The sequence below is a fragment of the Acidobacteriota bacterium genome, from assembly GCA_016184105.1.
In the GTDB taxonomy this organism is placed as follows: Bacteria; Acidobacteriota; Vicinamibacteria; order Vicinamibacterales; family 2-12-FULL-66-21; genus JACPDI01.
Window position 1 is genome coordinate 1 of the sequence record JACPDI010000034.1, and the last position, 57671, is coordinate 57671.

The following is a 57671-nucleotide window of genomic DNA, read 5'->3' on the forward strand; positions in this document are numbered from 1 at the left end:
CTTGTCGCGTGTTTCCTCGTATTCCGCGGCCGGGTTCGAGTCGGCGACGATCCCGGCGCCCGCCTGAATGAACGCCGTGCGTCCCTGGATCGTGATCGCGCGGATGGCGATGCAGAAATCGAGGTTGCCCGCAAAGTACAGGTACCCCAACGCTCCGGCGTAAATGCCGCGCCGCGTGGGCTCCATCGAGGCGAGCAGCTCCATCGCGCGGATCTTCGGCGCGCCGGAGACCGTGCCTGCCGGGAACGTGGCCATCAACGCGTCGAGCCGGTCGTGCTCGTCGGAGAGCCGTCCCTCCACCCGCGAGACCAGGTGCATCACGTGCGAGAACCGATCGAGCGCCATGAACTCCGGCACCCGCACCGACCCGTATGCGCAGACGCGGCCGAGGTCGTTGCGCCCCAGATCCACCAGCATCACGTGCTCGGCGCGCTCCTTCTCGTTGCGCCGCAGCTCGTCGGCGAGCCGCAGGTCCTCCTCATCGGTGCGGCCGCGCGGCCGGGTGCCGGCAATCGGGTGCGTCTCGACGCGGCGCCCCTCGACGCGCAGCAGCATCTCCGGCGAGGATCCGACGATGGCGAGCGGCCCCATCCGGATGAAGTACATGTACGGCGACGGGTTCACGTGCCGCAGCGCCCGGTAAATCGTGAACGGCTCCGCCTCCACCTCGGCTTCGAACCGCTGGGAGAGCACCGCCTGGTAGATGTCGCCGGCCGCGATGTGCTCCTGCAGCCGCCGGACGGAGTCCTCGAACCTGTCCCGCGTGATGTTGGCGCGGATCTCGGGCACGGGGCGCCCGCCGCTCTCGCTCTGCGAGAGCGCGCGGTCCAGCTCCCGCTCCAGGAACGCGATCTTCGCGCACGCAAACTGGTACAGCGCCTCGAGGTTCTCCTCCGGCGTGACGCGTGCGTTCGCGATCATCAGGATGCGGTGCTTCACGTGGTCGAAGGCGAGCACCGTGTCGAACAGCATGAACGCCCCGTCGTCTCCCTCGGCCGGGGGAACCGTCGACCAGGCGCCCTGAAGCGCCGGCTCGAAGGAGGGGGCGGCGTCGTACGAGATGAAGCCCACCGCTCCGCCGGTGAACCGCGGCAGGTCGGGGACGAACGGCGCCTGCAAGGACGCCATCAGGCCGCGCACCTTTTCGACAAACGGCTCCTCACTTTCGACCGTCGTCCCCGACTGCTCGACGATCGTGCGCCCCCCGCGCGATCGCACCACCAGGAAGGGGTCCTTGCCGAGGAAGGAGTACCGGGCCACGCGCTCCCCGCCTTCGACGCTTTCGAGCAGGAACGAGTAGTCCGAATCCTCGGCGACCTTGAGAAAGGCGGAAACCGGCGTCAGCAGGTCCGCCATGATCTCCTTCCAGACGGGCACGAACGTGCCGCGCCGTGCGAGCTCGACGAATTCCTCAAACGACGTTTGACGCATGGGCCACTTTCCTGAACAATCCCGGCGCAGGCGGTTGTCCCGTCCACCACTCGAACTGCCGCTCCGCCTGCGCGATCAGCATCTCGAGGCCGCCGATGGTCCGGCATCCGGCGGCCGCCGCTTCGCGCAGCAGCCTGGTTACCGGGGGGTTGTAAACGAGGTCGTACACGATCCGGCCGCCGGAGAGCAGCGGCGCGGGCACGGGCGTGTCCTCCACGCGCGGCCACGTGCCCACCGGCGTGGTGTTGACGAGAAGGTCCCACGTTCCCGCGCCGGGCGGAAACGCCGCCACGGCGCCGCCGGGTCCCGCGAGCATTGCCGCCATGCGGCGGCGCCGCGCCGCGACGGTCACATCCGCCCCGCGGCTGCGCAAGGCGGCGACCGCCGCGCGCGCGGCGCCTCCCGCGCCCATGACCGTCGCGCGCACGCCGTGCAGCGACTCGTCGCGCAGCGCCTCGAGGAAGCCCGGCACGTCGGTGTTGGTCGCGTGCCAGCCATCGCTTTCGCGCTTCAGTGTGTTCAGCGCGTTGACGCTCTCCACCCATTCATCGCGACGCCGGACGCGATCGAGCAGCGCGATCTTGAGCGGCGCGGTCACGCTCACGCCGCTGACGCCAAACGCGTCGCCCGCGGCCAGGAGATCGTCGGCGCTGTCGGTCTCGAGCGGAACGTACACCGCGTCGAGGTCCGCGGCGTCGAAGCCGGCGTTGTGCATCGCCGGCGAGAGCGAATGCCCCAGCGGCTCGCCCGCGATCGCGTAGACGCGCGTGGCGGCCGAGACACGGCGGAACCGGTAGCAATCGAGCAGCGTGTCGAGCGGGATCTGCTCGCTGGGCGCGTCCCGCCCTGCGTACATCCAGACGCTGCCGAACCGCGACGCGAGGATGCGCGTCGTCGCTCCCTTCGGCCCCATTCCGATCACGACGAGCTTCTGGCCGGGCACGCGGCGCTGCAGCTCCAGCAGCCGCAGGGTGTCGGACAGCCGTTCGACGCGGACCGCAATCTTGACGACCTCGGCACCCATGGCCGCCATGGCGGTGAGGCGCGCGCCAAGGTCGAACGGGATCACGTCGAACTGGTGCATGGAGAGCACGATCCCGTGGCCGCCACGCGCGAGCACGAGGTCCTCGAAATCCGCGCGGCACTCGATGTCGACGTAATCCGCGTCTGACGCGATCGCGTCAGCCAGGATCCGCTTGCGCTCCTCCTCGCTGCCCGCAAACCGGCCCCCCTCCCAGCGCGGGCGGCAGGTCAGGATCACCGGCTTCTTGCGGCCCTCGAGCGCGCCCCGCACGTCGATCGCCTCGAGCGCGTCCAGACGCAGCTCGACCAGATCGGCCGACGCCTCGACGCGCGTGCGCTCCGCACGCAGATCCTCTAGCGTCGGCGCCATCACCGTGGCGCACACCAAAACACGAGCGTTCATCGTCAAAAACAAAAAGCCCCTTCAGCTGGTGGGCTGAAGGGGCTCGGAAGTCCGGTGGCTTGTTACGACTAAGCCTCAGTTCAACCCCTGCAGCCGCAGCGGTACCACCACCAGCGATAAAACGAGTGCGCGGCGTGGCGGGATGAGCAGGGCATCGGGGTAGATCCCGGAAGATAACAAACCGCCACGAAGAGTGTCAAACGCCCGTAGCCGGCGGGGCACGGCGCTTTATAATGGACTGACGCATGAAGACCTTGCTCAAAGGGATGCATTCGACGCTCCTGGCGGCCGCCATCGTCGCGGCGTGCTGGACGGCGGTGCCCGCCACCTCCGCCCTCATGGGGGTCGAGGAGGTCCGGCCCGGTATGACAGGGTTCGGCCGGACGGTGTTCGAAGGGACTGAGCCTCAGGAGTTCAAGGTCCGGATCCTCGGGGTCTTGCGAAACGTGGTGGGCCCCCAGCGGAACCTCATTTTGGCGCGCCTGGAGGGAGGGCCGCTCGCGAGCACAGGCGTGATGCAGGGCATGAGCGGCAGCCCGGTGTATATCGACGGGAGACTCGTCGGGGCCGTGTCCTACTCGATCGGCTCCTTTTCGAAAGAGCCCATCGCCGGGATCACGCCGATCGCCGAGATGACCGAAACGACGGCGCTTGCGCCCCGGCGCCCCGCCGTGCAGCGGGCCGCGCTCTCGTGGCCCCTGACGCGAGAGAGCGTCTCGGCGGCACTGCGCGCCGCCTACGATCGCGCCAGGCCCTTTGCCGACGCGCCGGGTGATGTCCAGGCGCTGGGGATCCCCGCCGGGGACGGCGCCAGGATGGGGGCGCAGTTGCGGCCGATCGCCACGCCGATGATCATGTCCGGCTTCGCACCGCAGGCGGCGTAGCTGCTGGCCGGGCCGTTCGCGGATGCGGGGTTCGCGCCGGTCATGGGGACGGGCGAGGGCGGCGACGAGGGAGCGAAGGTTGCGCGACGGCTGCAGGCGGGCGACGCGGTCGGCGTCAGCCTCATGAGCGGCGACCTCGAGCTCGGCGCGACCGGCACTGTCAGCTACGTGGAGGGCGATCGCGTGTATGCGTTCGGCCACCCGTTCCTTGCGCTGGGGCCGACCTCGTTCCCGATGACCCGCGCGCGCGTGTATACCCTGCTGCCCAGCCTCATGAGCTCATTCAAGATCTCGGCGATGGGCGAGGTCGTCGGCACCTTCGAGCAGGATCGTTCGACGGCGATCGCGGGAACCCTCGGCAAGGGCCCCGACCTCGTGCCGGTCCGCGTGACGCTGGAGTCGGGCCGCGGGCTGAAGAAGACGTTCTCGTTCGACATTGCGGACGACCAGCTCTTCACGCCGCTGCTGACCTACGTGGCCGTGTTCAACACGATCGGCTCGTACGAGCGGCAACTGGGCGCGGCGACCTACGGCATCAAGGGGCGCGCGCGCGTCACGGGCCAGCCGGATGTCGCCATCGAGGATCTCTTCGCCGGCGAGAACGCCGTGGCCGGCGCCGCGGCGGCCGTGGCGGGTCCGGTCACGTATCTGCTGACAAACGATCTCGAGAAGGTGGCCATCGGCGGCGTCGACGTGACGATCACGTCGTACGAGGAGCCGCGCATCGCGACGATCGAGCGCGTCTGGCTGGACGAAGTACGGCCGCGGCGCGGGCGGACCGTGCCGCTCAAGGTCCTGCTCCGCAGCTATCGAGGCGACGAGGAGATCCGCACGGTGCCGGTCGAGCTGCCGGCGAACGCGCCCGCGTCCGTCTCGCTGCTCGTCTCCGATGGCGCCACGCTGACCCGCTGGGAACAGCGCGAGCTGAAGCGGCCGGGGCAGCCGGAAAGCATCGCGCAGATGATTCGCGCGCTCAACACGACGCGCCGGAACAACCGGATTTACGTGCGGCTGGTTGCCGATGAGCCGGGCGCGGTCGTGCAGGGTGAGACGTTGCCGGCGCTGCCTCCGAGCGTGCTCGCCGTGCTCGAAGCCGAGCGCAACGGCGGCAGCTTCGCGCCGCTGCGCAACGCCGTGCTCGGCGAATGGGAGCTGGCGAGCCAGAAGGCGGTTTCCGGTTCGCGCGTGCTCACGGTTCGCCTCGATCCGTGAACCCGCGATCGGTGATTGATCCGATTTCCCTCCTCTACTATGAACCGCACCCTGCTTTCGGCGCTCTGTGTCTTCACGACGGCTGCGCTCGCGCATGCCGCCTCCGCAACGTTCTGGATCGTCGCCACGCAGGCCGAGTTCCTCAAGGGCGACGCCACGTCGCTGTCGGTTGACAGCGACGGGCGCCTGTCGCTGGGCCCCGCCCTCGAGCAGCTGGCTGAGACCTCCGCGCCCGTGCTGTGGGCCGTGATTCCCGCGCCCGATGGCGGGTACTACGTCGGCAGCGGCAATGAAGGCAAGGTGTTCCGCGTGACGAAGGACGGCCGGTCGTCCGTGCTGTTCGACGCCGCCGAGCTGGAGGTGCACGCGCTCGCAACCGCGCCCGACGGGGCCATCTACGCCGGCACCTCGCCTGATGGAAAGGTCTATCGCCTTGCGCCGGACGGCCGCGCGACGGTCATCTTCGATCCCGACGACAAGTACATCTGGGCGCTTGCGGTCGACCCCAAAGGCGCGCTGTTTGTCGCGACGGGCGAGAGGGGCGTCATTTACCGCGTCACGTCCGACGGCACCGGGGCGCCCTTCTACCGCACGCGCGCGACGCACGCGCTCTCGCTCACCTTCGATCGCGAGGGCCACCTGCTGGCGGGCACGGGAACACCCGGCCGCGTCTTCCGGATCGACGCCGACGGCCGGGGGTTCGTCCTGCTGGACTCGCCGCACCGCGAAGTGCGGGCGCTGCGCGTCGCCGACAGCGGCTCGGTGTACGTCGCCGCGCTCAGCGACCGGCCCGCCGCGAGCGGCGGCGACACGTCGAGCGATCGGGTCACGCCAGACTCACAGCGCACCACCACGCCGAGCGTATCCACCGAGATCACCGCCATCGCCATCGTCGACACGTCGCAGGCGGGCGCCGGGTCGCCTCCGTCGCGCGAAGGACGCCCGCAGCCGGCCAAGGGCGCGATTTACCGGATCCTGACCGACGGCGTGTCCGACATCGTGTGGACGTCGGAGGCCGATCTTCCGTACGACCTCGCCATCGACGCGCAGAACCGGCTGCTCGTGGCCACCGGCAGCGAGGGACGGCTCTACCGGGCGCAGCCAACCCTCCTGAGCGCGACGCTGCTCGGCCGCGTGGGCGCGCAGCAGGTCACGGCGGTCCTGCCCGTTGCCGATGGACAGTACGTGCTCGCGACGGCCAATCCCGGGAAACTCTTTCGCCTCTCGGCGGCGCGCGCCGCAAAAGGCACGTACGAGTCCGACGTGCGCGACGCATCCACCGTCGCCTCCTGGGGCACGATCAGCTGGCGCGCGGTGCTGAACGGAGGCCAGGTCGAGATCGCCACGCGGACCGGCAACACCGCGACGCCCGACGACACGTGGAGCGACTGGTCCCCCACCTACCGCAACGCCGAAGGCGACCGCATCGTCAGCCCGAAGGCACGCTACCTGCAGTGGCGCGCCGTCCTCACCGGGAACGGCGATGCGTCCCCGCTGCTCACCTCGGTGACGACCGCGTACCTGCCGCGGAATCTCCGGCCCGAGGTGACCGGCATCACGGTGCATCCGTCAGGGACGGTGTTTCAGAAACCGTTTTCAACCGGCGAATTCGAGATCGCGGGGTTTGACGGCGAGGGAGTAGACGCGCGCCAGGCGCAGACGAATCAACCCGGCATGCCGCAGGCGGCGCCGCTGCTCGGCCGCCGCATGTACCAGAAGGGACTGCAGACGTTCGTCTGGAAAGCGGAGGATGCCAACGAAGACCGCCTGCAGTACGACGTGTTCTACCGCCGCGAAGGGGACGCCACCTGGAAGCCGTTGAAGCGCGGCCTCCCGGACCCGATCGTGGTCTGGGACACCTCCATGGTGCCTGACGGCACGTACGTCGCCAAGATCGCGGCGAGCGACGCGCCGTCGAACTCGCCCGGAACGGCGCTCACGGGCGAGCGCGAGAGCAGCAGCTTCGAGGTGGACAACACGCCGCCGCGCGTGGTCTTCGGCGAGCGCACGCCCGCACCCGCCGGCCGCCTGCGTGTCTCCGTGCGCGACGACCACTCCCCTATCCAGCGCGTCGAATACTCGATCGAGGGGGATCGCTGGCGCGTGATTTACCCGGTTGACGGCATTCCCGATTCCCGCGTGGAGGAGTTCGAAATCGAGCTGGGTGAGGGCGCCGGACGGACGGTGACAATCCGCGCGACCGACGCGATGAACAACACGGCGACGATGACGGCGCGGTAGAACACGCGCCGGGGCCGAAGGCCAGTGGCCCCGACACGTTACCCGACACGTTATAAGTGCTGCTTCCCCCGTACCGTGGTGTGCGCCAGCAGCCACACCATGTTGACGGACACCGGAGAGCCCGCCTGTTCGGCAGGCTGGAAGCGCGCGCGCGACACGGCGTCGAGCAGTTGCGCCATGTGTCGCTTGTCCTTCTCGGTCGACAGCAACTCCAGGCCGTTCACGCGCCCCTCGCGCGTCACCATGGCGGAGAGCGCGAGCACGGCCTCGCCTTCGGTCATCGAATCCATCAACGCGGCCGGGACGACGTCGCCGGGGCTGGGGAGCCGCATGTAGGGATCCCGCGAGGCCAGCGCCTGGATCATCGCGGCCAGCGAGTCGTTGCGCTCGGGCGACGCGTACTGCAGCATCCCCGCCATCAGGACGCCGCACACGAGCGAGGCGGCTGCCGCCGCCATTCCGATCCACACGAGATGCACGTCGTCGCGGAACCGGTCGAGGCGGGCGGGCCAGCTCGCGTCGTACTCCTGCTTCGCGAGGCTCAGGATGTCGGCGCGCAGGCCGCGCAGGTCGACTTGATCGGCGCGGCTGGCCTGCGTGCCACGCAGCAGCGCGCGCAGATCATCGAGCGCGTCGGCCTCCTTCGCGCAGGGCGGGCAGCTCTCCAGGTGCGCTTCGACCGCGAAGAATTCTTCGATCGGCAGCTCGCGGTCGTGGAACGCGGTCAGCCGCCGCCGAACGGACGCACAGGTCAGCAGCTTCATACGCCCCTCAATTGCGCGCGCAGGCTTTCGCGGGCGCGCGCGAGCCGAGACTTGATCGTGCCGACCGCGACGCCGAGCGAGAAGGCGATCTCCTCGTAACTCAACCCGTCTATCTCGCGCAGCACGATCGCGGTCTTCTGGTCGAACGGGAGCCGGTCGAGCGCGTTGCGGAGCCGATCGCCGATCTCTTTCTGGCGCAGCACGCGGTCAGGCGACGAGCCCACGGCATCGCTCGGCAGCTCGCCGTGGTCGCGGACGTGGTCATCCAGGGAGACCTGCTGCGCCCGATGGCGGCGGCGCCACCAGCGCAGGCGGTTCTTCGCCTGGTTCACGGTGATGCGATAAATCCAGGTGCGGAGCGCCGAGTGCCCGCGGAAGGTGGGCAGCGTGCGAAACACACGCAGGAACACCTCCTGGGACAGATCAAGCGCTTCCTGAGTGTCACCGAGCAGGTTCAGCGCGAGCTGAAAGACGAGCCGTTGATGCTCGTCGACCAGCTCGGCACAGGCTTCTTCGTCACCCGCGGCGCAGCGCGCGATGAGCGAAGCTTCCCGGCTGCCTACCTCCGACCAGGTAAGGGCTGGGGCGGGTTTCACCGACAGTTCCTCAGCCATGGTAGCACCCTTCGGCGTCTGGTATCTTGTTTAGACACTAACTCCTTGAAACGGTTCCTGATCGGCCTGTTCGTCGTTGCCGCCGGCTTTGCCGCCGTCGCGGGCTATTCCGCCGCCTCCCAGGAGCGTGAATACCGGAAGCTCATTGCCGTGGGAGACGCGGCGCTCGGCCGGGACGACACCTACGTGGCGGTTGAAGCCTTCAGCGGCGCCATTGCCCTCAACCGCGACGCCATGCTGGCCTACCTGAAACGGGGCCAGGCGTACCACCGGCGGGGGGAGCTGCAGAACGCGCGGCGGGACCTCAGGATGGCCGCCTCGCTGGACCCCGCCTCCGTGCGGGTGTTCGAGGCGCTTGGCGACGTCACCTACGCCCTGCGCGAGTACGAGCGTGCAGCGGACGGCTATGCGCATAGCGTGCGGCTCGATGACACTTCGGCGCGCGTACTCTACAAGCTTGGCCTCGCCCACTACCATGCGGGGCGGCCCGCGGCGGCCTTGCAACCGCTCACGCGGGCGGTATCGCTCGACCCGCGCTACGCCGAGGCGCACTACGTGCTGGGCCTCGCGCTTCGGGACCTGGGACGCGCCAGCGAGGCGCTGGGCGCCCTGCGACAGGCCGTCTCGATCGCCCCGGCGCTGACCGAGGCGCGCGCCGAACTGGCCGCCCTATACGGCGTTCTCGGGCGCAGCCGCGATCAGGTCGAGCAGCTCGAGGCGCTGGCGGCGCTCGGGCCGCGCCCGGAACGCGCCGTCGCGCTTGGTCTTGCCTACGCTCGCGCCGGGCGGACGAACCAGGCGGTTCTCACGCTCGGCAGCGCGGCCGAGCGCTTCCCCGAGACCCAGCAGGTCTACGTCGCCCTGGGCCGGGTGTGGCTCGAATCCGCGGAAGCGCGCGGGGATCGGATCGCGCTCAGCAAGGCCATGGAGGCGCTGGAAGGCGCGCTGACGGCCGCAGACCCGAGCAGCGAGGCCCTGGCGCTCTTCGGCCGCGCGCTGGCGCTGTCGGGCGACGCCGAGACCGCCGAACAGACGTTGCTCGACGCATGCGCGCGTTCCCCCGTCGAGCCCCTCGCGTTCCTGTATCTGGCTGATGTCTCCGAGCGCCTGGGGCACGTCGATCGCGCGGGCGACGCGCTCGGCAGTTATCGCGCGCTCCTCGCTCCCGACGATCCGGTCGCGGAGCGGCTTGCGCCGTCGGCGAAGATCGGCGACCTCGCGTTGCGAAGCGGCGACGCGCCGACCGCCGTGCGATGGTACCGCCGCGCATCCGACGCCGCGCCGAACGACGTGCACTTGCTGACGCGCCTGGCCGAGGCGGCCTGGGGCGCGGGAGATCAGGATCTCGCCCGCCGCTCGGTCGCGCGCGGCCTCGAGGTGGCCCCCGGCGATCGCACCCTGCGGCTGTTGCAGCAGAAGGTGCGCTGACGCCTGCCGGCGACACGTCAGGCCGATTCCTGGATCGACAATCGGCGCATCAACTTGGCCAGCCCCTGTCGCGAGACGCCAAGCTCTCGCGCGGCGGCGGCGTGCCGTCCCCCGCAGCGGGCCAGCGCGGCGGCAACGAAACGCCGATCGAATGCCTGGCGTGCCTCTTCCAACGACGTGCCGGACGTCGGCGGGTCTGCGCCGGCCGGCGCGCGGTCGACCAGGGCCGTCACCTGTTCCGCGCCGACGCGGCCGCGCGGCACCTGCACGGCGAGCGCCGCCATCACGTTCTGCAGCTCACGCACGTTGCCGGGCCAGTCGTACCGGGCCAGCGCCGCGAGCGCCGCAGCGCCAAGCGCCGCGCGGCTCCCGGCCCGCTCCGTCGCAGCCTGCCAGCAGTGCGCGGCAATGAGCGGAATGTCCTCCGGGCGCTCGCGCAGCGCGGGCACCGCGATCCTGATCACGGCGAGCCGGAACAACAGGTCCCTGCGGAAGCGCCCCGCCCGCACGTCATCTTCCAGGTTGCGGTTGCTGGCGGCGACCACGCGCACGTCGGCACGCCGGGTGAGATTCTCTCCAACCCGCCGGACCTCTCCATCCTGGAGCACGCGAAGCAGCTTGGTCTGCGCACGCGGCGACAGCTCGCTCACCTCGTCGAGGAACAACGTGCCACCGTCCGCCTGCTCGAACAGCCCGGCGCGGTCGGCGTGGGCACCGGTGAAGGCGCCGCGCGTGTGCCCGAACAGTTCGGCCTCGAGCAGGTCATCGCTGAGCGCCGCACAATTGATGGCCACGCAGGCGCGGCTGCGTCGCGGGCTGGCCGCGTGGATCGCGCGGGCGACCAGCTCCTTGCCCGATCCGCTCTCTCCCTCGATGAGCACCGGGAACGGCGAGCCGCCCGCGCGCGCCACGGTCTCGCGGAGCCGGACGATCCCCGGCGAGCGCCCGACGATGCCGTCAGCATCGGCGCGCGCGGGCGGCTGAACGCGGCGCTCGAGCAGCGCCCCGAGCGCCGGCACAGCGAACGCGGCAGCGGCCGTGACCAGGAGAAACCCGTCGCGTTCCGGCGTCCGGGCCAGCGTCCACCTCGCGGCCAGGCTGCCGATCACCTGTTTCGCCGCTCTGAGCGGAACCGCCGCTTCGATGCCGTCCCCGGCGTCCCACGGCGGCTGCGGCGCGCGGGTGACCAGGACACGTCGCGCCGCAGTGATGGGATCGCTTGGCCCGGCACACGCCACGCGCACGCCATCACGATCGACGATGTGCACCGCGCGCGCTCCAGTCCGGTCCTGGAGCCATCCCCCCAACGCCTGGAGGAGCGTCCCGGGATCCGCGCTCGTGTCCTGGAGATGCACGAGCCGCGCGAGTTCGGCGCCGAGCGTGACGGCCGGGGTCTCGGTGCCCGGCACAATCAGCGATCTGGCGCCCGTCGCGGTCACAAACGATCGCACCCGCTCGGCGTACTGCTGTCGGTCCCTGGCTGACGGGTGCACCCGTGCGCCCATGAGCCAGAGGCGGGCGCGGGTCAGGGGGACGACGCGCGGCGCGACGGCAAGCAGCCGGTCGACCGCGCGGCGGCCCGGGTCGACACCGCAGGCGTGGATCGCTTCGAGCGCCGCGGCCCGAATCCGCGGAATGCGGACCAGCGTCCCGGCGCGCCGCGCCGCCGCGATAGCCGCCGACGCGTGATGTCGTACCGCGTCGCGATGGGCAACCTTGCCGTGCGACGCCATGAGCACCTCCAGCGCGCGGGCGCCCAGATCGGAACTGCCGTGTCCTTCCGCAACCCGGAGCGCGGCGCCGGCGAGCCGCGCGGCGCGCGGCAAGTCCTCCTCCGCGAGCGCGACCCGTGCCCGGAGGCAGTCTGCCGCCGCCCGCGCGAGCGGATCGACGACGGTCCCGACCGGCGTGAGGCAGCGTTCCACCTCGGCGTACCGCCCCTGCCAGTACAGGCATCGCGCGAGCGCGAGCGAGGCGCGAACCGGATCCAGCGCGCGCGCCGCTCGCAGGAGCGACTCGGCGGCCTCGAGCGCGCCGCGCTCCACGTGAATGCCGGCAAGGCCCAGCGCGGACTCGATCGCGAACGGATCGTCCACGGCATGCCCCCTGGCGGCAAACAGCGCCTGCGCGGCGTCCAGGCGCCCGCGCCCGGCCAGCATCCATCCGAGCCTGAGTTCCGCGGCGGCCGCGACGTGACTCCGGTCGCGCCGTGCTGCGCCCGCGGCGATCTGCCGCAGGTCTCGTTCCGCCGCGGCCCGCCGTCCGGCCGCGCTCAGCCGGTCGGCGGCGGCCAGCATGTCGGCCCACGGATGCTCGATCCGCGAACCGCTGTCGGCGGGCTCCGCACCCGGCGCGTACGCCGCCCGGGCCTCCGCCACCCGGAGGGCCACCGCGGCCGTCCTGCCGAATCGCAGCGCGTCTACGAACGGGCCCGGAAGACCACCGCTGCGCGCGGCGGCCTCGCTCACCGCTCGGGACGCAAGCGAGCCCGGCGGGTAGATGCTGGCCGCCTTCATCAGTTCGTCTGCGCCGAACGGCGAGAGCCGCAGCCGCGCGTCGGACCACGCGCGCGCCGGCCCCAGTCGCAGCAGCACGTGGCCGGCGGCACACGCGCGGGTCAGGCGAAGCAGCCACTGCTCGCCCGCGCGCGCGGGCAGACGTCCATCCGAAAGCAGGAGCGCGTGCCGCCCATCGAGCAGGCGGACGAGCAGCGGATACCGCTCGAGCACGACGAGGGACACCGGTGCAAAACCGCGGCGGCGGCCATCGGCGGCCACCGCCCGGAGAAACGTCGTCGCGCCAGCCCCCGGTTCCGCTGCGCAGTCGACCGCTCGCGGCTGGCCCGCCGACGCTTCTTCGAGCAGCTCGCCGAAGAGCAGGAGCGCGCGCCGCGGCAGCAGGCGCATGCCGATACGCGGCCGGCCCATGAGGCGAGGAGCCGCCGTGTGCTCGCAAGCGCCGGAGACACCCGCCTCTGCGAGAAACGCGCACACGGCCTCCGGCGCCGCCGCGCACGGGCCGCAGTCGCGGCGACGCTCGTACGCCTCGAACCGCGCGGCGCCCGCGCTCCCGTAATCCAGGAGAGACGGCATGTCCTCGTGCCACAGCGTCACGAGCCGTGCGCAGGCGGCCGCCCATAGGCGCTCGTCGTGCGCCTCGCAGGCGGGCAGGCACCGCAGCATCACGCTGTCGCCGGTCGCCAGATCGATCGTGTCGCTGCCCGTTTCGAGAAACCTGTCTGCGACAATCTTCATGCGCCTCACGATGTGCAAGACGGCCTCCGCGCGGGAATGTCAGGAAAAGCGCCCAACGCGCCCCCGAAGTCGGCAAAAACTTCGATGTAAAATACGCAGCAGTGCTGCGCTTTCTCACCGCCGGCGAATCACACGGACAGGCGCTCGTCGCCATTCTCGAAGGGCTTCCCGCAGGGCTCCGCCTGGATCCAGCGGCAATCGCGGCGCAGCTTGCGCGCCGCCAGCGCGGGTACGGCCGCGGCCGGCGCATGGCCATAGAGACGGATCGCGCGGAGATCCTCTCCGGCGTGCGAGGGGGCGAAACCATTGGCGGGCCGATCTCCCTCCTGATCAGGAACCGTGACTGGGAGAACTGGCAGCGGTCGATGGCCGTCACCGAAACCGTCCCGGAAGGGGCGAAGGGGGCGGACCGCGCACCCGTCACGCGGCCACGGCCCGGACACGCGGATCTTGCCGGGGCGGTGAAATTCGACCGGGCCGACATCCGCGACGTGCTCGAGCGCGCGAGCGCGCGCGAAACGGCGGCGCGCGTCGCCGTGGGCGCGATTGCGGCGCAGTTCCTCCACGAAGTCGGCATCGACATTACGAGCCATGTCGTGGCCATCGCCGACGTCGCGCTCCCTGCCTCCCACACCATCTCCTTCGAGCGGGCGGCCGCGCTTCCCGACGACTCGGCGCTGCGCTGCGTGGATGCGGCGCTCGAGCGGAAAATGACGGCCGCCATCGACCGCGCGCGCCAGGCCGGCGATACCGTGGGGGGCGCGTTCGAGGTCATCGCCCGCGGCGTGCCGCCGGGACTCGGCAGCTACACGCACTGGGACCGCAAACTGGACGGGCGGCTTGCCCAGGCGCTCATGTCGATTCACGCGATCAAGGCGGTCGGTATCGGCCTTGGGGCCGAAGGGGCCGCGCTCCCCGGCTCGCAGGTGCACGACGAGATTCTGGCCGGCCACGCGGCCGGTGAATCGGGCCCCTGGAACTGGAACCGCCCCACCAACAACGCAGGCGGCCTGGAAGGGGGTGTGACCAACGGCGAGGAAGTCCGCCTGACCGCCTTCATGAAGCCAATCTCCACGCTGATGAAGCCGCTGCGCTCGATCGATCTCAGGACGATGAAGGACGCGCCTGCGACCATCGAGAGGAGCGACGTGTGCGCGGTGCCCGCGGCCGCGATCGTGGGCGAGGCGATGATGGCGCTCGTCCTGGCCGACGCCTGCCTCGAGAAGTTCGGTGGCGACGCCATGCGCGACGTCACCGCCGCCTACGCCGCCTGGCGCGAACGCCAGGAGGCGCGTTTCCGCGATGCTTAGGCCGATCCTGCGCTACGGCGACCAGGGTCTCCACGTCCCCGCGCAGCCCGTCGCCTCGATCACGGCGGACACGCAGACGCTCATCGACGACATGATTGAGACGCTGTATGCCGCGCCGGGCGTGGGGCTTCGCCTGTTCGTGATCGACCTGTCGGTCGGCCGCGCCACGGGCGACCTCATCGTGATGATCAATCCCGAGTTCGTCGAGCGCGACGGCATGCAGCTCGAGGAGGAGGGCTGCCTCAGCGTGCCGGGCTTCAATGCCACCGTCGTGCGGCCGGCCCGCGTCGTCTGCGCAGGCCTGGACCGGGACGGCACGCCGCAGCGCGTCGAAGGGACCGAGTTGCTCGCGCGGGCATTCCAGCACGAGATGGATCACCTCGAAGGCACGCTCTTCGTGGACCGCCTGCGCGGCATCAAGCGCGACATGATCGTCCGCCGGATCCAGAAGCTCAAACGAGCAGGCCGATGGTGAGGCTGCGGCTCGCGTTTCTCGGCACGCCGGCGTTCGCCGCCGCCGCGCTGGACCGCCTGCTCGGCTCGCCGCACGAGGTCGTGGGCGTCGTCACGCAGCCTGACCGGCCGCGCGGCCGGGGACAGAGATCCTCGTTCAGCCCGGTGAAGGCGCTTGCCGCCGGGGCGGGGCTGCCCGTCCTGCAGCCGGAGCGCCTCAAGGCGCCGGAGTTCCACGAGGCCTTCCGTGCGCTCAATGCGGAGCTGGCCGTGGTGGCCGCCTACGGCCGAATCATCCCGGATGAGGTCATCGCAACGCCACGCCTTGGGATGATCAACATCCACGCGTCGATCCTCCCGGAGTACCGCGGTGCCGCGCCGATCCACCGCGCGGTGATCGCGGGAGAGGTGGAAACCGGCGTCTCAATCATGCGTGTCGTGCGCGAGCTGGATGCCGGCCCGGTGTTCGCCGTCGCGCGCCGTCCGATAGGGACCGACGAGACCTCCATCGACGTCGAGCAGGCGCTTGCGCGTGCCGGCGCGGATCTGTGCGTGGAGGTGATCGACGCGATCGCGGCCGGCACCGCCGTCGAGACGCCCCAGGACCATGCCCGGGCAACCTACGCCCCCCGCCTGACGCGGGAAGAAGGATGGCTCGACTGGGCGCTGCCGGCAATCGACCTGCACAACCGGGTGCGGGGGCTCCAGCCGTGGCCCCTTGCGCAGGGGGTGTTGGCCGGGCAGCGGCTGCTGTTCCTCCGCAGCGCCGTCGCCCGGCCGCCGTATCGCGCGAGGCCGGGCGAGGTGCTGGCCGCCGGGGGTGATGATTTCCTGGTGGCGGCGGGAGATGGCGCCCTTCGGCTGGTCGACGTGCAGCCCGAAGGCCGGCGCGTGATGACCGCGCGCGAGTTCCTCGCCGGACGGCCGGTCGTCCCCGGCGCGCGATTCGAACCGCCTCTCCGGACCCTGCCGTGATCGCGCCGGCACGGCGAGCCGCGTACGACGTGCTCCGCGCCGTGTCGATGGGCGCGCTCGATCTTCCGGCGGCGCTTGCCGCGTCGCGCGACCACCTGCGGGATCCCCGCGACCGCGCGCTCACCGGCGAGATTGCGGTCGGCGTCCTGCGGTGGCGCGGAGCGATTGACGCGATCGCCGCCCGCCTCGTGCGCCGGCCGCTGGCGAAGGTCGATCCGGAGGTGGTGGACATCCTGCGGATCGGCATCTACCAGCTCTGGCACCTGCAACGCGTGCCTCCGTCGGCGGTCGTGAACGATGCGGTGCAGCTGACGCGCGTGGCGCGCCGCGGTCGTGCCTCCGCGCTCGTGAACGCCGCGCTGAGGGCGTTCGGCCGATCGGATCCCACCACGCTCCTCCCTGCGCGACCGGTGGATTCCGGCGCCGCGACCGGGCCCGCGCTCGACTATCTGTCGGTCGCGCTCTCGCATCCTCGCTGGCTCGCGTCCCGCTGGCTCGCGCGGCACGGTTTCGACGCCACCGAACGCTGGCTGCGCTTCAACAACAGCGCCGCGCCGCTCACCCTTCGTGTGAATACGCTCAAGTCGGCCGCCCACGCCGCGGCGGCGGGAATGGATGCTGAAGGCATCACGACGGAAGCTGCCCGCCGGGCGCCCGACGCGCTGGTCGTGCGCGACGGCAATCCGCTTCTCTCGAGCCGGTTTGCCGCGGGTGAGTTCATCGTGCAGGACGAGGCCTCGCAGCTCGTCGCGCTGATGGCGGGCGCGCGGCCGGGCGAGCGCGTGCTCGACGCGTGCGCCTCGCCGGGAGGCAAGAGCGTGGTCATGGCGTGCGAATCGGACGGTCGCGCGCAGATCGTCGCGGCTGACGTGCGCGACAAGAGAATTGCGCTGCTGCGCGAGACGTTCCGCCGCACCGGCGTGCACGCGCACGTGCTGCAGTTGGACCTGCGCGGCCCGGCCCCCTTCGGCGCCAACTTTGATTGCGTGCTCGTCGACGCTCCCTGCTCCGGCCTTGGCACCGTTCGTCGCGATCCGGACATCAAGTGGCGTCGCGAAGAGGCCGATCTCCCCGCGCTTGCCGGCGTGCAGGTGCGGCTCCTGCGCCACGCCGCCGCCGCGGTGCGTCCCGGCGGACGCCTGGTGTACGCCACCTGTTCGAGCGAGCCGGAGGAAAACGACGGCGTCGTCGAAACGTTCCTGCAGCAGCCGGAGGGCTTCACCCCGGCGGCGCGCGCGGAACTGGCGGGGCTGCCCCGCTGGCCAGTACTGGCGGGCGTCTGCGACGACCTAGGCCGCCTGCGCACGCTCCCGCACGTGCACGGCCTCGAAGCGTTTTTCGCCGCTGTATTGGTCAAAGGGAACGCGCTGTAGTACGATTTTTCAAAATGCCTCTCAAGACCCGCGTCTGGAGCGCAGGCAAGCTGCTGTTGCTGGCCGGTGCGCTGCTGGCCACCTATGCCCTGTTCGCCGCGGCGTCGATGCGGCTGGCGCTTCGCACGCGCGAGGTCGTCCTGCCCGACCTGCGGGGGCGCACGGTCAGCGAGGCCACCTCGGTGCTCAGCGAGGCGGGCGTGAGACTTCGCGTGGAAGAGCCCCGCCGGCTCGATCCCAAGGTGCCCGCCGGACGCATCATCGCGCAGGAACCGGGCCCCGGTTCGCCGGTGCGCCGCCAGCGCGGCATCAAGGTGTGGATCAGCGCCGGCGCGCGGGCGACCATCGTGCCGGCGCTTGAAGGACAGACCGCCCGGAGCGCTGAATTACGGCTGAAGCAGGACGGGTTCGAGATTGCCGACATCGCCGAGATCCGCAGCGCCGAGTACACGCCGGATGCCGTCGTCGCGCAGGAGCCCCCCGCCCAGACGAGCGCGACGCGCGTGGCGCTGCTGGTCAACCGCGGCGAGGCGGGCGCCACCTACGTGATGACGGATCTGATCGGCGTCGACGGCGACCGCGCGGCCGACGTGCTTCGCGCGCGCGGCTTCCGGGTCGCCGTCGTCAGCCAGCAGTTGTACCCCGGCGTGCCGGCCGGCGTCGTCATCAGGCAGTCGCCGCAGGGCGGTTTCCAGATCGCCCCCGGAGAGGCGATCTCGCTGGAGGTCAGCCGGTGATCCGGATCGCGCCGTCGATCCTCTCAGCGGACTTTGCCGCGCTGGGTGCCGCCGTGCAGGCGGCGGAACGCGGCGGCGCCGATCTGATTCACGTGGACGTCATGGACGGCCATTTCGTGCCGAACATCACGGTCGGCGTCCCGGTCGTGCGATCGCTCAAACGGGTCGCGCGCGTGCCGCTCGACGTTCATCTGATGATCGAGGAGCCGGACCGCTACATTGCCGATTTCGTTGCCGCCGGCGCCGCGATGATCTCCGTCCACGTGGAGGTGCTGCCGCACCTGCACCGCACGCTGCGGCACATCCGCAGCCTCGGCGCGAAAGCCGGAGCGGTGCTCAACCCGTCGACGCCGGTCAGCGCGCTCGAGGAGGTCGCCGGCGACGTCGATTTCGTGCTGGTGATGTCGGTGAATCCCGGGTTCGGCGGACAGACTTTCATTCCGCGCAGCGAGTCTAAAATCCGGGTTGTGCGTGCGCTCCTGGACCGTGCCGGCAACGCCGCCCCGATCGAGGTGGACGGCGGGATTGACGCCACCACGGCGCCGCGCGTCGTCGCGGCCGGCGCCGAGATCCTCGTCGCGGGCCAGGCGATCTTCGGCGCGCCGGATCCGGCCGAGGCCACGCGCGCCCTTCGCCGCGCCGCCGAAACGGCGCAGGCGCGTGCCTGAGCCCGCGTGCGGTCTTCCATTTCCATCGTGCGTGTCCGTTATGCCGAGACCGACCGGATGGGGGTCGTGTATTACGCCAATTACCTGGTCTGGTTCGAGGTGGGTCGCGCGGACCTGATGCGGGCGCTCGGCCGGACGTACCGGCAGCTGGAGGAGGATGGTGTCATCCTGCCGGTCATCGAGGCGCACTGCGAGTATCGGCAGCCGGCGCGGTACGATGAAGAGATCGAGATCCGCACGACCGGCGAGGTGCTTTCGCCGGTGCGGATGAAATTCAAGTACGACGTCGTGCGGCGTGTTGATGGCGCCCCGATCGCCTCGGGGCATACCATGCATGCCGCGGTCGATCCGCGCGGGAAACCCACGCGCCTGCCGGAGGACCTGCGAAAGGCATTTTCATGAGGGCGCTGATCACGGGGGCGGCGGGCTTCATCGGCTCGCACCTGGCCACCACGCTGCTCGACCGGGGTACGGACGTGACGGGCGTCGATTGCTTCACGGACTACTATCCGCGGTCGACGAAGGAATCGAACCTGCGGCCGCTGGCCGGCCGGCCGGGCTTCCGGTTCGTCGAGGCTGCGCTCCAGAGCGCGGATCTCGGCGCGCTGCTCGAGGGGCGGACGCACGTCTTCCACCTGGCGGCGCAGGCGGGCGTCCGAAAGAGCTGGGGGCGCGATTTCCAGACCTACACGACGAACAACGTCGAGGCGACGCAGCGGCTCCTCGAAGCGTGCGTGGACCGGCCGCTCGAACGGGTCGTGTACGCGTCCAGTTCGTCGGTCTACGGCGACCACGTCAGCATTCCGATGAAGGAAGACGCGCTGCCGCAGCCGGTGTCGCCGTACGGCGTGACGAAGCTGGCAGCCGAGCAGCTCTGCCACCTGTATTTCGTGAATTACGCCGTGCCGACCGTCTCGCTGCGCTACTTCACGGTGTACGGGCCGCGCCAGCGTCCTGATATGGGATTTCATCGATTCCTGAGGGCGGCGCTCGCCGGCGGCACGATCTCGCTGTATGGTGACGGCGAGCAGACGCGGGACTTCACCTACGTCGCCGACGCGGTGGCTGCCACAATTGCGGCGGCCGAGCGCGGCGTCGCCGGGCGCGTCTACAACATCGGCGGCGGCTCGCGCGTGTCGATCAACGAGGTGCTCGCCATCGTCGAGCGGTGTGCCGGCCGCCCGCTGAACATCCGGCGCGAGCCCGCGCAGAAGGGGGACATGCGCGATACGTACGCCGACACGACCGCGGCGCGCCGCGACCTCGGGTTCGCCCCGAAGACCAGGCTCGAGGACGGCATCGCGGCCGAGTGCCGCTGGCTGGAAAGCTCACTGACAGCATGAACACACAGATCGCAGAGTCGTTCGAGAACGCCGCTGGAAACCACAGAGACCCAGGGGCACGGGGACGCACAGAGCACCCCTCGCCGCCGGCGCTTCGCGCCGCCCGGATCGCCCGACGAAGTCGGGCCAACGGCGAGGAGCCCGCCCTCCGCGCGTCGCTGCGCCGCCGTGTCTCCGTGGTTTCCCTCGGCGCTCTCGTCTGCCTTCTCTTCTCCGTGTCCTGCGCCTCCGGTCCCAAGCGGATCCCGCCCGGCACGGCGCAACCGGACAAGTTCCTCTTCGAGCAGGGCACCGCGGCGTTGAACGACCGGAAGTTTCTGACGGCCCGCGACTATTTTCGCGAGCTGGTGGACAGCTATCCCCAGAGCCAATACCGCGCGGATGCCAAGCTCGGCATCGGCGACAGCTATCTGGGCGACGGGACGACGGAAGCGAGAATCCTGGCGATCAGCGAGTTCCGGGAGTTCCTGACGTTCTTCCCCACACACCCGCGTGCGGACTACGCGCAGTTCAAGCTCGCGATGGCGCACTACTACCAGATGCAGAACCCGCAGCGGGACCAGACCGAGACGAAGGAAGCCATCCAGGAACTCCAGGCCTTCATCGAGCGGTACCCGAACAGCGGCCTGATGCCGGAAGTCCGCACCCGGATGCGGGAGGCCAAGGATCGCCTGGCCGAGTCCGACTATCAAGTTGCGGTCTTCTACTACCGAAATCGTTGGTACCCGGGGGCGGTGGAGCGGCTCAAGTCGCTGCTCGCGCGCGACCCCGAGTACACGTATCGGGACGCGGCGTACTACCACCTGGGCGAGGCGCTCGTGAAACTGGATCGCGCGGCCGAGGCCCTGCCCTATTACGAGCGGCTCGTGAACGAGTTCCAGAACAGCGAGTATCTCGCCGAGGCGCAGAAGCGCATCGCCGAGCTCAAGAGCAGGAGCTGACCATGACCGGTCCTCGTTGCATCACCCGCCTGGCGCTGGCCGTGATCCTCGGCGCGCTGCCGGCGGTGCCCGCGGCGGCCCAGACCACCCTCTCGAACGAGGCACTGGCGATTGCCTGCGGCCCGCGCGCGTCGTACGAGCCGCCCGACATGAAGATGACGGTCGGAGGCTCCCTGACGGGCGCAAAAGGCGTGTACGCGCCGTGGCATCGCATCGTGATCAATGCCGGGAGCGAGGAGGGCCTGCGATCCGGGCAGGAGTTCTTCGTCCGCCGGATCGTGCCGCCGCGGGAGCTTCCCAGGCAGGGTGAGAAGCCCGTGCACGCCGTCTCCACCGCAGGCTGGATCCGCATCGACGACGTGCAGTCGCACCGGGCGATTGCATCCATCCTGCACGAGTGCGACGGCATCTCGCCGGGGGACTTCCTCGAGCCGTTCGCCGTGCCGAGCGTCCCCACGCCGCTGCCGGAGGGCAAGCCGGACTACACCGAGGCGGGACGCGTGCTGTTCGGGGCCGAGCGGCAGAACCTGGGAGGGTCAGGCTCGCTTCTCCTGGTGGACCGCGGCAGCAACCAGGGCATTCAGCCGGGCCAGCGCTTCACGATCTACCGGCCCAGCGACGCAGGGCCGAACGTCATCGTCGCGCGCGCGATGGTGGTCGCGCTGCAGCCGGATGTCTCGATGGTCCGCGTGGAAGACATGCGCGACGCCGTGATGGCGGGCGACTTCGCCGCGCCGCACAAATGATCTAGGCGACGTTCCGGGTGACTTTCCCCCCGGAGAGCACGGTGTTGAAGCGGCGGTAGTAGTCGATCGCCGACACGACCGCCGCCACCACCACGACCCACAGCGCGATCCTCCCGAGCACGAAAAAGCCCTGCAGGTGGTCCCGGCCGAGGATCAGCAGGAGGATGGCCACCACCTGCGACGCCATCTTGAACTTGCCCAGCGGGGACGCGGAGATCGTGACGCCGCGCGCGTGCGCGATGCTGCGCAGCACCGTGACCGCGAACTCGCGCCCGAGGATCACCGCCACCATCCAGGCGGGAGCCAGGTCCATCTGCACGAGCGAGACGAGCGCCGCGGTGATCAGCAGTTTGTCGGCGAGCGGGTCCATGAGCTGCCCGAGCGTGGTGATCTGCTTGCGGCGGCGCGCGAGATAGCCGTCGGCCCAGTCGGTCAGCGCGGCGAGCCCGAAAATCGCGGCGCCGATCAGTTCTTTGCGGATCCCGAAAATCAGCCGCCCCTCGAACTTGGTCAGCAGCACCACGACGAGCAGCGGGACGAGAAAGATGCGGATCGCGGTCAGTGAATTCGGCAGGTTCATTGGTGCGGGGCCGTTCGGAGGATTCTATCAGGAGAGCGTTCTGTTGTGATGTAATGAGCGTTTGCCATGAAAGCCATCCTCCTTGCCGGCGGGAAGGGCACGCGACTTCGTCCGCTGACGCTGCACACCCCGAAGCCGATCGTGCCGATTTTCGACCGGCCGTTTCTCTATTACCAGATCGACCTGCTCCGCCAGATCCCGGAAATCGACGAGGTCATCCTCAGCCTCAATTACCAGCCGCGCCGCATCGAGGAAATCTTCGGCGACGGACGCGACGCCGGGATCCGCATCCGGTACCTCGTTGAGCCGAACCCGCTCGGCACGGGCGGCGCGATCAAGTACGCCGAGCAGTACCTCGACGACTCGGTCGTGGTCTTCAACGGCGACGTGCTGGCGCAGGTGAATCTCGCCGAGGTGCTGGCGCTTCACCGCGCGCGCCGCGCGCGCGCCACGATCGTGCTGACGCCGGTCGACAATCCGCGCGCGTACGGGCTCGTGGAGACCGACCGTGACGGCAACGTGCAGCGGTTCCTCGAGAAACCGGACCCCGACCAGATCACCTGCGACACGATCAACGCGGGCATCTACGTGCTCGAGCCCGGCACCTTCGATCGCATTCCGAAGGACACCACGTTTTCGATCGAGCGCGGCTACTTCCCCTCGCTCGTCGAGCGCGGCGAGACGTTCGTCGCCTACATCTACCGCGGGTACTGGATCGACATCGGCACACCGGCGAAGTATTTGCAGGTCCACAGGGACATCATGGACGGGCGGTTCATCGCGCCCCCCTTCGACGCGGTCGGCAGCCAGCCGTGGATCTCCCCCGACGCGCGCGTCGAGGACGGCGCCAGGCTCGAGGGGCCCTGCTTCGTCGCCGAGGGGGCGAACATCAAGCCGGGGGCGCGTGTCGGGCCGTGGTCGGTCATCGGCCGCCAGTGCCATATCGAGGAGGACGCGGTCGTCGATGGCGGCATCCTGTGGGCGAACAGCTGGGTCGGACGCGAGGCGCTCGTCGGCGGCGCCATCCTCGGCCGCCATTGCCACGTCGGTCGGAACGTCGTCGTCCCCGACGGCGCGATTCTGGGCGACAAGTCCGTCCTGACCGACTACACGCGATGCGAGCCCCCGGCGGGACCGAGAGGCTGAGCGCACATGGCAGTGAATCCCGGAATCTTCAAGGCCTACGACGTCCGCGGAATCTATCCGGACGAGGTCAACGAAGAGGTCGCCTACCAGATCGGCCGCGCGTTCGTCGCGTACCTGCACGCGGGGCGAATCGCCGTGTCGCGGGACATGCGCCTCTCGTCGCCGTCGATCGCCAGGGCCTTCATCGACGGCGCCCTCGACCAGGGCTGCGACGTCGTGGACTACGGCTTGATGGGCACCGACATGCTCTACTTTGCCGTTGCACGCGACGGACACGACGGGGGCGCGCAGATCACCGCGTCCCACAATCCGAAACAGTACAACGGCATGAAACTGGTTCGGCGGGAGGCGTTCCCGCTGTCGGGCGACGCGGGTATTTCAGACATCCGCGACGCGATCGTGAGCGGCGGGCTGCCCGCCAACGCGGCGGCGCGGGGGCGCGTGTCGGAAAGCCGCGTGCTCGAGGACTACGTCAGGCACGTCATGTCCTTCATCGATCCGCCGCTCATCAAGCCGTTCAACGTGGTTCTCGATGCCGGCAGCGGCATCGGCGGGCTCGTCGCGCCGCCGCTGTTCGACCGCCTGCCGTGCCGGACCACTCGGCTGTGCTTCGACGTGGACGGCACGTTTCCCAATCACGAAGCGAACCCGCTCATCGAAGAGAATCGCCGGGACATCACCGAGGCGGTCCTCGCCGAGCACGCCGACATCGGCATCGCGTGGGACGGCGACGCCGATCGCTGCTTCTTCATCGACGGGGACGGCGAGTTCATCGCCGGCGACTTCGTGACGGCGCTGCTCGCCGAGGCATTCCTCCTGAAGCACCCGGGAGCCAGGATCGTGTACGACGTCCGCGCCAGCTACGCCGTCAAGGACATCGTGGCGCGCTACGGGGGCACGGCGCTCATCAACCGCGTCGGCCACGCGTTTTTCAAGAAGCGGATGCGGGAGGAGAACGCGATTTTCGGCGGCGAGGTGACCGGCCACTACTACTTCCGCGACAACTTCTACGCGGACAACGGCTTCATCCCCGCGCTCCTCATCCTCGAGCTGATGTCCAAGAAGGGGCAGACGCTCGCCGAGCTGCTCGAGCCGCTGCGGAAGAAGTACTTCATCTCGGGCGAGATCAACACGAAGCTGCCGGACATGGCGCTGGTGCAGCAGAAACTCGACGAGCTGGAACGGCGTTACGCGGACGGCCACATCACGAGGATGGACGGCATTTCCGTCGAGTACCCCGACTGGCACTTCAACGTCCGCCCCTCCAACACCGAGCCCCTGCTGCGGCTCAATCTCGAGGCGACCACCGCCGGCGAAATGGATCGGCGCCGTGACGAGGTGCTCGGGCTTATCCGCCGGTGAGGTAAAATGGACGCGACGCGGGCTTAGCATAGTGGTAATGCTCTGGCTTCCCAAGCCAGCTAGACGGGTTCGATTCCCGTAGCCCGCTCCATATTCTTCATGCCCCCAGACGCCGCTGGTGCGGGCGCCGCCGCGGGTCCCACCCATTGGGGCCCGGACTCCGCCGCGCGCGATGCCGAGCGTGCCCGGCGCCTCGCGGCCCTCCACCTGGTCGAAATCCCCCGGATCCGCATCGCCGGCTGCGCGCTGCTCGCCCTCGCGGTCCTCCTGCACAATCGGCTGGTGTTCGGGTCGGCGGGCGCCTGGCTGCCGTTTGCCGGCGCGCTCATGTCGTACGCGCTGGCCGCTGCACTCCTGTTGCGGGTCCTGCACGGCCGCCTGACGCGCTTCGACCCGTCGATCATTTTCCTCGCTGCCGACCTGCCGTTCTGGGCCGCCGCGGTGTATGTCACGGGCGCCGACCGCAGCTGGTTGTTCTTCGTCATGGTTCTGCGCACGGCGGACCAGACCATCGTCAGCTTGCGCCGCGCGGTGATCTTCGCGCACCTCGCGACGGTGATGTATCCCGCGATGCTGCTGTACGCCGTGTGGGTGGACGGCCGTCCCGTCTCCTGGCCCGTCGAGATCACGAAGACGCTTCTCATCTACGCGGGCAGCCTGTACATCTCGCTGATCGCCAGGACCGGCGAGCGGTACCGCCGGCGGCGCGCGGAGACGCAGCGGCTTGCGGAAGAACTCTCGCACACGGCGTGGCGCCAGCAGCAATTGCTGCTGCGAATTTTCAACGCCACCTCCGACGGGTTGGCGTTCATCTCCCCGCGCGGGCACGTGGAATCGGCCAACGCACAAGCCGGCCAGCTGCTCGGCTTCGACGCGGCCGCCGCGACGGGGTGCGAGGCGGCGGGCATCCTCGGCCGGCAGGCGCGCACGATCCCCGACGGGGCGCCGTTCGACGGCGTGCTGCGCAATGTGGTTGCGGCGCGCGCGGAGGCGCACGGGCACGTGCGCGGCTCCGCCGGGCGCATCCTCCACTGGCACGCCCAGCCCACCGACGATGACGGCGGCGGCTTCCTGGGCCTGACCGTGACCGTGCGGGACGTGACCCGCCCGCAGGAACTTATCGAGCAGCTCGAGGAAAACGCCCGGCTGCTGGAGGAGGCGCGCGGCCGCGCGGAAACCGCCGGGCGCGCGCGCGCGGAATTCCTCGCGAACATCACCCACGAGCTGCGCACGCCGTTGGCCGCCATCCTCGCACTGTCGCAGCTGGCGCGCGACGCGCGCGGCGACGAGCAGCGCCGCCACCTCCGGCGGATGCAGGTCAGCGCCGAATCGTTGCTGGCGTCGATCAACGACATCCTCGACTACTCGAAGATGGACGCGGGGCGCCTGGAACTCGAGCACGTCCCGTTTTCACTGCGCGCCATCGTCGATGAAGTGCTCGACACGGCGTCCCTGTCGGCCGAAGACAAGGGGCTCTCGCTCGCGCGCGGCGTCGAACCGGACGTGCCCGATATCTGTGTCGGAGACCCCGTGCGCGTGCGACAGGTGCTCTCGAACCTGGTCGGCAACGCGGTCAAGTTCACGGAGAAGGGGGGCGTGAACGTCCGCGTCGGCGTCGCCGCGCTCGCCGACGGGCAGGCGCTGGTGCATGTCGAGGTGGCCGATACCGGCATCGGCATACCTCCCGAGAAACAGAAGTGGATCTTCGAGGCGTTCGCACAAGCCGACGGATCGACCACGCGCCGCTACGGCGGAACGGGACTGGGCCTCTCGATCGCCGCGCACCTCACCTCGTTGATGGGCGGGAACCTCTGGGTCGAGAGCGAACCGGGCCACGGCAGCCGGTTCCACTTCACGGCTGCGCTGCGCGTGCACGAGAGCGCCCAGGCCGGCCCGGCCGGCGTGGCGATTGAAACCACCGGCGACCGTCGCCGGGAGCCGGCGCGCGGGATTCGCCGAATCCTCATGGCGGATGACAGCCCGCTGCAGCGCGAGCTGCTCTCGCACCTCCTCCGCGCGCGTGGCTATGAGGTGGTCTCCGCGTCAAACGGCGCCGAAGCGGTGACCGCGTTCACCGCCACGCGCATCGACGCCGTCATCGTCGACTGGCAGATGCCGGAAATGGACGGCCTGCAGACGACGCGCGCCATCCGGCAGGCGGAGCGACACACGGCGAGGCGCGTGCCGATCATCGCCGCCACGGCCGCCGTGAGACCCGAGGACCGGACGCGAGGTCTTGCCGCCGGCGTGGATTACTTCCTTGCGAAGCCGATTCCGACATCGATGCTGCTCTCGATTCTCGAGACCGGCCCGAAAGAAGTGCCCGGCCCCGACCCGGATGCGGTGTCGGCCGGCCGCGCCGAGCTCCTCGCGCACTTCGGCGACGAACAACTCGTGCGACGAATGATCGAATTGTTCCTGGGCGAGGGCCCGCGGCTGGTTGGAGAACTGCGCGCCGCTCTCGATCGGGGAGACCGCGATGGCGTGCGAAAGAGCGCCCACGCCCTGAACGGCGCGATCGCGAACTTTCCCGCCCGCGACGCCCGGCGAACCGCCGCGCAGATGGAGCGGCTCGCGCTCGCCGGCGACCTGGTGCAGGCCGAGACGCTCTTCCCCGAGCTGCGGGATGCCGTCAGGTGGATCTCGCTGCAGCTCCCGACGCTGCTCTAGCGGGCGATCCGGAACGGCACCAGGACCGTTTTCGTCGCGCCAGCCGCCTGCTTGGTCAGCTCGAGGAGGTAGTCGCCGTTGACGAGGGGCGCCAGCGTCAGTGTGCCCGTCATCCACCGGCCGCCGTCGGCGGACTGCTCGACAGGCGACGAGGACAAGGCCATCCCTTCGCCGGCGCGATCCAGCACGCGGACGCGCCCGGAGGATTCCGACGCCGCAAGCGGCCACCGGTAGATCAGTTCCTCCGTCCGGAAGAACCTGAAATCGGCTGCCGCTTTCGGGGTCGCCGCGCCCGAGCGGCGCATGAGAAGCGGCGCCCCTGCCAGCGGCGCCACTTCGAGCCCCACCGCCGGCGCTCCGGCCGGCTCGGCCCTGACCTGCACGCGCGCGGGCGTGACAGCGGGATCGTCGAGCGCGACCGGGGTGACGAAATCGCGCTGTCCGGGCGCGATCTCCTTTCGCGCGACCCCCACGGTGCTGCCCGACGCGTCAACCGCCATGATCGAGACGCGAACGCCGCGCGCCCACGCGTCGGTGCGCGCGGTGGCGGCCGGTATTTCCCCGGCCACCCAGAGCGCACCGCCGCGCTCGTGCGTCGCATGGACATACATGGCCGCGTCCGGCCTGATGAGCGACAGCCGGTTGAGCGCGGACGCCGCCGCCGCGTTGCCGGCGCGCGCCGCGGCGGGCGGCGCGGCGGACACCTCCGCTCCGCGCGCCACTTCATCCCGGCTGGCGGCACGATAGCCCTTCCGCGCGCGCACCACCGCACCAGGCCGCTTCACGCGCACGGTGATGCGGTGATATTTGCCGTCGAGCGAAGCATTCGGCGAGTAGTACCCGAGCAGGTAATACGACGTGAGATCCGCGCTGATCTTCCGCAGACCTTCGACCAGGTTGTTCGTGCTCACGACCGCGAGGCCATCGGTCTCCTCCGCCAGCGTCCGCAACGAGGTCTGACGCGCGCGCACCATCGCCGCGTCCATCGTCAGGCTCGGGATCGCGGGCGCGCTGATCGGCGTGTCGAACACGACCAGGCCGCGAGGGTCGATCGGATAAAAGCTCACGTTCGCGCGATTCGCATCCTGCATGAGCCGCTGGAACGCGTCCCAGTGGTCTATTTGCGCGAGTTCGAGCCGGTGCTGGTCGCAGCGCGTCTGCTGCGACGGCTCTCTCGGGTCGTCGCCCGATCGCGGCTGCCCGCCCGGACCGACGATGATCGGCGGCGGCGCCATGACGCCGCCGCCCCGCGATCCGAGCGGGCGCGCCAGCCGCAGATCCGGCCGGAACAACGGCCAGCCCGCCGTCAGAATCAGCACGGCCTTCCGCTCCTCGCGCACGCCACGCAAATAGACCACGAGGTCGCGCAGCGCGTCGAGCGCGAGCTTCTCGCGGCGGCGCGCGATCATCTCGTAGGCGACCGTTTCCCCGCCCGGATACCGGCCATAGCAGGCCAGGTAGGACGTTTCGTCGGGGTGGAGCGACAGGCCGTGCATCTGCCCCCAGTACCAGTACTTCTCCAGCTGCTCTTCGATGAGCGCGGTCTTCCGGGCCAGGATCAGATCCGTGGGGCTGTGCCGTGAGGTCAGGATGCCGATGAAGTCATCAACCCCCAGCATCCGCGTGAGCATCGCCGCGAGCGCCGTCTTCAGGCGATAGGACCCCTCGACCGGCACGTGGTCGACGTCGAGGAACAGGACAAAGACCCGCGCCCGCGGTTCGGCAGCCATCTGATGCCCGATCTGCTGACTGTTCGGCTCGATGCGGGCGACCTGGGGCCCTGCCGGCTGAATCCGGACGTGCTCGAACGCCTCAATCTTCTGGAGGACGCCGTCCTCGAGCAGCTCGAAATCAGCGAGTGTCAGGTCCTCGATCGCGACGCCGTCGCGGGTGGCGATGAACGCGTCGACGCGGATGTAATTGGCTTCGGAACGGAACGTCGGCTGGCGCGGCGCAACGGCGGGCGTTTGCTGCGCGGCGATGAGCAGGGCGGTTGCCGTGAGCGCAAGCGACAGCGCGGCGGCGAGACGGATCACGGCGGCCTCCAAGCGGCGCTCGGCCGCGCCAGTCTATCGCAAACCGCCGCCGCCAAACCGCACTGATTCGCGACGCGCCCCGTCGAACTTAATGCACAACTCGGCGGTTCGCTCGACCGAAGAATGGCTGAGCCGTCGCTTTAAACCTCACCGCCGCTTGAAGATGCCAGCAAAGCGAGGCCGCTCCCCATCCTCGCGAGTCGTGGCAGGTCCGTTGCTCAGGCGACCGCGTCCCATCGAATCCTGGGCGGGAGGACGTATGTTTTCATCACGGTCGGATGAGTGGACGGTCGCGCGTTGGCGCCAGCCGAACATCGCGCAGGTTTCGCTCGACTTCATCGAACCGAACGACGGTCTCGACGAGGAGGGGCGCACGCCGCTCTGGAAGGACCTGACGGTCGCCTCCGGCCTCGCGCTCGCGCTCTGGGCCATCGCGGCCATCATTTTCCTGGGATGAGTTCCGCTCAGGCGGAAACAATCGGTCGATCGAGCATGTCACGCACCGCCCGCAGCAGGTCGGCGCGGACGAACGGCTTCTGCAGCAGCGCCGAGTTGGGCCCCAACTCGAGGCGCGTCGGATACCCCGAGATATAGAGCAACCGCAACTCCGGCTTCTCCTTCAGAAGCTTTGCCGCGAGTTCGGTTCCTCCCAGGTACGGCATCCGGATGTCGGTCAGCAGCAGCCTGATCTCTTCGCGGGCCTCGGCAAACACCGCCAGCGCTTCGGTCCCATTGCGCGCCTCGAGGACCTGGTAGCCCGCCTGCCGGAGGGCCACGGCGAACAGGGCCCTGACGGCCGGTTCGTCTTCAACGAGCAGGATGGTCTCCGAGGGGAGAGGCGCCTCGCTGGCACCGCCATCGCCGGTATCCGAAAAAGCCATCACGCGCACACCTCCAAGTGGATCCTACCCAATAGAGTGCAACATCATCGCCCGGATCCGCACGCGGATCATGCCCAAATGTGGCACGATTCGGCTGAGTTTGGGAGCGAGACGGCGTGCGACTGTGCGGCGCCCGTGCGCGCGCACACTGCGCGGGTGGGGGGAAAATTGGTCGGGATGGCGGGATTCGAACCCGCGACCCCCAGACCCCCAGTCTGGTGCGCTATCCAGGCTGCGCTACATCCCGATTCTCGCTCTCGCGAGGCGGCCTTCTCGCGGCCTTTCGGTGCTTTCAGCCGCGACCCGGGCCTACCGCGCCTTGCGGTGCCTGGCCCGGCTGGCCCCCTTCGAGGCCTTCGCTTTCGCCGCGTGTTTGGCCGGACGCGGTCCGCGCGGCGCGTGCAACTCAAACGGACGCTGCGCCGCCCCTTCCGTCTCCAACATGTCCAGCAGCTCGCGCAGTCCCTGCCGCACGGCGCCGAGCTGTCGTCGCAGCGCGCCGTCGCGCTTGTCCGGCGAAGAGACCCCGCCCGCCGCAGGCCGGGACGCCGCCGCGTCGGCCGCGAACTCTTCGATCGCCGGCAGCGGCGCGCGTTCCTCTTCCAGCCGCCGTCGCGCGCCCGCGAGCGTCAACCCTTCGACGAAGAGCAGATGCTTCAGCCGCAACACGCGATCGAGATCGTCACGACGATAGACGCGGCCGGACGATCCCGCGCGCGTCACGCCGAGATCGGGAAACTCCGCTTCCCACGAACGCAGCACGTACGGCTGGAGCTGCGCGATCTCGCAGACCTCGGGCGCTTTGAACAGGGACCTGTTCGGCAGTTCCGCGAGCATCGTTCGTTCGGCCAGTATACCAAGGAATCTCAAGACCTGACCCCCCGTTGACGCTTCCGCACCTGGATCCGGATCGGGGTGCCGATCAGGCCGAAGGACTCTCGCAACCGGTTGCTGAGGAACCGCTCGTACGAGAAATGGAACTCGGTCGCGACGTTCGTGAAGAACACGAACGTCGGCGGATTCACCGCCGTTTGCGCCGCGTAAAGGATGCGGACTTCCCTCTTGCCCGGGCTTGCAGGCGGGTGCGAGGCGGTCACGGCCTGGATGAAACGGTTCAGCTCTCCCGTCGGAATCCGGCGCGCGCGTGCCACGGCGACCTTGTCCACCATCTCGAGCAGTTTCGGCGTCCGCTCGCCGGTGAGCGCCGAGATGTGCAGCAGCGGCGCATACTCCAGGAATTTCAACTGGAACCGCAGCTTGTCGTCGAACTCCTTCGCGTAATCCTGCCCGCGGCCTTTCATCAGATCCCACTTGTTGACGACGATGACCACGCCGCTGCCCGCCTTCTCCACCTCTCCCGCGATGGCGCCGTCCTGGTCGGTCGCGCCCTCTGTCGCGTCGATCACCAGCAGCGCCACGTCGGCCCGCTCGATCGCGCGTCTCGCGACGAGCACGCTCACCGATTCCATCTGCCCGGCCCGCGCGACGCGTCCCGGCCGGCGGATGCCCGCGGTATCGACCAGCCGGAACGTCCGCCGGTGCCATCGCAGCACGGCATCGACGGCATCGCGGGTGGTACCCGGCATGTCGCTCACCATCGCGCGCTCCTCGCGCAGCAGGCGGTTCAGGAGCGATGACTTGCCCACGTTCGGCCGTCCCACGATGGCCACGGCGAGTTCCGCGTCCTGGCTGGCGTGGGCATCCAGCTCCGTCGGCGGCGTCGACGGCACCGGCCGCCTGGCTGGCAGCCGCTTCAGGACCTCGTCGAGTAAATCGCCTATTCCGATACCGTGCTCGGCCGCAATCTCGAGCACCGGCTCGAACCCGTACTGGTAGAACTCCACGGAACGGCCGTGCGCCCGGCGGTCGTCCGCCTTGTTCACGGCGACGATGACGGGCTTGCCTGCCTCGTGAAGCGCTTGCGCGATTTCCGCATCGCCAGGGACCGGCCCTTCGCGTCCGTCGACGATGAACACGACGACGTCCGCACCTTTGATGGCCTTGCGTCCGTGCACCACCACCAGCTCATGCAGGGGATCTTCGCTCTCGCCGAACATCCCGCCGGTATCCACGAGCGAGAACGCGGTTCCCTGCCATTCAGCCGGCTGCACGTTGATGTCGCGCGTCGTCCCGGCAACGGCCGTGACGATCGCGCGGCGTGTTTCGGTGATGCGGTTGAACAGCGTGGACTTGCCGACGTTCGGCCTGCCGACCAGCACAACCGCGGGAATGCGCCTCACCGCCATCTCAACGGGCTCCAATAAGTAGACTTACACGCGGACTTGACAGTGTAAGTGACTGACTTTATGCTATTTATCACTTCCGAGGAGCGGCTAAGCATGATCAAGGTCGACATCGTCAACGAGGTGTCGCGCGTGGCCGACATCACCAAAGTGAAGGCTGAGGTCGCCGTGGACGCCGTGTTCGATGCGATGCGGCTCTCGATGCAGCGCGGCGAGCGGATCGAGCTGCGCGGCTTCGGCGTGTTCCAGGTGAAGCCCCGCAAGCGAGGCATCGGCCGCAACCCGCGAACGGGCAAGGAAGTCCGCATCCCGCCCGGGCGGACCATCCGCTTCAAACCGGGCAAGGAACTCCAGAATATCGGCGGTTAGCCGCGTCACGTGTCCACCGAATATCGGCCGGCGCCGCTGCAGCCCTCCGAGCTGCAGTGGGCGGACCCGGCATCCGTCTCGTCCGAGATCCCTTGCGGCGAATGGCCCTCGCGGCGATTCCATCACCGCTACTGGCTTCACGCCCTGCTCCTGCTGATCACGCTTGTGACGACAACCGCCGCCGGCGGCCTCCACTACGCCAGTTTTCTCTCCGACTTCGGCGCGCGCGCGTTGGCGACCGGCGAGCTTTTGTCCTACATCTGGCCCCAGGGGCTGTGGTACAGCGGCACGCTGCTTCTCATCCTGGGAGCACACGAGATGGGTCACTATCTCGCGTGCCGTTACCACCAGGTGGATGCCACGCTACCGTACTTCCTGCCTGCGCCGCTGCCGCTGACCGGCACGATCGGCGCGTTCATCAGGATTCGCGAAGCGTTCCCCAACCGGAGGATCTTATTCGACATTGGCGTGGCGGGGCCGCTCGCGGGCTTCGCGGTGCTGGTGCCGGCCCTGTTCGCCGGGCTGGCCATGTCGACGATCGCCCCGCTGCCGGCCGACTTCAGCGGCCTGGCGCTGGGAGAGCCGTTGCTGTTCAGGGCTGCGGCGAGGATCGTGTGGGGAGCGGTACCGGACGGGTATTCGATCAACATGCATCCGATGGTATTCGCGTCCTGGTTCGGATTGTTCGCGACGGCGCTGAACCTGATGCCGTTCGGACAGCTCGATGGCGGGCACATCTCCTATGCGGCGCTCGGGCGGCGGTCCACGATCATCTCGCTGGTGACGATTGCCGTGGCGGTTGGCCTCACGTTCGTGTCGAGCAGCTGGATGGTCGTCACCGTCATGATGGTTCTGATGCTGCTCGCCTTCGGCGCGAAGCATCCCAGTGTCATCGACGACGCGATCGAGCTCGATCCGCCGCGCCGCGCTGTCGCGCTGTTTTCCGCGGTGGTGTTCGTGGTCTGCTTCACGCCCGTTCCGATCGAACCGTTGGAGCTCCTCCGCTAGCAGGGCGTCCTTCACAGCACCGTCATCGGATCGACGTCCACGACGATCTTCCGCTTGTGCTCCGGCAGGTGCGCGAGGGCGCGGACCAGCGCCTCGCGCATCGCGCGGCGGTTGGTCCCCTTGATGAAGAACTGCACGCGGTGCTCGCCGCGCAGCCGGCTGAGCGGCGCGGTGGCGGGCCCGAGCACGCGGAGGTTGTACGGGCCGGTGCGCACGCGCCGCGCCAGATCGGTCGCGGTCGTCATCGCATCGGTGAGCGAACTGCCGCGTACGATGGTGTTGATCAGCGCGACCGCGGGCGGATATCGCATCGCCTGGCGATAGCGGAGTTCTTCGCGGAAGAACGCGTCGTAATCCTGCAGGCACGCGTGCCGGATGCTGTAGTGCCCGGGGAACAGCGTCTGGATGATTGCGGTGCCGGGCGCGTCGCCGCGGCCGGCGCGTCCCGCCACCTGCGTCAGCAGCTGGAAGGTCCGCTCGGCCGCGCGAAAATCCGCCAGACCGAGCCCGACGTCCGCCGAGACGACGCCTACCAGCGTGACCCGCGGAAAGTCATGCCCCTTCGCGATCATCTGCGTGCCCACCAGAACGTCGATCTCCCCGCCCGCGAAGCGGGCAAGCAGCGCGGCGATCGCGCCGCGCCGGCGTACCGTGTCCCGGTCCAGCCGCGCCACGCGGGCGCGTGGCACCGTCTTCCTTACCTCCGACTCGACGCGCTCGGTGCCGAACCCGATGTGATCGAGGTACGGCGCCGCGCACTTGGGGCATTGCCTCGGCACCGTCATCGAGTAACTGCAATAGTGGCACCGTGCGCGGCGTGACTGCAGGTGCACGGTCAGCGACACGCTGCAGTTCGGGCACTCCGCGGTGCCGCCGCACTGCCGGCAGAACACGGCCGCGGCGTACCCCCGGCGGTTCAGGAGCACCACCGCCTGCTCGCCCCGTTCGATGGTCCGGTGCAGCGCCTCGACCAGCGCGCGGCCGAGCACGACGTCTGCCCCCTCGGCGGCCATCTCCTCGCGCATGTCCACGACCTGCACGCCGGCAAGCGGCCGGTCGAGCACGCGCCGCTCGAGCACGATCTTCTCGTAGCGGCCGTTCTCCGCGTTGAAGTAGCTCTCGAGCGACGGGGTCGCCGACCCGAGCACCACCAGCGCCTTCTGGTCGCGCGCGCGGACGATGGCGACATCGCGGCCGTTGTAGCGAGGGCGCTCGTCCTGTTTGTAGGAGCCGTCGTGTTCCTCGTCCACGACGATCAGGCCGATGTCGGCCAGGGGCGCGAACACCGCCGAGCGGGTGCCCACCGCCACGTCAATCCCGCCGGACCGGATGCGATGCCATTGATCGTGGCGCTCGCCGTCGGACAAGCCGCTGTGCTGGATCGCCACCCGGTTGCCGAACGCCGCGCGGAACCGCGCGGCCACCGCCGGCGTGAGCGCGATCTCGGGCACGAGCATCAGCACGCGGCGCCCCTGCGCGATGCAGGTCCGCGCGAGCCGCAGATAGATTTCCGTCTTGCCGCTGCCGGTCACGCCGTGCAGCAACGCGGCGTGGAACGCGCGCGCGCGGAGCCTGGGTTCGAGGCGAGTCATGGCGGCGGTCTGTTCCGCCGTCAGTTCCAGCCCGGATGTATCCAGCGCGCCGGCCGGTGCGCCGGCCGCGCCGAACGGGTCCCGCTCGGAGCGGCGCGTGCGGACGGCGACGAGCCCGCGTGAGGCGAGGCGCTTCACGGTGGCCGCGTCGATCCCACGATCCCCGAGGTCCGCCACCCTCAGCCCTTCGGGGGCGCCGCGCAGCGCGGCGATCGCTTCGAGCTGCCGCGGGCCGAGCCGCGGCTGCGCGGACTCATCCAGCCCCTGCGCGGTGATGGCCGCGACCCTCTCGGTGCGAAACGCCTGCGCCCGGCCGATCAGCGGCTGCTCGATCGTGACCAGTCCCTCGGCCGCGAGCGCGTTGACGAGCGCGTGGATGCCGCGCCGCGCGCCCCCATCGCCAACCGTCCGCGCGAGCCCGGCGATCGGCTCGGCGCGCCCGCCCTGGAGCGCGCGCAGCAGGCGTTGCCGTGCGCCGCGGGCGCGCGGCGCCTCCGCGATTCCCGCGCCAGTGATGCGTACCCGTCGCTCGCTCTCCACCTCCGCACGCGGGGCATCGCCGCGGCAATCGCCTCGCCGGGAGGACTGACGTAGTACTCGGAAACCCACTGCGCGAGCCGTACCACGTCGGGCGGCAGGAACGCTTCGGTGTCGAGGACATCGGTCAGCGGCTTGACGGCAACCGATCGGTCCGGCGCCTCCGCGGCGCCGACGGCAATGCCGGTGATCGTGCGCGCGCCCACCGGGACCAGCACGCGCGCGCCCGCAGCCGGCGCCGGCCAGCCCTCAGGAACGCGATAGGTAAGGAGATCGACGCCGGGAACGGCAACCGCGACGGAGACGAACACGGCTATCGCCCTGCCGCAAGCAGTTCGCGCACCTTCTTCATGTCTTCCCAGGTGTCGCGCTTCTTGTCAGGGCTGCGCAGCAGATAGGCGGGATGGTACGTCGCGACGAGCTGTGCGCCCTCGTACTCGTACACGCGGCCGCGGAGCCGCGAAATCGCCTGTTCGGTATTCAGCAGCGTGCGCGCGGCGAAGGATCCGAGGGCGACGATGACCTTCGGCCGCACCGCCGCGATCTGCCTCCGCAGAAATGGCTGGCAGCTGGCCACTTCGTCCGGCTCCGGGTTGCGGTTCTCGGGTGGGCGGCACTTGAGGACGTTCGCGATGTAGACGTCTTCGCGGCGCATCCCGATCGCTTCGATGATCTTCGTGAGCAGCTGCCCCGCGCGTCCGACAAACGGAAATCCCTGGATGTCCTCGTCGTGGCCCGGCGCTTCGCCCACGAACATCAGATCGGCGTCGGGATTGCCCACTCCGAATACGATCTGCGTGCGGCCGAGCCGGTGCAGCTTGCACCGCGTGCAGTCGCCGAGATCGTTGCGGATCTCGACGAGACGATCGTGAGCGCGTCCGCCCTCCGGCCTCTGGTGGTCGGCGTTGGCGAGTCCCTCGTCGGCGAGGCCCTCGGTCCTGACAGGCTCCTGCTCGCCCGTGCGCTTCCGCCAGCGCACGTCTCGGCTCATGCCGCTGACGCCGAGTTCGCCAAAGAAACGCAGGTGCTCGGCCGCCTGCGCCCGAAGATCGCGGGTGTCCGCCACGTTACCGCGCCGGCTCTGATGCGGCCGCCCGCGCCTGCAGGAGCGCCTCGGCGCGGTCGAGGATGGCGCGCGCCATGTCACGCTTGCTCTGCAGCGGCAGGCGCTCTTCGCCCGCCGCCGAGACGATCGTCGCGGCGTTCATGTCGGTGTCGAAGCCGCGATCAGGTTGCGATACGTCATTGGCGACGATCAGATCGATCGCCTTGGCCGCGAGCTTCTCGCGAGCGCGCGGCTCGACCTCACCCGTTTCCGCGGCGAACCCGACGAGCACTGGCGAGGGGGCGCCCTCGCGCCGCCGGCCCAGCTCGCCCAGAATGTCCATCGTCCTTCTGAGCTTCAGTGTCAACGTGCCATCGTCCTTGGGCAGTTTGACCGGCGCGGCGCCGGCCGCGGGGGTGTAATCCGCCACGGCCGCGGCCATGACCACCAGGTCGGCGCCGCCTGCATGCTGCAGCACGACTTCGCCCATCTCCCTGGCCGACCGCACGCGAACGACCGCGGGGCCCGGTGGAGGCTCCAGCCGTGTGGGACCGGACACGATCGTGACGTGCGCGCCGCGGCGATGCGCTTCCGCGGCGACGGCAAACCCCATCTTGCCGCTGGAACGGTTCCCCAGAAAGCGGACGGGATCGAGGTCCTCGTAGGTCGGTCCGGCGCTCACCACCACGCGGCGGCCCGCCAGGGACTGGCGCGGGCGCAGCACGTCCTCGGCCGCCTCGGCGATCGCGTCGGGCTCGGCCAGCCGCCCCTTCCCCATCCAGCCGCACGCGAGGTAGCCCTCGCCCGGCTCCACGAAGCGCACCCCGCGCGAGGCCAGCGTCGCGACGTTCCGCTGCACCGCCTCGTGCTCGAGCATGCGCGTGTTCATGGCCGGCGCGAGCAGCACCGGCGCCCGTGTCGCCAGGTACAAAGAGGTGAGAAAGTCGTCCGCGATACCGTTGGCGAACTTGCCCACGATGTTCGCGGTCGCCGGCGCCACGAGCAGCAGGTCGATGTCCGTCGCGAGCGAGATGTGCTCGACGTCGGCGTTCATGCCCGGCGTCCACTGGCTGGTGATCACCGTGTGCCGCGTGATCGCCTCGAACGTCACCGGCCCCACGAACCGGCGCGCGCTGCGCGTCATGACCGCGACGACGTCATGCCCGCGCTGCTGGAGACGCCGCACGACCTCGACCGCCTTGTAGGCCCCGATGCCTCCGCTCACGCCCAACGCGATCAGCGACATAGATGCCCCCTGTGTCAGCGGGCCGGCGTGTCTTCCTTGCGCACGGCGCCGGACTTCACTTCCTTCATCGCCACCCGCGCCTTCTTGGGCGTCATCGCCTCGACCTTCGGGGTGCATCCGTTGAGGAGCTGCCGCGCACGGGCGCTGGCCACGGCGACGAATTCAAACGCGTTCTTCACTTCGGTTCTCTGCACGATCCTTCTCCTGTACTTCCACCGGGCGGCGTCCGCCGCCGCTTGCCCTTCACGCCTTCACCCGGAACGTCGACACGATCGACTCGGCTGCAGGCCGCACGACGTCGAGCCTCGCCCGTTCCGCCGTCACGATGCTGCGCAGCCGGTCCACGCAGGCGTCGAACTGGTCGTTGACCACGACGTAGTCGTATTCGGCAAACGCCGCCACTTCGTCACGCGCGGTGGCGAGACGGCGCCGGATGGCGTCCTCCGGGTCCTTGCACCTCCCGCGCAGCCGCTGCTCGAGCGCGTCGTAGGAGGGCGGGAGCACGAACACGCTGATCGTCGGCGGGCCGCACGTGCGGACCTGTCGCGCCCCCTGGACGTCGATGACCAGCACGACGTCCTGTCCCGCCGCCAGGAGCGCTTCCGTGTCGGCGCGGCGCGTCCCGTACAGGTTCCCGAACACGTTGGCCCACTCCAGGAACTCGTTCCCGGCGATCAGGGCCTCGAAGCGTGGGCGCGTCACAAAATTATAGTCGACGCCGTCGCACTCGCCCGGCCGGGCCGGCCGCGACGTGTAGGAGCGCGACATCCGCAGGTTCGGGACGAGCCGCACGAGCTGCTCGACCAGCGTCGTCTTGCCCGTCCCCGACGGCGCGGACACGACGAACAGCAGCCCCTCTTTACTCGACATTCTGGACCTGCTCGCGCACGCGCTCGAGTTCCGCCTTGACCTCGACGACGAGGGCCGACACCGCGGCCCCCTCCGCCTTCGATCCGATCGTGTTGATCTCGCGGTTCAGCTCCTGCAGCAGGAAATCGAGCTTGCGGCCGCAGGGCTCCCCGCCGGCCGCGAGCGACTGCCAGTGCTCGAGGTGCGTGTTGAACCGGACGACTTCCTCGGTGATATCGGACCTGGCGACGAACCGCACGATCTCCTGCGCGAGCACGGCCGGATCGACCGTACCGTCCGCGCCGAGCTCGCGGATGCGCTCGGCGAGCTGCTGCTCGCGGGCGGCGCGGCCGGTATCGGCGCCGCTCGCGACGCGGGCAATGAGATCCCGCAGGCGCATCCGCCGGCTCTCCAGGTCCGCCGCGAGCCCCTCCCCTTCGCGCGCGCGCATACTGTCGAGCGCCGTGAGCGCCCCGCCCACCGCCTCGAGGACGGCGCGCTCGAGCGACGCCGCCGTGCCGTTTTCGATCGCCTCGGCGCGATCGCGGATCACAAGCGCCTGCGGCACGCGCAGCAGGTCGCCGGCACCGAGCGGCCCCGCAATGAGGCCGCGGGCGCGCGCCTGCTCGAGCGCGGCGTTCAGCGCCTCGACGAACGCGTCGTTCAGCAGCACGTCGGGCGCCTGCGCCTGCCGCATCTGGACGGACACGTTCAGCTCGACGCGTCCGCGCCCCAGCCGCTGTTGCACGAGCGCGCGCAGTTTCGGTTCCAGCGCGGCCAGCGCCTGCGGCAGCCGGACCTGCAGATCGAGATAGCGATGGTTCACGGCGCGAAGCGTCACCCCGATGCTCGCCGCCTCGTCGTCGCGCGAGAGCGAGGCAAACCCCGTCATCGATTTAATCACGCGTTTGCGGGCTCCTTCCTGCGGTCGAACAACTGCAGCGCGTACAGTCGCGCGTAGGCGCCGTCCGGGCGCGCGAGCAGCTCGTCGTGCCGCCCCTGCTCCACGATCTGCCCCGCCTCGAGCACGATGATCGCATCGGCGCGGCGGACGGTGGACAGGCGATGGGCGATGACGAACGACGTGCGGTTCGCCATCAGCGTCGCCAGCGCGTCCTGCACGAGCAGCTCGGACTCGGCGTCGAGCGAGGACGTGGCTTCGTCGAGGATGAGGATCGGCGCGTTCTTGAGGAGCGCGCGCGCGATCGCGATGCGCTGCCGCTGCCCGCGCTCGCCGATGCGGCTCTGGTACTGCCCCGCCAGCCCCGTGATGAACTCGTGGGCGTGCGCCGCCCTGGCCGCCGCTTCGATGTCCGCATCGGTCGCGCCCGGCGCGCCGTAGGCGATGTTGCGCGCGATCGTGTCGTCGAACAGCACCGTTTCCTGCGTCACCATGCTGATCTGCCCGCGCAGCGACTGCAGCGTGACGTCACGGATATCGGTTCCGTCGATCGCGATCGCGCCCCCCGTCACGTCGTAAAATCGCGGGATCAGGTTCACCAGGGTCGTCTTGCCGGCCCCGCTCAGGCCGACGATGGCGAACATCCGGCCGGCAGGAACGTCGAACGACACCTCCCGGAGGATCGGCGTTGCCGCCGCGTCGTCATAGGCGAACGAGACGTTGCGGAACTCGACCGAGTGCCGCATCGGCGGCAGCGGCTGCGCGCCCGGGCGGTCCAGCACCTCCGAGTGCGTGTCCATCATCTCGAAAATGCGCTCGGATGCGGCCACCGCCTGGTTCAGGTTGGCGCTGACGCGGCTCAACTTCTTGACGGGCCCGTACATCAGGAACGAGGCGGCCAGGAACGCCGCGAACTCGCCCGTCGTCAGCTGGCCGGCGGCGATCTCACGGCTGCCGTACCAGAGCGCCCCGACGATGGCGACGCCGCCAAGCACTTCCATCAGCGGCGGCAGCACCGACACCGTGCCGATCACCTTCATGTTGGTTCGATACAGCCGCGCGGAGGCGCGCTCGAATCGCTCCACCTCCTGGCGCTCCGCGCCGAACGCCTTGACAATCCGGTGGCCCGTGAACGCCTCCGCGGTGATGTGCGTCAGGTTCTCGAGATCTTCCTGGCTGCGCCGCGTCGTCCGGCGCACCCGCTGCCCGAGGCGCACGAGCGGATAGACGACGATGGGAGCGGCCGTGAGCACGACCAGCGCAAGTCGCGCGTCGTACCAGAACATCAGCGCGAGGTATCCGGCCACCGCGAGCGTCTCACGGAGCAGATCGCCGATCGTCTCCGAGACGGCCTGCTGGATCTGGCCGACGTCGTTGGTGATCCGCGACATCAGCTGGCCGCTGGTTCGCCGCGCGAAAAAGCTGGCGGATTGCCCGAGGATGTGCCCGAAGAGCGCGTTTCGGACGTCGAGCACCACGCGCTGCCCCACGTCGGTCATCAGGTACACCGAAAAATAGGCGCCGATGCCCTTCACCAGGTAGGCGAGGAGGATCAGCGCCGACGTGGACCAGATGTCGATCCCGGCGAGCAGCACCTTGTCGAATATCGGTTTGATCAGGTACGCAATTCCCGCCGACGCCGCGCCGTACGCCAGCATCGCCGCGAGCGCCGCCACGAGGCGGCCGCGGTACGGCAGGGCGAAGCGAAGCAGGCGAAGGAAGGCGTTCACTCGGTAAACCGGTACTTCAGCAGGACCCAGAGCGCGACGACACCGTCGCGCCAGGTAATCTTCTTGCCTTCGTCGTAGCCGCGCCCATCGTACGTGATGGGGACCTCGTACACGCGGTACTTCCGCTTGAAAATCTTGGCCGTGATCTCCGGCTCGATGCCGAACCCGTTCGACCGCAGCGTGAACGACCGCAGGACCTCGGTCCTCATGGCCTTGTAGCAGGTCTCCATGTCGCTCAGGATCGTGTTGTAGAGCACGTTGGTGAGCAGCGTCAGCAGCCGGTTGCCCGCGTAGTGCGTGAACAGGAAGACGCGATGCCGGCCGAGGAACCGCGAGCCGAAGACGACGTCGGCGCGCCCCTCGCAGATCAGCTCGATGAGGCTCGGGAATTCCTCCGGCGAATACTCGAGGTCCGCGTCCTGGATGACGACAATGTCTCCGGTGACCTCGACAAATCCCCGCCGCAGCGCGGCCCCCTTGCCCTGGTTGCGTTCCTGGAAGATCAGCGTGAAGCCGTATTGCGCGTGGAGCTCCCGGAGGATCTCCCGGGTGCCGTCGGTCGAGCCGTCATCCACAACGATCAGCTCGGTCCGAATCCCGACCGCCAGCACGCGGCCGATGATCTCCCTGATGGTCTCACGCTCGTTGAAGACGGGCATGACGACCGACAGCAGCGGATCGCGCAGCGCGCCGCGAATGCGCGACATCAGGCCAGGTTCCTCGCGAAGCCGCCGCCCGGCCGCGACCATTCCGCCGCCGTGCGGACGATCGTGTCGATGTCCTCGAAGCGCGGGCGCCAGCCCAGCTCGCCCTTGATCCGCTCGCTCGACGCAAACAGCACCGCCGGGTCTCCCTCCCGCCGCGTGCCCATGCTCCACGCGACTCTGCGTCCGGTGACGCGCTCGACCGCCTCGATGACCTCCCGCACCGAGGTCGGCCGGCCGTTGCCCAGATTGTAGGATGCGGACGCGCCGCGCGCGCGCAGGTGGCGGAGCGCCAGCACGTGCGCGTCGGCCAGGTCGGAGACGTGGATGTAGTCGCGGAGGCACGTCCCGTCTGGCGTCGGATAGTCGTCGCCGAACACGCTCAGCGGGGTCCCCCCCTGCGTGGCCGCCAGGGCGAGCGGAATGAGATGCAGCTCCGGATCGTGGTCCTCGCCAAGGTCTCCCTCGGGATCGGCGCCGGCGGCATTGAAATACCGAAGGACGACCGACGAGAGGCCGTACGCGCGCTCGAAGTGCGGCAGCGCACGCTCGATGGCCAGTTTCGTTTCGCCGTACGCGTTGATGGGCTGCGTCGGGTGACCCTCGGTGATCGGCGTCTCGATCGGGTTGCCGAACACCGCCGCCGTCGAGGAGAACACGAACGACGTGACGCCCTCGGCGGCCATCGCTTCGAGCACCGAGAGCGCGCCCGCCACGTTATTGCGGTAGTAGCCGATCGGATCCCGCACCGACTCGCCGACCGAAAGCCACGCGGCAAAGTGCATGACGGCATCCGCGCCGTGGTCGCGCAACGCGCGGCGGACCGCATCCACGTTCCGGATGTCGTCGCGCACGAGCGACACCCGCTCGCCGCCGAACCGGCGGGCCAGCGCGGCCACCGCCTCTGAGTGGCCGGCTGACAGGTTGTCGTACACGACGACGCGGTCCCCGCTGGCGAGCAGCGCCTTGACGGCGTGGCTCCCGATGTATCCCGCGCCCCCGGTGACCAGGATCGTGGCCATCGGCGCCTACCGCCCTATCGAGAAGTACGTGAAACCCTGCGCGCGAAGCACGCCGGGCGTGTAGATGTTCCGGCCGTCAAATACAACCGGCTCGCGCATCAGCTTCTTGATGCGCGCGAAGTCGGGTTCGCGGAACTCGTTCCACTCCGTGGCCACCACCAGGGCGTCGGCCCCCTTCAACGCTTCGTACCCGCTCTTGGCCAGCTCCACTTTGGGTCCGAAGATGCCCCTGGCCACCTCCATCGCCTCGGGATCGTAGGCCTGCACGCGCGCCCCCCTGGCAAGCAGCCCTTTGATCAGCGCGATGGCGGGCGCTTCCCGCATGTCATCGGTCCTCGGCTTGAAGGCAAGGCCCCACACCGCGACGCGCTTGCCCTTCAGCGAGCCGAAGTGCTTTTCCATCCGCCCAAGCAGCCGTGTTTTTTGCGTTTCGTTGACGTCCTCGACCGCCTTGAGGATCCGGAACTCGTACTCGCGGTCCCCCGAGAAGCGGATGAGGGCCTTGACGTCTTTCGGAAAGCAGCTGCCGCCGTAGCCGATCCCCGGGAAGAGAAATGCCGGACCGATCCGCTTGTCGGCGGCGATGGCGCGCCGCACCTGGTCCACGTCGGCGCCGAACAGCTCGCAGACGTTCGCCACCTCGTTCATGAACGAAATGCGCGTCGCGAGCATCGCGTTCGCGGCGTACTTGCACAGCTCCGCGCTGGCGCAGTCCATCACCATGATCGGAGCGCCGGTGCGCGTGAATGGCTTGTAAAGCTCCACCATGAGGTCGGCCGCGCGCGGATCTTCCGCCCCGACCACCACCCGGTCCGGCTTCAGGAAGTCCTCGATCGCCGCCCCCTGTTTCAGGAATTCCGGATTGCTGACCACGCTGAAGGGATGCGTCGTTTCGCGGCGGATGACATCGCGGACTTTCACCGACGTGCCGACGGGCACCGTGCTCTTGCCGACGATGACCTTGTAGCCGTTCATCGCCCGGCCGATTTCCCGGGCGACGCCGAGCACGTGTTGCAGGTCGGCCGATCCGTCGTCGCCTGGCGGCGTCCCCACGGCGATGAAAATGATCTGCGACTGACGGACGGCGCGCTCCAGCGTGGTGGTGAACGAGAGGCGTGCCTCTTTCTTGTTCCGTGTAACCAGCTCCTCGAGGCCAGGTTCGTAGATCGGGATCTTCCCCCGCCGGAGCTTCGCGATCTTGGATTCCTCCCTGTCGACGCAGATGACCTGATTGCCGGTCTCCGCCAGACAGGCGCCGGCAACGAGGCCGACATACCCTGTACCTATGATCGCAATTCGCATAAAACTCCCTAACGTAACATGAGCTTGAAAAGGCTGTCAATCCATTGAAAGACAAGCACTTGTCGGCACGGGCGGGAAGCGGGGGTACGCCCTATGCCTGTGCTAGCATGGCAGCCGTTTGCGGATCATCCTGGATTACCGGCCGGCCCTGCGGGAGCGCACGGGGGTCGGCGAATATGTCCACGAGTTGGCCCGGGCGCTGGTCGAGGTGACGCGGGCTCGACCCGACGATCGCGTCGTCGTGTTCTCGAGCTCGTGGAAGGATCGGTTCGAGGCAGCGGATCTGCCCGGCGTCGAGGCGGTGGATGCCCGCGTCCCGGTACGCGTGCTCAACTGCGCGTGGCACCGCGCCGGATGGCCGCCCATCGAAGCGCTTGCGGGGCCGGCGGACATCGCGCATTCGGCGCACCCGCTGCTGATGCCGGCGCGGCGCGCCGCGCAGGTGATCACGATTCACGACCTTGACTTCCTGAGCCATCCGGAGCGAACGCAGCGGGAGATCCGCCGGGACTATCCCCGGTTCGCGCGGGAGCATGCGCAGCGCGCCGACCTGGTGGTGGTCTCGTCGCAGGTGACCGCGGCCGAGGTGACGCGCATTCTCGGCGTGCCGGACGAACGCGTCGCCCTCGTGCCGGCCGGCGCTCCGGCGTGGGAGCCGCGCGCGCAGACGCCCGTTTCCGGCTACTTCCTGTTCATCGGGACTCTCGAGCCGCGCAAGAACATCGGCGCGCTGCTGGCCGCCTACACGCGGCTGCTCGACCGGCTGCCTGGCGCACCCCCGCTGCACCTGGCCGGAAAGATCCTGGATTCGTCGGCCGCCTGGCTCGCCCAGATTGGACGTCCACCGCTGAAGGATCGCGTGGTCCGGCTGGGATACGTCTCGCCGCCACAGAAACGCCAGCTTTACGAAGGGGCGCTCGCGCTCCTCATCCCGTCACTGCACGAGGGCTTTGGCCTCACGGCGCTCGAAGCGATGACGGCCGGGGTGCCCGTCATCGCGTCGCGTCGCGGCTCGCTCCCCGAGGTCCTCGGCGATGCCGCCCTGTTTGTGGACCCTGAGGACGAGCAGTCGATTGCCCACGCGATGTGGCGTCTCGCGACGGATTCAGCGCGGGGGCGCGCGCTCGCTGAAGCCGGCCGTGCGCGCGCCGGGGCGTTTTCCTGGACGCGCTCGGCGGAGGCCCTCAGGCGCGCATACGACGCGGCCCTGCGGCGCCGGCGGGAGAGGGCATGAAGGTCCTCGTTGATGCGCGCGAGCTGGCGGGCCGCCCCACCGGAGTGGGTCGCTACTTGCGCGAGATTCTCCGGCGCTGGAATGCGCCGCACGTCGCCTCGCTGCATGAGATCGTGCTGTGCGCTCACGACCTTCGGAACGCCGGCGAGCTCGGGTTCAGGATGATCGAAACGGGGCACGGGCCGGCGGGCACCTGGTGGGAGCAGCGCACGCTGGCGCGCATCGCGGCGGGCGAGCGGCCCGCGGTCCTCTTCTGTCCCGCCTACACGGCGCCACTCGGCGCACGGGTGCCGATCGTGGTGACGATTCACGACGTGTCGTTTGTGGCACACCCCGAGTGGTTCACGTTCCGCGAGGGGACGCGGCGCCGGCTGCTGACCCGCGCGACCGCCCGGCGCGCTGCCGCGATCCTCACCGTGTCCGAGTTCTCCGCCTCGGAGATTTCGCAGGCCTTCGGCGTTCCAGCGGACCGCATCCACGTGGTGCGCCACGGTGTGCCGCGCCCGCGCCCGCCGGCGGTTCCAATCGCTCGCGAACCCATGGTGCTGTTTGTCGGGTCGGTGTTCACCAGGCGGCATGTTCCCGAGCTGATGGCGGCCCTCCGCGGCGTGCTGCCCCACGTGCGCGACGCGCGCCTGGTTGTTGTCGGCGAGAACCGGACCCAGCCGCGCCAGGATCTTCGGGCGCTCGCCGCCAGCCTGGAGATCGAGCATGCCGTGGAGCTCGCCGATTACGTCAGCGACGAGCGGTTGAACGACTTGTACGCGCGCGCGCGGGTGTTCGCGTTCGTTTCAGACTATGAGGGGTTTGGACTGACGCCGCTTGAAGCGCTCGCCTCAGGAGTCCCGCCGATCGTCGCCGATACCGCCATCGCGCACGAGACGTGTGGCCGCGCGGCGGTGTTCGTGAAGCCTGGCGATGTTCACGCGCTCGCGCTGGCCATCCGGACGTTGCTGACCGATGACCGGGCGCGGCTGCGGGTGTTCGAAGCGGCCCCCGCCGTACTAACCCGCTACTCCTGGGACCGCGCCGCCGAGGACACCCTGCAGGTCCTCGAAAGGGTCGCGCGCCGATGAGTCCGCAGCTGGCTGTCATCATCGTCAGCTTCAACGTGCGGGAGGATCTCGCGGCCTGCCTCGAGTCCCTCTTCGCGCATCCGCCTGCCGTTCCCCACGAGATCGTCGTGGTCGACAACGCTTCCTCCGACGACTCGGTGGCGATGGTGCGGTCCCGGTTTCCGCAAGTGAAGGTGGTGGCGCTCGCCGAGAACCGCGGTTTTGCCGCGGCCAACAACGTGGGAATCCGCGAAACCGCCCCGGGAAACAGCCGCTGGGTCCTGCTGCTGAACAGCGACGCCATCGTGCCGGAAGGTGCGCTCGACCGCCTGGTCGGCCGCGCCGAAGCCGTTCCGGGCGTCGGGGTCGCTGGGCCGAGGCTGGTTGATGCGCAGGGACGGCCGGAGCTGTCCTTCGGGCCGATGCCTGGCCCCATCAACGAAGCGCGGCAGAAGCGGCTTGGGACGGCGGCGGCGCGAGGCGCCGCCTGGGCAGTGCGCGAGGTGGAACGGCGGACCTCGGTCGAGCACTTTCCCGACTGGGTGACGGGTGCGTGCCTGCTGGTGCGCCGGGCCGACGCGGTGGACGCCGGGCTGCTCGACGAGCGGTACTTCATGTATCTGGAGGATGCGGACTTCTGCGCGGCCGTGAGGCGTCTCGGCCGCCGCGTCCTCTTCACCCCCGTGGCCACCGTGACACACCTGCGGGGCCGTTCTCGCGCAAAATCACCACATCTGGTCGAAGCTGGCTACCGCCGGAGCCAACTGGCCTTCTATCGTAAACATCACCCGTATTGGACTTGGCTGTTGCAGCTGTATCGTGGGGTCAGATCCAGAATTCTAACTTTTTTCGTGGGTTGACCCCGGACGGTGCCAGCCCACGAAAAAAGTTAGAATTCTGGATCTGACCCCACGATGCGAATCGCGATCGACGCGCGCAAGCTCCACGACTATGGCATCGGCACGTACGTGCGCAACATCCTCAAGCAGCTCGCGCTGCAGGACCGCACGAACGAGTACGTCCTGATCTGCCGGCCGGACCACTGCGCGATGGCGCGCGACCTCGGCCCGAACTTCACCGCCGTGCCGGACGCCTCGCGTCCCTACTCGGTCGCCGAGCAGTTCAGCGTCCCGCTCGACCTGCGCCGCCACAAGGTGGACCTGCTTCACGAGCCCCACTACGTGCTGCCCCCCTTCGTGCCGTGCCGCGCCGTCGTCACGATCCACGACTGCATCCACCTGCGGTTTCCCCAGTACCTGCCCCACCGGAAGCTCGCGCACGCATACGCGCGAATGTTTCTCTGGACGGCCACGCACCAGGCGGAACGGATCATCACCGTCTCGGAAACGTCCAAGCGCGACATCCTCCAGTACTTCCGGATCCCGCCGGACAAGATCGAGGTCATTTACAACGGCATCGACGACCGGTTCTGGACCCGCCCGACCGACGACGAGATGGAGCGCGTCCGCGAACGGTACCAGCTCACCGGCCAGTTCCTGCTGTACGCGGGAAACATCAAGCCGCACAAGAATCTCGAACGGCTCATCGAGGCGTTTCATCAGCTTCGCCGCGAGGGCTTCGACGATCTCAAGCTGCTGATCATCGGCGACGAGATCTCCAAGTACGCCACGCTCCGCCGCACGGTGCACCGGTACAAGCTGCACCAGCACGTCCGGTTCTTCGGCTTCGTGCCCGACCACACGCTCGCCGCGCTCTATCGCCTCGCCGCCGTGTTCGTGTTCCCATCGCTGTATGAAGGGTTCGGGTTGCCGCCACTCGAAGCGATGGCGAGCGGCACGCCGGTCGTCACGTCGAACGTCTCCTCCATGCCGGAAGTCACCGGCGACGCCGCACTCCTGATCGATCCGTACGACGCCGAAGCGATCGCGGCCGGCATCAAGACGGTGCTCACAGACGATTCGCTTCGCGTCGGCCTGCGGGAGCGCGGTTTCAAGCGGGCGCGGGAGTTCTCGTGGTCGCGATCGGCCGAGCGGGTGCGCGCGATCTACGACGAGGTGGGGTCCAGGTAAATGCCACAGGTCGCGCTGATCCACGACTGGCTGACCGGGATGCGGGGCGGCGAGTACGTGCTCGAGGCGCTTTGCGGCATGTTCCCCGAGGCGGACGTCTTCACGCTGTTGCACGATCGCGGCAGCGTCTCACCGGTCATCGAGCGGCGCGTCCGCCGGACCTCGGTCGTCCAGCGCCTTCCCGCCGCCTCTCGCCTGTACCGGCATTATCTGCCGGTCTTTCCGTTCGCGATCGAGCAGTTCGACCTCGACGGCTACGATCTCATCATCAGCAGCAGCCACTGCGCCGCCAAGGCGGTCGTGCGGCCCGGGCGCGCCACCCATGTCTGCTACTGCCACTCGCCGATGCGGTATGCCTGGGACCAGTTCGACGCGTATTTCGGCGAGCAACGCATGGGGCGCGTCCCCATGCGCCTGCTCCGGCGCTACATGCGGCGGCTGTCGCGCTGGGACGCGGACACCTCGGCGCGCGTCGACCGGTTTGTCGCGAACTCCCGGCACGTCGCCGCCCGCATCGCTCGCTACTACGGACGGGCGGCGACCGTCGTGCACCCGCCGGTCAACACCGACTTCTTCACGCCCGACGCCCGATTAGCCGATAATTACCTGTTGGTGGTGTCCGCGCTGGTGCCGTATAAGAGGCTCGACCTGGCCATCGCGGCCGCCGACGCCCTCCAGATGCCGCTCAAAATCGTCGGGCGGGGTCCGGAGCTGTCCCGGCTGCGCCGGCTGGCGTCCCCACGCATCGAATTCCTGGGTTCGCTGACGAACGACGACATCCGCACGCTCTACCGCGGGGCCGTGGCGCTCGTGATGCCAGGCGAGGAGGATTTCGGGATGGTGCCGGTCGAGGCGCAGGCGTGCGGGTGCCCCGTGGTCGCGCTCGCCCGCGGAGGGGCGCTCGAAACGGTGCAGGACGGCGTCACCGGCGTGCTCGTGCCGGACGCGTCGGTGACGGCCTTCGCCGCCGGCCTCCGCCGCGTCGCCGCGATGGACGTCGACGCCGGAACGCTGCGCGCGCACGCGCTGCGATTCTCCACGGAACACTTCGTCCGCGGCATGACCGCCGCGGTCCAGGATTCGCTGAACTGATGGTCCGACGCCAGAACCGCCTGCTCGTCACGCTGCACATCCTCGCCGACGCCCTGCTGGGGATGCTGGCGTTCGCGGCGGCGTATTACATCCGGTTCGATTCGGGCCTGATCCCGCTCACGAAGGGACGCCCCCCGTTCGGCAACTACCTCCAGGTCATGCCGTTCATCGGCATGCTGGTCCCGCTGGCCTTCCAGCTCCACGGCGTCTATCGGCTGCGCCGCGGACGGTCGCGCGTCGACGACTTCTTCGGCGTCTTCATCGGCACCGTCCTCGCCGTCGTTCTCGGCATCGTCGGCACGTTGTACTTCCAGGCGTATTACGTGTCGGACGTCAACAAGGACCGGGGCGTCTACGAGATCTCGCAGCTGGTCTGGGCCCTGTTCCTGACCCTGACGGTCCTCTTCACGTTCGGGTCGCGCGTGGTGGTGCGCGAGCTGCTCCAGCGCCGGTGGCGCGCCGGGATCGGGCTGAAACGCGTGCTCATTGCGGGCGCCGGAGAGCTCGGCCGCCTCGTCGCCGACAAGGTCATCGAGCACCGGGAGCTCGGGTATCTCATCGTCGGGTTCGTGGACGACCGCGCGGTGGGCGATCACATCGGCTATCGCGGCCTGCCACTGCTCGGCACGCTGGCCGACGTGGGCGAGATCCTGCAGCGCGAGCGCGTCGACCAGGTGTATGTCGCGCTCCCGCTCGAAGAGCACGTCAAGATGCTGACGATCATCGACCAGACGAGCCGCGAGGTGGTCGACGTCCGCGTCATCCCCGACCTGCTGCAGTTCATCGCGATCCGCGCCAGGCTCGAGGACCTCGACGGCATCCCGATGATCGCGATCAACGACGTCCCGCTCCAGGGCTTCAACTCGGTCCTGAAGCGCATGACCGACATCGCGATCTCCGCCGCGGCGCTTGCCGTGCTCGCCATCCCGATGGCGATCATCGCCGCCATCGTGAAGCTCACCTCCGAGGGCCCGGTCTTCTACCGGCAGGAGCGCATGGGGCTCGACGGCAAGGCGTTCACCGTCTACAAGTACCGCTCGATGTACGCGGGCGCCGAAGACACGTCCGGCCCTGTCTGGGCGCGCGACGACGACCCGCGCGCGACGCCGATCGGCCGTCACCTGCGGCGCTTCGATCTGGACGAGCTGCCGCAGTTCTGGAACGTGTTCAAGGGAGACATGTCGATCGTCGGCCCGCGGCCCGAGCGCCCGTATTTCGTCGATCAGTTCAAGCAGCGGATCCCGCAGTACATGCTGCGACACAAGGTGAAGGCGGGCATCACCGGCTGGGCGCAGGTCAACGGCTGGCGCGGCAACACGTCGCTCGAGAAACGCATCGAGTACGACCTGTATTACATCGAGAACTGGTCGGTTGCGCTCGACCTCAAGATCATCTGGCTCACCGTCCTGCGCGGGTTCGGCAAGCAGGCCTTCGAATGACACACGGCAAACGGGTCGTCATCACCGGTGTCGCAGGCTTCATCGGCTCGCACCTGGCGGATGCCCTCCTCGCACGAGGCTACTCGGTCGTCGGGGTCGACAACCTGCTCACGGGCGATCTGGCGAACATCGCGCACCTGGCGAACAAGGATTTCCTGTTCATCAAGCACGACGTCACGAACTACATCTACATCGACGGCCCGGTCCATTACGTGCTGCACTGGGCGAGCCCGGCCAGCCCGATCGACTACCTCGAGCATCCCATCCCGACGCTGAAGGTCGGCGCGCTCGGCACGCACAAGGCGCTCGGCCTCGCGAAGGCGAAGGGGGCGTCGTTCATGCTCGCGTCCACGTCGGAGGTGTACGGCGACCCGCTCGAGCATCCGCAGACGGAGAGCTACTGGGGCAACGTGAACCCGATCGGGCCGCGCGGCGTCTACGACGAGGCGAAGCGCTTTGCGGAAGCGATGACGGTCGCGTATCACCGGTACCACGGGCTGGACACGAAGATCGTCCGGATCTTCAACACGTACGGGCCTCGCATGCGGATCAATGACGGCCGTGCGGTCCCCACGTTCATCGCCCAGGCGCTCCGGAACGAGGACATCACGGTCTTCGGGAGCGGATCGCAGACGCGCAGCTTCTGCTACATCAGCGATCTCGTGGACGGACTGATCCGGCTGATGCTGTCCGGCGAGAACGAGCCGGTCAACATCGGCAACCCGCACGAGATGACCATCGAGCAGATCGCCATCACGATCGTGCGCATGACCGGATCGTCGAGCCGGATCGTCCACATGCCGCTGCCGGAAGACGACCCCAAGGTCCGAAAGCCCGACATCACCCGCGCACGCACCCTGCTCGGCTGGGAGCCGAAGGTGGGGCTGGAAGAGGGGCTCACCGCCACGATCGAGTATTTCAGGAAGAAACTCGGATAGAGGCCAGGGGTCAGAGGTCAGGGGCCAGGTACGACCGACGATGGCGTACGCGGGACCTCTTGACCGCCCTGGTACCTGGCCTCTGGCTTCTGTCTAGCTGGCCGCGGCGCTGGTCCTGACGCGCAGCTGCTGGATGCCGCGCTCGATACGCTCGGCAAGCTCGCGCTCGGTGTGCAGCGCTTTGAGCGTCGCCTGCGCCTCGCTGGACATCTCGGTCAAGCGCGCGAAGGTCTCCATGACGTGGTCGAGTACCGCCTTGTGCTCGCCGAGCGTCTCCATGTTCACCTGCACGTCCTGCAGCATGTTGACGATGACGCTGGTCTTCAGCTGGACCTCGTCGACCAGCGCCTTGCGCGCCTCGATGGCGGCGAGCCGCGATTCGGTCTCCCCCGCCGCATCGAGCAGCTGATCGACGTTCGTCTTGAGAATGGAGAGCTGCGCCCGCCGGTCCTCCACGTGCTGCAGGTCCGCCCGCGACCGCGCGCTCACCTCGTGCACGGCCTCGACCTCCTTGCGCAGCGCGTCGAGCACCCCCTCGCGCGCCGCCACCGCCTCGAGCTTCCGCTCCACCTCGCCGGTGAGTCCGGCCAGTTCGGCGAGCTTGGCCTCGTACACGTCGATCCGCCGCTCGGAGAACGCCAGCTGGGCGCGCCGCTGATCGAGCGACTTGAGCGTCGCCTCGAGACGCTTGACCTGATCGTCGGAGGCCTCGAGCTGCTGCGCGACGTCACGCTGCCGCGCCTGCACCCGCGTGAGTTCCTCGACCAGCTCGTCCTTCACCGTCACCGACCGCGCCAGATCGTCGCCGAGCGCCTGGATCTGGCGCAGCCGCTCGCCGGTATCCGCCGAGATGTTCTGGCTGCTCGCCAGCATGTCGCTCAGCCGCTTCTCCTGGTCGGCCAGCTCCGACTCGTCGCGGCGCAGGGCGCTGATGCGCGCGTGCGCCTTGTCGATCTGCGACTTCAGCATCGAGAGCTGCGCGGTGAGCGGCAGCAGCTTGTTCTGCAGCGCGCTCACACCTTCCAGCTTCTGCTGCACGTCCGTGATCTGCAGCGCGAGGCCGTCGCAGACGCTCCGCAGTCCTTCGACCTCCCCCCGGCGCCGGATCTGCTCGTCCATCTTGCGGTCGACGTCACCGCTGAGCGCGTTGAGCGCGTTCAGCCGCACCTCGACGCGCTCCACGAACTGCTGCTGCCCGGCGAGCCGCGTCATCTGGCGATCGAGGTCGTCGGCAATCCCGACCAGGTTCGTCGCCTTCTGCGTCGCCTCGTCGACGATCGACAGCTTGCCGTTGATCGCGTCCATCTTGGCGTCGAGCTCGGGCACGCTGGTGCCGAACGCGCCCATGCGCTCGAGGAAGGACTCGAGCGCCGCGCGGTCCTCGCCGAGCCGGTCGCGCAGTTGCGCGGCGGCCGCGTGGCTCTTGTAGAACTCCTGGATGTCGCGCCGCAGCGTCTCCAGATCCTGCCGGCTCTGCACGAGCGTCTCGTACTGGCGCGCCGTTTTCGCCGACAGCTCGTCGACGTGCGACAGCGCTTCCTGCAGCCCTTCGACCGCCATCTGCTTCTTCTGGAGCTCCTCGGCCTGGATCGCCAGCTCGTCGAGCTGCTTGGACAGCGCGTCGGCGCGCTGCCCGACCGCGGCGACGTTGCGCTCGCGCCCCGCCACCGCTTCCATCCGGTTCTCCGCCTCGCGCAGCGTCGTCTGCAGCGTCTTGACGCGCTGCTCGAACCCGTCGAACTCGCGGCGCTCGAGCGTGAGCCGCTCCAGGTACCCGCGGATGAATTCGGCGAGCGTGCCGCGGTCCCGCTCGAGCCGCCCGATCTCCTGCGCGAGCGCGTCCTTCGCGCGCGTCGCCGTCTCGAGCTGCGCCTGCGCCTCCCGCGCCAGCTTGTCGATGCGCTCGACCGTCTCCTGGGTCCGCGACGCCTGCCGCGCCCCTTCGTTCAACTTCCCGATCTGGACTTCCATGTGCCAGATCATCTCGTTCAGGCGGTTGGCCTCGACCACGGCGTGCTCGACGGTGTGCTTCTGGTTCTCGAGGGCTTTCACCTTCTGCCCGACGTGCTCGGCCAGCCCGTTCAGCGTGGCCAGCCGTTCCTCGGTCGTCCGCGTCAGCTCCTGGAGCTTCGCGAGGGCGCCCATCTTCTTTTCGACTTCCTTCACCGTCTCGGTGACGGCAGTGGCTTCCTCGCGCGCCTCGCGCGTGATCTCGCGGACGCGGGCGTTCTCCTGCGCGAACTGCGACGCCGCCGCGCGCAGCTGATCCACTTCCGTGCGAAGCGCGGTCGCGCGCTCCGCCGCCTCGCGCACATCCGTCGTCGACTGCCGCAACTGCTCGCGGACCTCGTCGAGCGCCGACTGCTCCTTCTTGAGCGCGTCGAGGCTCGCGCGCGTCTGCAGCGCGTGCGACGACAGGCTCTGCAGCGCGTTGCGGTGCTTCTGCAGCTCGCCGTCGGGCGCCGTCAGCTTCTCCGCCTCGCGCGCCGCCTTCCCGATGGTGTCGGTCAGCTCGCGGACCCGCGCGTCCAGCGCCTCGGCCGTCGCCCCCTTCTTGTCCGCCTGTCCGAGCTTCTCGAACAGATCGTCCAGGCGTGCGGCGATCCCCCCCGCCCGCTCCTCCACCTTGTGGAGCGTCCGGGCGGCTTCCGTCACTTTCCCGCCGTGGGCCTGCAGATCGGCGAGGGCTTTCGCCAGCTGCTCGCGTTCCTGCCGGGCAGTCGCAATCAGAACTTGCAGTTCATCGGCCTGTTCGCGCGCAGGTTTGCCCTTCCGGAAGGCTTCCAGCATGGGTCATCTCCGTCTTGGAAATGGAGGCAGTGTCCTAGTTTACCGCTGAGTCGGACCGGCGGCAAGGCCAATCAGCTCTGCTGGTTGATGATGTGGATCCCGTGGCGGACGTAGTGGACGCCCGACACGATGGTGACGACCAGCGACGCGTAAATGCACGCCGCCACGAGCGGCGACGGGCGATTGAGGTAGTTGAAGGTGAGCGTGACCACCCCGGTGACGATGTAGGTGGCGGTGGCGAGCTTGCCCCAGATCGACGGGTGGAACGTGCGGGGGCCGATCGCGAAATTCACGACGGCGACCGACAGCACGATCGCCACATCCCGGCTGATGACGAGGACCGTCAGCCAGATCGGCAGCCGGTTGGGAAACCCGAGGCCCGGCAGCGTCAGCATCACGAACATCGTCACCAGCAGAAGCTTGTCGGCCATCGGGTCGAGCCAGGCCCCGAGCGTGGTCTTCTGGCCCGTGCGGCGCGCGATGAGGCCATCGAGTCCGTCGGTGATGCCGGCAGCCACCAGGGTGACGAGCCCCCACCCGCTGTAGCCGTACAGAAGAAAGATGACGAAGGCGGGGATGAGGGCCATCCGCAGCAGCGTGAGCTGATTGGCGGCCGTCAGCGTGCTCGTCATCACCGGCGCCGCGTGCCGTCGCGCCAGAGCGCGTCGAGGCGCTCGAGCGACGCGAGCGCCTCGGCGCCTGACACCGCGCGTCCAGGCTGAAACGTATTCCCGTCGATCGCGGGCAGCACGCCGGCGGCCACGGCGAGGGCGGCGGCCGGGTAGATCAAGTGGGTGGCCGGCAGGTCGTCGAATTTCGGGCGCGCCGCGCGCCACCTCTCGAGCGCGCGCGGATTGGCGGTCCCCACTGTTCCCAGCAGCCGGCTGATCGCCATGGCGAGGTCGTTGCGCCTGATGTACGCGCCCGGCTGGAACGTGTGGTTCGGATACGGATCCATGATGCCGGCGCGGACGACCGCCATGATCCAGGGCGCGGCCCAGCTCCCGCGCGTGTCGGTCATGACCGGCGTCTCGCGTCGCGTCGCCTGCTCGAGGAGATCGTTCAACCTGACCCCGATGAGCGCCGCAAGCTGGGCGCGCGTGATCATCGGCTCGGCCTGGATGTTCTGAAACTCGGGCGGAAGTTCCGCGAGCGCCGCGCGCTCGCGCGCCCTTTCCATCCGCCTCGCCAGCTCGTCGCTCGGCTCGACCGCGGCAGCCGCCTCGTACTCGGCGATCGCTGCCGTGAACTGCCGCTGCGACTCCAGGACCTCCCCGGCCAGCACGCGCGCGCGGACGTCCGACGGATCCAGTTCGATCGCCTTTTGCGCGTGCGCAAGCGCCGGCTCCAGCCGGCCGCGCCGCTGTTCGACCATCGCCAGCTCGCGGTACAGGAACCCGCTCTCCGGCGATGCGGCCAGCGCGCGCTCGTAGGCGGTGGCCGCCTCGTCGAACCGGCCCGCGTCGCGCGCCCTCCGGGCGGAGGCGACCTGGTCCTCGAGATTGCGGAAGCGCAGCGACTCGACGCGCGCGCGCAGCTCGGTGAGCGAGGGATCGGCGGCGGTGGCCGCCTCGAAGTTCACGATCGCCTCCGCCTGGCGGCCGAGGCCGAGGAGCGCCTCGCCGCGTCCGACCAGCCCGGACGGATAGTTCGGCGCGACGACCAGTCCCAGCTCAAAGCGCTCGAGCGCCTCGCGGTAGTCCCGGCGCGCGAGCGCGACGTAGCCGAGTCCAACCTGCGACGGAAAAAACGTCGGGAGCTGCCCGGTGACCCAGGCGAACTCGCGCTCCGCCGCACGCAGGTCGCCGGCCTGGAGAAAGCGCCACGCTCCGTCGTGCCGCGCGACGAGCGCGGGCTGCTGCGCGAGGATCCCGGGCACGCCGGGAAAAATGAAGGAGGGGTACCGGGGTGCCGCCGCAACGGGCGCCGCGGTTTTCGGGGCGCAGGCCGCCGCCATGGCAAGCAGCAGCGCGGCCGTGACGAGAGAACGATCCACACGCGTCATGAATGATAGGCGGCGAAGCGTGGCAGCACGCGGCGCGGCAGCTCGGCTTCGATCGATACGCGTTT

At 69.2% G+C, this 57671-nt stretch carries 51 protein-coding genes and 2 tRNA genes (1 of these 53 running past the window's edge); 28 read left to right on the forward strand and 25 right to left on the reverse strand.

Annotated elements, in window-relative coordinates; all coding sequences use genetic code 11:
- Both trpE and HYU53_12560 read right to left on the reverse strand, forming a co-directional pair.
- On the reverse strand, positions 1-1431 hold a 1431-nt coding region (trpE, locus tag HYU53_12555), incomplete at its 3' end, for an anthranilate synthase component I (GenBank protein MBI2222023.1).
- Positions 1412-2824, reverse strand: a complete 1413-nt coding sequence (locus HYU53_12560; protein ID MBI2222024.1) for a type I 3-dehydroquinate dehydratase — start codon at positions 2822-2824, stop codon at positions 1412-1414. The genes trpE and HYU53_12560, both read right to left, overlap by 20 nt.
- 278 nt (positions 2825-3102) lie before the next feature.
- On the opposite strand from HYU53_12560, the gene HYU53_12565 reads away from it, so the two are divergent.
- Genes HYU53_12565 through HYU53_12575 form a run of 3 tightly spaced genes read left to right on the forward strand, consistent with a single transcriptional unit; the run spans position 3103 to position 7194 of the window.
- Positions 3103-3741, forward strand: coding sequence for a hypothetical protein (locus HYU53_12565; protein ID MBI2222025.1), 639 nt, complete (start codon positions 3103-3105; stop codon positions 3739-3741).
- 42 nt (positions 3742-3783) lie between these two features.
- Positions 3784-4953 carry a hypothetical protein gene (locus tag HYU53_12570; GenBank protein MBI2222026.1) on the forward strand — a complete coding sequence of 390 codons (1170 nt, stop codon included), beginning with the start codon at positions 3784-3786 and terminating at the stop codon, positions 4951-4953.
- 39 nt (positions 4954-4992) lie between these two features.
- Positions 4993-7194: a hypothetical protein gene (locus HYU53_12575; GenBank protein MBI2222027.1), complete on the forward strand. Its 2202-nt coding sequence runs from the start codon at positions 4993-4995 to the stop codon at positions 7192-7194.
- 50 nt (positions 7195-7244) lie between these two features.
- Here HYU53_12575 and HYU53_12580 read toward each other — a convergent pair whose 3' ends face one another.
- On the reverse strand, positions 7245-7958 hold the full coding sequence (locus HYU53_12580; protein ID MBI2222028.1) for a zf-HC2 domain-containing protein: 714 nt from the start codon (positions 7956-7958) through the stop codon (positions 7245-7247).
- Positions 7955-8572, reverse strand: a complete 618-nt coding sequence (locus tag HYU53_12585) for a sigma-70 family RNA polymerase sigma factor (GenBank protein MBI2222029.1) — start codon at positions 8570-8572, stop codon at positions 7955-7957. The genes HYU53_12580 and HYU53_12585 overlap by 4 nt, the downstream gene beginning before the upstream one ends.
- 45 nt (positions 8573-8617) lie before the next feature.
- Between HYU53_12585 and HYU53_12590 the strand changes: the two genes are divergently transcribed.
- Positions 8618-10000 carry a tetratricopeptide repeat protein gene (locus tag HYU53_12590; protein ID MBI2222030.1) on the forward strand — a complete coding sequence of 461 codons (1383 nt, stop codon included), beginning with the start codon at positions 8618-8620 and terminating at the stop codon, positions 9998-10000.
- 17 nt (positions 10001-10017) lie between these two features.
- Here the strand turns inward: HYU53_12590 and HYU53_12595 are convergent, their stop codons facing one another.
- A complete protein-coding gene (locus tag HYU53_12595) occupies positions 10018-13254 on the reverse strand; it encodes a sigma-54-dependent Fis family transcriptional regulator (GenBank protein ID MBI2222031.1) in 3237 nt (1078 codons plus the stop codon).
- Between the two features lie 104 nt (positions 13255-13358).
- Here HYU53_12595 and aroC point away from each other — a divergent pair, with 104 nt between their 5' ends.
- The 10 genes from aroC (at position 13359) to HYU53_12645 (ending at position 21800) form a co-directional block, all read left to right on the forward strand.
- Complete coding sequence (aroC, locus tag HYU53_12600) at positions 13359-14564, forward strand: chorismate synthase (GenBank protein MBI2222032.1); 1206 nt, start codon at positions 13359-13361, stop codon at positions 14562-14564.
- Complete coding sequence (gene def, locus HYU53_12605; GenBank protein MBI2222033.1) at positions 14557-15039, forward strand: peptide deformylase; 483 nt, start codon at positions 14557-14559, stop codon at positions 15037-15039. Before aroC ends, def begins: the two co-directional genes overlap by 8 nt.
- Entirely contained in the window at positions 15033-15992 is a 960-nt protein-coding gene (locus tag HYU53_12610; GenBank protein ID MBI2222034.1) for a methionyl-tRNA formyltransferase, read from the forward strand. The genes def and HYU53_12610 overlap by 7 nt, the downstream gene beginning before the upstream one ends.
- Positions 15989-17365, forward strand: a complete 1377-nt coding sequence (rsmB, locus tag HYU53_12615; protein MBI2222035.1) for a 16S rRNA (cytosine(967)-C(5))-methyltransferase RsmB — start codon at positions 15989-15991, stop codon at positions 17363-17365. The genes HYU53_12610 and rsmB overlap by 4 nt, the downstream gene beginning before the upstream one ends.
- A 14-nt stretch (positions 17366-17379) precedes the next feature.
- Positions 17380-18102, forward strand: coding sequence for a PASTA domain-containing protein (locus tag HYU53_12620; GenBank protein MBI2222036.1), 723 nt, complete (start codon positions 17380-17382; stop codon positions 18100-18102).
- Positions 18099-18770, forward strand: coding sequence for a ribulose-phosphate 3-epimerase (locus HYU53_12625; protein MBI2222037.1), 672 nt, complete (start codon positions 18099-18101; stop codon positions 18768-18770). The genes HYU53_12620 and HYU53_12625 overlap by 4 nt, the downstream gene beginning before the upstream one ends.
- Positions 18771-18827: 57 nt before the next feature.
- Complete coding sequence (locus tag HYU53_12630; protein MBI2222038.1) at positions 18828-19172, forward strand: acyl-CoA thioesterase; 345 nt, start codon at positions 18828-18830, stop codon at positions 19170-19172.
- Positions 19169-20113 carry an NAD-dependent epimerase/dehydratase family protein gene (locus HYU53_12635; protein MBI2222039.1) on the forward strand — a complete coding sequence of 315 codons (945 nt, stop codon included), beginning with the start codon at positions 19169-19171 and terminating at the stop codon, positions 20111-20113. Before HYU53_12630 ends, HYU53_12635 begins: the two co-directional genes overlap by 4 nt.
- A 215-nt stretch (positions 20114-20328) precedes the next feature.
- A complete protein-coding gene (gene bamD / locus HYU53_12640; protein MBI2222040.1) occupies positions 20329-21054 on the forward strand; it encodes an outer membrane protein assembly factor BamD in 726 nt (241 codons plus the stop codon).
- Between the two features lie 2 nt (positions 21055-21056).
- On the forward strand, positions 21057-21800 hold the full coding sequence (locus HYU53_12645) for a hypothetical protein (protein ID MBI2222041.1): 744 nt from the start codon (positions 21057-21059) through the stop codon (positions 21798-21800).
- A gap of 1 nt (position 21801) precedes the next feature.
- Here the strand turns inward: HYU53_12645 and pgsA are convergent, their stop codons facing one another.
- Positions 21802-22380, reverse strand: a complete 579-nt coding sequence (gene pgsA, locus HYU53_12650) for a CDP-diacylglycerol--glycerol-3-phosphate 3-phosphatidyltransferase (protein MBI2222042.1) — start codon at positions 22378-22380, stop codon at positions 21802-21804.
- Positions 22381-22446: 66 nt separating this feature from the next.
- Between pgsA and HYU53_12655 the strand changes: the two genes are divergently transcribed.
- The 4 genes from HYU53_12655 to HYU53_12670 all read left to right on the forward strand — a co-directional run bounded on the left by HYU53_12655 (position 22447) and on the right by HYU53_12670 (position 27558).
- Complete coding sequence (locus HYU53_12655; GenBank protein ID MBI2222043.1) at positions 22447-23526, forward strand: NDP-sugar synthase; 1080 nt, start codon at positions 22447-22449, stop codon at positions 23524-23526.
- A gap of 6 nt (positions 23527-23532) precedes the next feature.
- Complete coding sequence (locus tag HYU53_12660; protein MBI2222044.1) at positions 23533-24888, forward strand: phosphomannomutase/phosphoglucomutase; 1356 nt, start codon at positions 23533-23535, stop codon at positions 24886-24888.
- Positions 24889-24905: 17 nt separating this feature from the next.
- Positions 24906-24979, forward strand: a tRNA-Gly gene (locus HYU53_12665).
- Positions 24980-24987: 8 nt separating this feature from the next.
- On the forward strand, positions 24988-27558 hold the full coding sequence (locus HYU53_12670) for a response regulator (GenBank protein ID MBI2222045.1): 2571 nt from the start codon (positions 24988-24990) through the stop codon (positions 27556-27558).
- Here HYU53_12670 and HYU53_12675 read toward each other — a convergent pair.
- A complete protein-coding gene (locus HYU53_12675) occupies positions 27555-29594 on the reverse strand; it encodes a VWA domain-containing protein (GenBank protein MBI2222046.1) in 2040 nt (679 codons plus the stop codon). The two genes, HYU53_12670 and HYU53_12675, sit on opposite strands and share 4 nt — an antisense overlap.
- A 259-nt stretch (positions 29595-29853) precedes the next feature.
- Between HYU53_12675 and HYU53_12680 the strand changes: the two genes are divergently transcribed.
- Positions 29854-30051 carry a hypothetical protein gene (locus HYU53_12680; protein MBI2222047.1) on the forward strand — a complete coding sequence of 66 codons (198 nt, stop codon included), beginning with the start codon at positions 29854-29856 and terminating at the stop codon, positions 30049-30051.
- A gap of 7 nt (positions 30052-30058) precedes the next feature.
- Here the strand turns inward: HYU53_12680 and HYU53_12685 are convergent, their stop codons facing one another.
- The 4 genes from HYU53_12685 to der all read right to left on the reverse strand — a co-directional run bounded on the left by HYU53_12685 (position 30059) and on the right by der (position 32721).
- Entirely contained in the window at positions 30059-30475 is a 417-nt protein-coding gene (locus tag HYU53_12685; protein ID MBI2222048.1) for a response regulator, read from the reverse strand.
- A 169-nt stretch (positions 30476-30644) separates the two neighbouring features.
- Positions 30645-30722: transfer RNA gene (locus HYU53_12690), tRNA-Pro, on the reverse strand.
- Positions 30723-30784: 62 nt separating this feature from the next.
- Positions 30785-31312 carry a MerR family transcriptional regulator gene (locus HYU53_12695; GenBank protein ID MBI2222049.1) on the reverse strand — a complete coding sequence of 176 codons (528 nt, stop codon included), beginning with the start codon at positions 31310-31312 and terminating at the stop codon, positions 30785-30787.
- 29 nt (positions 31313-31341) lie between these two features.
- On the reverse strand, positions 31342-32721 hold the full coding sequence (der, locus tag HYU53_12700) for a ribosome biogenesis GTPase Der (GenBank protein ID MBI2222050.1): 1380 nt from the start codon (positions 32719-32721) through the stop codon (positions 31342-31344).
- Between the two features lie 93 nt (positions 32722-32814).
- Between der and HYU53_12705 the strand changes: the two genes are divergently transcribed.
- Both HYU53_12705 and HYU53_12710 read left to right on the forward strand, forming a co-directional pair.
- Positions 32815-33087 (forward strand): integration host factor subunit beta, encoded by a 273-nt coding sequence (locus HYU53_12705; protein MBI2222051.1) that lies wholly within the window; start codon positions 32815-32817, stop codon positions 33085-33087.
- Between the two features lie 9 nt (positions 33088-33096).
- The gene (locus HYU53_12710) at positions 33097-34095 is read left to right on the forward strand and encodes a site-2 protease family protein (GenBank protein MBI2222052.1); all 999 of its coding nucleotides are present in this window, start codon (positions 33097-33099) and stop codon (positions 34093-34095) included.
- Between the two features lie 11 nt (positions 34096-34106).
- Here HYU53_12710 and priA read toward each other — a convergent pair whose 3' ends face one another.
- The 10 genes from priA to HYU53_12760 form a co-directional block, all read right to left on the reverse strand.
- The gene (gene priA / locus HYU53_12715) at positions 34107-36227 is read right to left on the reverse strand and encodes a primosomal protein N' (protein ID MBI2222053.1); all 2121 of its coding nucleotides are present in this window, start codon (positions 36225-36227) and stop codon (positions 34107-34109) included.
- A 310-nt stretch (positions 36228-36537) separates the two neighbouring features.
- Positions 36538-37215 carry a uracil-DNA glycosylase gene (locus HYU53_12720; GenBank protein ID MBI2222054.1) on the reverse strand — a complete coding sequence of 226 codons (678 nt, stop codon included), beginning with the start codon at positions 37213-37215 and terminating at the stop codon, positions 36538-36540.
- Positions 37216-37291: 76 nt separating this feature from the next.
- Positions 37292-38515: a bifunctional phosphopantothenoylcysteine decarboxylase/phosphopantothenate--cysteine ligase CoaBC gene (gene coaBC / locus HYU53_12725; protein ID MBI2222055.1), complete on the reverse strand. Its 1224-nt coding sequence runs from the start codon at positions 38513-38515 to the stop codon at positions 37292-37294.
- 14 nt (positions 38516-38529) lie between these two features.
- The gene (locus HYU53_12730) at positions 38530-38709 is read right to left on the reverse strand and encodes a DNA-directed RNA polymerase subunit omega (protein ID MBI2222056.1); all 180 of its coding nucleotides are present in this window, start codon (positions 38707-38709) and stop codon (positions 38530-38532) included.
- A gap of 49 nt (positions 38710-38758) precedes the next feature.
- Positions 38759-39385: a guanylate kinase gene (gene gmk, locus HYU53_12735; GenBank protein MBI2222057.1), complete on the reverse strand. Its 627-nt coding sequence runs from the start codon at positions 39383-39385 to the stop codon at positions 38759-38761.
- Positions 39375-40268: a YicC family protein gene (locus tag HYU53_12740; protein ID MBI2222058.1), complete on the reverse strand. Its 894-nt coding sequence runs from the start codon at positions 40266-40268 to the stop codon at positions 39375-39377. The genes gmk and HYU53_12740 overlap by 11 nt, the downstream gene beginning before the upstream one ends.
- A complete protein-coding gene (locus tag HYU53_12745; GenBank protein ID MBI2222059.1) occupies positions 40265-41995 on the reverse strand; it encodes an ATP-binding cassette domain-containing protein in 1731 nt (576 codons plus the stop codon). Before HYU53_12745 ends, HYU53_12740 begins: the two co-directional genes overlap by 4 nt.
- A complete protein-coding gene (locus HYU53_12750) occupies positions 41992-42702 on the reverse strand; it encodes a glycosyltransferase family 2 protein (protein MBI2222060.1) in 711 nt (236 codons plus the stop codon). The genes HYU53_12745 and HYU53_12750 overlap by 4 nt, the downstream gene beginning before the upstream one ends.
- A complete protein-coding gene (gene galE / locus HYU53_12755; GenBank protein ID MBI2222061.1) occupies positions 42702-43721 on the reverse strand; it encodes a UDP-glucose 4-epimerase GalE in 1020 nt (339 codons plus the stop codon). Before galE ends, HYU53_12750 begins: the two co-directional genes overlap by 1 nt.
- Positions 43722-43727: 6 nt before the next feature.
- Positions 43728-45023 carry a UDP-glucose/GDP-mannose dehydrogenase family protein gene (locus HYU53_12760; GenBank protein MBI2222062.1) on the reverse strand — a complete coding sequence of 432 codons (1296 nt, stop codon included), beginning with the start codon at positions 45021-45023 and terminating at the stop codon, positions 43728-43730.
- A 118-nt stretch (positions 45024-45141) separates the two neighbouring features.
- Here HYU53_12760 and HYU53_12765 point away from each other — a divergent pair, with 118 nt between their 5' ends.
- Genes HYU53_12765 through HYU53_12795 form a run of 7 tightly spaced genes read left to right on the forward strand, consistent with a single transcriptional unit; the run spans position 45142 to position 52811 of the window.
- Positions 45142-46257: a glycosyltransferase family 4 protein gene (locus tag HYU53_12765; protein MBI2222063.1), complete on the forward strand. Its 1116-nt coding sequence runs from the start codon at positions 45142-45144 to the stop codon at positions 46255-46257.
- A complete protein-coding gene (locus tag HYU53_12770) occupies positions 46254-47333 on the forward strand; it encodes a glycosyltransferase family 4 protein (GenBank protein MBI2222064.1) in 1080 nt (359 codons plus the stop codon). Before HYU53_12765 ends, HYU53_12770 begins: the two co-directional genes overlap by 4 nt.
- 35 nt (positions 47334-47368) lie before the next feature.
- Positions 47369-48172 carry a glycosyltransferase family 2 protein gene (locus tag HYU53_12775; GenBank protein ID MBI2222065.1) on the forward strand — a complete coding sequence of 268 codons (804 nt, stop codon included), beginning with the start codon at positions 47369-47371 and terminating at the stop codon, positions 48170-48172.
- A 54-nt stretch (positions 48173-48226) separates the two neighbouring features.
- Positions 48227-49342, forward strand: a complete 1116-nt coding sequence (locus tag HYU53_12780) for a glycosyltransferase family 4 protein (protein MBI2222066.1) — start codon at positions 48227-48229, stop codon at positions 49340-49342.
- Entirely contained in the window at positions 49343-50434 is a 1092-nt protein-coding gene (locus HYU53_12785; protein ID MBI2222067.1) for a glycosyltransferase, read from the forward strand.
- A complete protein-coding gene (locus tag HYU53_12790; GenBank protein ID MBI2222068.1) occupies positions 50434-51873 on the forward strand; it encodes an undecaprenyl-phosphate glucose phosphotransferase in 1440 nt (479 codons plus the stop codon). The genes HYU53_12785 and HYU53_12790 overlap by 1 nt, the downstream gene beginning before the upstream one ends.
- The gene (locus HYU53_12795; protein ID MBI2222069.1) at positions 51870-52811 is read left to right on the forward strand and encodes an SDR family oxidoreductase; all 942 of its coding nucleotides are present in this window, start codon (positions 51870-51872) and stop codon (positions 52809-52811) included. The genes HYU53_12790 and HYU53_12795 overlap by 4 nt, the downstream gene beginning before the upstream one ends.
- 93 nt (positions 52812-52904) lie before the next feature.
- Here the strand turns inward: HYU53_12795 and HYU53_12800 are convergent, their stop codons facing one another.
- From HYU53_12800 to hflX, 4 genes are all read right to left on the reverse strand, one after another.
- A complete protein-coding gene (locus HYU53_12800; protein ID MBI2222070.1) occupies positions 52905-55601 on the reverse strand; it encodes a hypothetical protein in 2697 nt (898 codons plus the stop codon).
- 71 nt (positions 55602-55672) lie between these two features.
- Positions 55673-56233 (reverse strand): CDP-alcohol phosphatidyltransferase family protein, encoded by a 561-nt coding sequence (locus tag HYU53_12805; protein ID MBI2222071.1) that lies wholly within the window; start codon positions 56231-56233, stop codon positions 55673-55675.
- Positions 56233-57597 carry a tetratricopeptide repeat protein gene (locus tag HYU53_12810; GenBank protein MBI2222072.1) on the reverse strand — a complete coding sequence of 455 codons (1365 nt, stop codon included), beginning with the start codon at positions 57595-57597 and terminating at the stop codon, positions 56233-56235. The genes HYU53_12805 and HYU53_12810 overlap by 1 nt, the downstream gene beginning before the upstream one ends.
- Before the next feature lie 5 nt (positions 57598-57602).
- Positions 57603-57671 carry the end of a GTPase HflX gene (hflX, locus tag HYU53_12815; GenBank protein ID MBI2222073.1) on the reverse strand. It continues 1137 nt past the right edge of the window, so 69 of the gene's 1206 nt are visible here — the last part of the coding sequence; its start codon lies off the right edge, out of view; the stop codon is at positions 57603-57605.

Coding starts and splice junctions, on each gene's coding strand:
- HYU53_12805 (MBI2222071.1), bottom strand. CDS start 56,233: ATGACGAGCACGCTGACGGCCGCCAATCAGCTCACGCTGCTGCGGATG.
- HYU53_12645 (MBI2222041.1), top strand. CDS start 21,057: ATGACCGGTCCTCGTTGCATCACCCGCCTGGCGCTGGCCGTGATCCTC.
- galE (MBI2222061.1), bottom strand. CDS start 43,721: ATGGCCACGATCCTGGTCACCGGGGGCGCGGGATACATCGGGAGCCAC.
- HYU53_12770 (MBI2222064.1), top strand. CDS start 46,254: ATGAAGGTCCTCGTTGATGCGCGCGAGCTGGCGGGCCGCCCCACCGGA.
- HYU53_12670 (MBI2222045.1), top strand. CDS start 24,988: ATGCCCCCAGACGCCGCTGGTGCGGGCGCCGCCGCGGGTCCCACCCAT.
- HYU53_12760 (MBI2222062.1), bottom strand. CDS start 45,023: ATGCGAATTGCGATCATAGGTACAGGGTATGTCGGCCTCGTTGCCGGC.
- der (MBI2222050.1), bottom strand. CDS start 32,721: ATGGCGGTGAGGCGCATTCCCGCGGTTGTGCTGGTCGGCAGGCCGAAC.
- HYU53_12565 (MBI2222025.1), top strand. CDS start 3,103: ATGAAGACCTTGCTCAAAGGGATGCATTCGACGCTCCTGGCGGCCGCC.
- HYU53_12630 (MBI2222038.1), top strand. CDS start 18,828: ATGGGGGTCGTGTATTACGCCAATTACCTGGTCTGGTTCGAGGTGGGT.
- HYU53_12580 (MBI2222028.1), bottom strand. CDS start 7,958: ATGAAGCTGCTGACCTGTGCGTCCGTTCGGCGGCGGCTGACCGCGTTC.
- def (MBI2222033.1), top strand. CDS start 14,557: ATGCTTAGGCCGATCCTGCGCTACGGCGACCAGGGTCTCCACGTCCCC.
- HYU53_12585 (MBI2222029.1), bottom strand. CDS start 8,572: ATGGCTGAGGAACTGTCGGTGAAACCCGCCCCAGCCCTTACCTGGTCG.
- HYU53_12750 (MBI2222060.1), bottom strand. CDS start 42,702: ATGTCGCGCATTCGCGGCGCGCTGCGCGATCCGCTGCTGTCGGTCGTC.
- HYU53_12655 (MBI2222043.1), top strand. CDS start 22,447: ATGAAAGCCATCCTCCTTGCCGGCGGGAAGGGCACGCGACTTCGTCCG.
- HYU53_12660 (MBI2222044.1), top strand. CDS start 23,533: ATGGCAGTGAATCCCGGAATCTTCAAGGCCTACGACGTCCGCGGAATC.
- HYU53_12785 (MBI2222067.1), top strand. CDS start 49,343: ATGCCACAGGTCGCGCTGATCCACGACTGGCTGACCGGGATGCGGGGC.
- HYU53_12620 (MBI2222036.1), top strand. CDS start 17,380: ATGCCTCTCAAGACCCGCGTCTGGAGCGCAGGCAAGCTGCTGTTGCTG.
- pgsA (MBI2222042.1), bottom strand. CDS start 22,380: ATGAACCTGCCGAATTCACTGACCGCGATCCGCATCTTTCTCGTCCCG.
- HYU53_12780 (MBI2222066.1), top strand. CDS start 48,227: ATGCGAATCGCGATCGACGCGCGCAAGCTCCACGACTATGGCATCGGC.
- HYU53_12575 (MBI2222027.1), top strand. CDS start 4,993: ATGAACCGCACCCTGCTTTCGGCGCTCTGTGTCTTCACGACGGCTGCG.
- coaBC (MBI2222055.1), bottom strand. CDS start 38,515: ATGTCGCTGATCGCGTTGGGCGTGAGCGGAGGCATCGGGGCCTACAAG.
- HYU53_12560 (MBI2222024.1), bottom strand. CDS start 2,824: ATGGCGCCGACGCTAGAGGATCTGCGTGCGGAGCGCACGCGCGTCGAG.
- HYU53_12680 (MBI2222047.1), top strand. CDS start 29,854: ATGTTTTCATCACGGTCGGATGAGTGGACGGTCGCGCGTTGGCGCCAG.
- HYU53_12720 (MBI2222054.1), bottom strand. CDS start 37,215: ATGAGCCGAGACGTGCGCTGGCGGAAGCGCACGGGCGAGCAGGAGCCT.
- HYU53_12570 (MBI2222026.1), top strand. CDS start 3,784: ATGGGGACGGGCGAGGGCGGCGACGAGGGAGCGAAGGTTGCGCGACGG.
- HYU53_12795 (MBI2222069.1), top strand. CDS start 51,870: ATGACACACGGCAAACGGGTCGTCATCACCGGTGTCGCAGGCTTCATC.
- HYU53_12705 (MBI2222051.1), top strand. CDS start 32,815: ATGATCAAGGTCGACATCGTCAACGAGGTGTCGCGCGTGGCCGACATC.
- HYU53_12790 (MBI2222068.1), top strand. CDS start 50,434: ATGGTCCGACGCCAGAACCGCCTGCTCGTCACGCTGCACATCCTCGCC.
- HYU53_12595 (MBI2222031.1), bottom strand. CDS start 13,254: ATGAAGATTGTCGCAGACAGGTTTCTCGAAACGGGCAGCGACACGATC.
- HYU53_12685 (MBI2222048.1), bottom strand. CDS start 30,475: ATGGCTTTTTCGGATACCGGCGATGGCGGTGCCAGCGAGGCGCCTCTC.
- HYU53_12800 (MBI2222070.1), bottom strand. CDS start 55,601: ATGCTGGAAGCCTTCCGGAAGGGCAAACCTGCGCGCGAACAGGCCGAT.
- HYU53_12695 (MBI2222049.1), bottom strand. CDS start 31,312: ATGCTCGCGGAACTGCCGAACAGGTCCCTGTTCAAAGCGCCCGAGGTC.
- HYU53_12635 (MBI2222039.1), top strand. CDS start 19,169: ATGAGGGCGCTGATCACGGGGGCGGCGGGCTTCATCGGCTCGCACCTG.
- HYU53_12610 (MBI2222034.1), top strand. CDS start 15,033: ATGGTGAGGCTGCGGCTCGCGTTTCTCGGCACGCCGGCGTTCGCCGCC.
- gmk (MBI2222057.1), bottom strand. CDS start 39,385: ATGTCGAGTAAAGAGGGGCTGCTGTTCGTCGTGTCCGCGCCGTCGGGG.